Origin of the sequence: Acuticoccus sediminis (assembly GCF_003258595.1) — a bacterium.
Lineage (GTDB): Bacteria > Pseudomonadota > Alphaproteobacteria > Rhizobiales > Amorphaceae > Acuticoccus > Acuticoccus sediminis.
On sequence record NZ_QHHQ01000014.1, the window covers coordinates 1 to 54,227 of the forward strand.

Genomic DNA, 54,227 nt, shown 5'->3' on the forward strand with positions numbered 1-54,227 from the left:
GCCAGGCTCGAGGACGTGCGCGGACCGATCTACGGCAAGCTGGCGCGCCCTCGATCCGCGGGCGAGTTCTTCACCTCGCATGATATTCCGCACAGCCTGATCGCGGCGCCGACCGGATCGGGCAAGGGTGTCGGCGTCGTGATCCCGACCCTCCTCACCTACAAGGGCTCGGTATTCTGCCTCGACGTGAAGGGCGAGAATTTCGAGCTGACCGCGCGGCGTCGCCTCGCCATGGGCGACAGGGTCTTCAAGTTCAGCCCCTACGATCCGCTCGGGCGGACACATCGCTACAATCCACTCGCATACGTCGCCGATGTTCACCCGCGCCGCCGCTTCACCGAGGCGCGCCGGCTGGCAGCCTCGCTGATCGTCGCGCGCGGCAACGGGCAGGGTTTTCTCGAAGGCGCGCGGGAGATCTTTGCCGCGACGGCGCTGCTCGCCATCGAGCGCGGCACGCCCCGGATCGGAGCGATCTATGATGCGCTGGCCGAGCCAGGGGAGGCGTTCGAGGTGTTCCAGCGCCTCGCGCGGGAGGTCGAGGCCGAGGAGGCGAAGAAGATCTTCAACCGCATGGCGGGCATGGAGTCGCGCATCCTGTCCTCCTACCTCTCCGTCCTCGCGGACGGCGGGCTTGGCCTTTGGGCCGATCCGGCCGTTCGGGACGTCACGGACGAGTCGGACTTCGGGATCGACGATCTGCGCCGCGATCCGACGTCGATCTTCGTCATCGTCTCGCCGAACGACATCGTGCCGCTGGCACCGCTGGTCCGGCTGATGTTCCAGCAGACCATCGCCCTTCTGCAGCGTGCCGAGCCCGGCCCGGACGAGCCCTATCCGGTGCTGTTCCTTCTCGACGAGTTCGCTTCGCTCGGCCGGATGGAGGTTCTGCAGCAAGCCGTCACGACCCTGCGCGGCTACGGCGGGCGCATAATGATCGTGGTGCAGACCCTCGCCAGCATCCGCGACAATGCCCTCTACGGCCGGGAGGGTGCGGCGGTTTTCCTGGCGAACTGCCGCTTGCAGCTCTTCATGTCACCGGCCGACAACGACACACCAGAGTACGTGTCGAGCGCCATCGGCGATTTCACCCGGGTTGCGAAATCGAAGTCGTGGCGGTCAAACGAGTTCATGTCGTCCTTTTCGGAGCGGGAGGAGGGCACACGCCTGATCCGCGCCGCCGAGTTGCGGCAGCTGGGGACCGACAAAGTGGTCGCCCTGGTGCAGAACATGAAACCGGTCCTCGCGCAGCGCGTGACCTACTACGAGGACAAGGAGCTTCTGCCCTTGTTCGAGGGGCAGACGGGCCGCCTGCCGGAGCCGCCCTCGCTCTACCCGGAAGACACCAACCCGTTCCTCGCGAAACGCCTTACTGCCGAAGCGGAGCGCGAGGGAGAGATGCCGACAGCCGATGCAGCCGAGACGAACGAGGAAAAACCGATACAGCCTGAGGCTGAAGAGACGGACGATGTTGGGGCGGCCGATACCGATCGGATCAAAAACGAAGACCCGGCATCGGAATCCAACGCCGTGGACCAAGTCGAGGAGGGGGAAGCGGAGGCCCTTGAGGTGCTGAACGAGATCCAGCAGCGCCAGGCTCTGATCCTCGCCAGAATCCCGGAAGCGAGAGGGCGTTGGCGTCATGGCGAACTCGACGGCGCAGAACGTGAGCCCGGCGTCCGCCCCAATTCCGAGATTGAAGACGCGGCCCCGCCCCGGCAGAGCCGTTTGCGGGCTGCGGGAAGCGACGACATCCGAGCGGCCCAGGCGAGAATTCGTGCGCAGTCCGGCCAGGGTTGAATGATGGTTTGCCGCTTGCGAGTTCTTAATCAGACTGCAGGCTCTGACTCAGAGCCGCTGTTCACTCGCCGGTGAACCGATCAGAAAGCGGACATCGGTCGTGGGTTGTCCGACTTCGCTCAAAACTCGCCGGGGGATCGAGGTTTCGAGAGCTTGGATTTCGCGAGAGGGATTTGGGAGGGGTACCTTCAACCGAGTGAGGCGGCCGAAACGGGGCGCTGACAATGAGCGAAAACGTTCGTTTTTGAGCCGGCTACGCGGAAGCAGCAAAAAGCCGTCGGACCTCGCCGCGGCCGAGCATCCGCGAGAAGCGGCGATAGTCGCTGTACTCCCGTTGCCAGCGGCCCGCGATGATAGCGGGGTGAACGTTGGCGCGCTCCGCGATCGCGAGGACGTTGCGCGGCGTGAGGTCGGGTCTGTTTGCGCGAGTCCAAACCTCCGGCGGGATCAGGGCATCGGAGGCGAACCGATCCGCCTCGGCCTCCATGTCGTCTTCGCCGGCAACCTCAAGATCATCGACGATGATCGGCCGGTTTCCGCCGAGATGCAGGAAAGCGTGGGCACACTCGTGGAGCAGCGTGAACCAGAAGTTGTCGACGCGATCGTGGCGTAACGTCAGCGCAACGACGGGAGTGCCGTCCTGCCGGCGTAGCGCGGCCCCATCGAGGTACGTCCCCGGTAGATGGTCGATTACTACCAAGATGACGCCCATCCTTGCGAGCAGGTGGCGGGCTTCCACGGGACCGTTCGATTGAGTGCTCAGGCTGGCAAGGGTTCGTGCAGACTGGGGGTTCAATTCCATCGTCCGCGGCGACAGCGTAACGGCACGAGCCTGCAACAGCACGGCACCGCACCACGCGGCCAGCGCCGACTGATCCGTCTTCGCGTTGGTGCGGGCGGTTCGCGTCTTGCGCAGAAGAGCGGCGGACGGCGCCCCAGCAAACGACCGCTCAAGGTAATGGGAAAACGTCTCAGCGTGACCCATGACGCCAAGGGACCGTAGCTTCTTCATTGCGGCCTTGGACGGGGCGGGCGGCTCGTTGCGCGTCTCCACTTCGAGCCCGATCAACGATGCCGCGGGGATGCCGAGGTGGTGGTGAAGCGCCCTGATCATGTCGATTGACAGTGGACGAGCGCCGGATAGAACTTCGGATACTCGCGAGCGAGAGCCGATGTAGGGTTCGAGGTCCCGCGGCTTCAACCCGCCTTGTGCCATGCGAAACTGGATCGCTTCGAGCGGCGTCGGCGGCGGAACGGCCGCTCGGTCGCTCTCCCAACGCTCGGTCAGCACGGACAGCACCTCGAGCTCGTCCTGCGCGGCAGGATCAGAGCTGTCGATCAGCTCCCTCATGCGCTCGAGGGCACGCTCATTGTCCCGCGTGGATCGGATGGGCACGAGTTTCACCGGGGCGTCCCCGCACGTGTTCGGTCGGTCGGACCAACCTTCTCGATCAACGCCATGTCGAGCTCGACGTTGAACGCGACATCGACGACATGCGTCGGCCCCAACGGGATGGCGAGGCGGCATCCGTTGCTCTGCGCGAGCGGAAAACGCCGCTGGACGTCCTCGATCCGTGCGCAGGACAGCACTCTCAACTCTGCGACGAACGCAGCAGCCGCGCCGCGAAGTGTTTCGTCCGTCTGGAGCGGTTGGAGACGTGTCAAGCCAATCACCTTCATCTGCCCGCCTAGCGCGAGAGTGATCCCGAAACGGGACGTCTCTTGAACGTCGCCTGATTCGGCTTATCTGACCAGGATAGGACCAAATTGGGACCGCTGTCATGGCCGTGCAAGCTGATTCCGAGCGCGATAGTTGGTCCGAAACGGCCTCGCGCGACCCTGATCCGCCGCCGAAGCGTATCCTCTGCATCGACGGGGGCGGCATCCTCGGCACGTGCCCGGCAGCATTCCTGGCCAAGCTCGAGGACGATCTCGACGCTCCGATCGGCCGCTACTTCGACCTGATCGCCGGCACCTCGACCGGCGGCATCCTCGCGATCGGCTTGGCGCTCGGCTTGCCTGCGAAGGAGCTGCGCGACCTCTACGTCGAGCGCGGACCCGTCATCTTCGGACAGACTGGCCGAACTGCTGCGACCCGCTGGATCCAGCGTCGAGTGGCCTTTGCGCGGCAATTCGTATGTCCGAAGCACGACGCGAAGGTTCTGCGGCGTGAACTCGAGGACGTACTGGGCGATCGCCGGATCGGCGACGCCCACACCCGCCTGCTCGTTCCGGCGTGGGACCCGGAGTACCGCAGCGTCTACATCTTCAAGACTGCGCATCACGAACGGCTGAAGAACGACTACAAGCAGCCGGCTATCGAGGCCGCGATGGCGACGGCGATGGCTCCGACGTACTTCGCGCGCCACCGTACAGCGGACAATGTCGGCCTTTTGGACGGCGGCGTCTGGGCCAACAACCCGATCGCTTTGGCGGTTGTCGAGGCGATCACGATGCTTGGATGGCCCGCCAGAAGCCTGCGAATCCTCAGTCTCGGCTGCGGGGACGAGGTGTATCGCCTGCCCGAGGCGCCGGGGTTCATTGGTCTCGGCTTCGACGCGGTGAAGCTTTTCATGAGCGGGCAGTCACGTGGCGCGCTCGGGATGGCAAAGCTGCTGACGGGGGACCAGTACGAGCGGAAGGCGATCTTCCGCTACTCCCCGACCATGTCGAAGGGGGACTTCGGCATGGACGACACGAGCCAGATCGGCCGTCTCCGCGGCATGGGCGCTGCGGCGGCGCGGCATGCCCAGCCCGAACTCGAGCCGATCTTCTTCGCCGCACCCACCGCCAAGTTCCTTCCCTGCCATCAGCTCGAGAAACCGCGATGAACGCATTTACCCGCACGATCCTGAGCCAGAGGGACTCCCTCCGCCGGACCGAGATCCTGACGATTCTCGAGGCGATCTGCCAACGGCTCGAACTGACGGCGACGCAGTTCGACCGAGCGAAGGTGGCGTACGGAGCCGTCGGGGAGTGGCTCTGCCAAGGCCAGCATCCTCTCCTCGCTGCTGCGATGATCGACCTGCACGGATCTGGGGCGCTCGGCACATCGGTCAGGCCGATCTGCAAAGCCGAATTCGACGTCGATCTGATCTGCTTCCTTGCGACCGCCCCGGCCACGCTGGCTCCCGCGGAAGCCAAGCGGCTCGTCGGCGATCGCTTGAAGGAGCATGCCGGCTACGCGAAAATCCTGGAGCCGAAGAAGCGGTGCTGGCGGCTGAACTACGCTGGCGACTTCCATCTCGACATCTCGCCGACGATCGCGAACCCGCGGTGCTCCTCCGGCGGGCAGCTTGTCCCCGACCGCGACCTGCGCGCGTGGCATCCAACGAACCCGCCTGGGTACCGGGACCTCTTCCGCCGACGGGCCGCGCTCCAGCCGCGGCTTTGGGTACCCAAGGCCGATCGGCAGCTCGAGGCACAGGTCGCGCCGTTCCCAGAGCAGCAAGTGGTCAAGGGTATCTTGCGTCGGACGGTGCAGCTTTTGAAGCGCCATCGCGACGTCCATTTCCTGGCGATCCCGGGCGAGGTTGCGCCAATCTCGATCGTCATCACGACACTTGCAATGCGCGCCTACGAGGCGTGCGTTTTGAACCGCACGTTCGCTGACGAGCTTGAGGTGATGGTCGAGGCCATCCGGATGATGCCGGCCTTCATCGAGCGCTACTACGACCGAAGCGGTCGCGAGCACTACGCGATCTGGAACGAGACGACGTCGGGCGAGAACTTCGCCGAGCGCTGGAACTCGGAGCCGCAGCGTGTGGAGGCGTTCTACGCTTGGCAGGCGAAGGCGTTGGCTGACTTCGAGGCGCTGCGCGACGCGGTCGGCGAAGACACGATCGCGAAGCGGCTGCGTGAGCCCTTCGGCGACCATGTCGTAAACCCCGTCATCGATGCGCGGACGGAAGCGATCTCAAGCGCCCGGACGTCGGATCGGCTTCTGGTCGCCCCCGCGGTAGGACTCACTCTCACGCCATCGGCCCCCGCGACAGCGGTCCCGAAAAACGTCTTCTTCGGCGACTGATATGCGGCCCCGAGCGCAGCGCGCAGATCTGACGTTGCCTCAGCAGCTGGTGTTTCTGCGCAGCAATCCGATCTGCGCCGGCACCGGCGCCGCCCGGCGGGGCCACCTTCACTGGCGCTGCTGCATCCAACCGTCCCCACTCGGCCGAGACTACGACATCCTGATCTCCTACGCCGACGGAGGCTCACCCAACGTCATAGTCACGGCGCCCGACCTCGAAGCCCTCGCAGCAGGGCGGCCGCTGCCGCACGTGTACCACGATCCCTTGCGCTTATGCCTGTCCCTACCCGGGTCGGGTCAGTGGACACCCTCGAAGCGGATCGACCGGACCATCGTCCCGTGGACCTACCTCTGGCTCTACTACTTCGAGGAGTGGCTCGGGTCTGATGAGTGGAAAGGCGGGGGCGAGCACCCGACGAACACTCCATCGGGCGACCGCAAAAGCCGTCAATTGCGACGCAGACTCGAAGCTCCAACCTAGGTAAATGGCGGTTTCAGCTGTGTCTCAAAAAGGGTCGTTTTCGCGAGGCCTAACGTTCGTTTTGAAGGATCCTGCCTCGCGCAGCCTGCGTCCGGAATTGGCACTTCATGCCGTGGCAAAATAGAGTCCCACGACGATACGATCCTTTGACGAGGCATCTCGCGTGTGACTGGAGCCGCTATTCGGTTTCGAACGGGTTCAGCACGTTTACACCTAATCCGGCGACGTCCGCGGCGTTGCGGGTAACGAGGGTAAGGCCGTTAGTCTTGGCAGTCGCGGCCAGAAGCCCATCGACGACGGCTACTGGACGGATCGCGTTCATCCGGCCCCACTCCTCGGCAACCGCGCTATCGACCGGCAGCACGCGGTCGCTGAAGTCCGTGACCACATCGCCGAGCCAAGACTCAAGCGCTGCGGCCTTGCGAGGATCGGTGCGGCGCGCGAGCTCCACGCCCTTGCGGATCTCGCCCAGCACGAGTGCGCTGAGCCACAGAGCGTCCTCGGCAACACCTGCCCACCATACTGCGACGGCGGGGTCGCAGCGCCCCCCTTTGCGAACCTCGGAAATGATATTCGTGTCGATCAGAAAACTCACAAGGACACGTCGCGGCCGAGGTCCCGCTGGCGTTCAAGGTCAATATCGTCGAGCGGCGCGGCGGTGAGCAGTGCCTTGAGGCCGCCGGTGCGCCGACCAGCGATCTTCTCGCGCAGGATTGCACGCGTCTCAGCCTCGCGCTCCGGGTCGCCGAGCGCGGCAGCGATCTCGCGGACTAAGGAGGCGTCGTCCTTGCGCACCTGGACTTCCAGACGCACGAACCCTTGACGCTCACGACGCTTGCGCCACCGCGTAACGGCAGATTGTTCGGTGGACGACATACCCGCGCTCCATTTCCGGTAACACTACCGGAAATGTGGGCGGCCGACAATCGGATTCAAGGTCTGTCCTCTATCCGAGCGGGCCCGATGAGGGCCGTCATGTCCGTTGATTGAATGACGGCGAGGCTCCTACCGTGTCCGGAATTGGCCCTTCAGGCTGGCAGAGGGGCAGCTTTCAAGGAGGGTCGATAGACCTCCAGCACGCCACGCTGTCCACCCCGTCGGCCGACCTGGATGATGAGATCGATCGTCTTCCGCGCATAGTCCAGCACATCCCGGCGGGTCTGGTTCATCCCGGCCCGCATCACCATCATGGCGAGGCGTTCGAGCGCGAGCGCAGGACTGTCGGCGTGGATGGTGCTGATCGATCCCGGATGACCGGTGTTGATCGCTTCCAGGAAATTGAACGCCTCCTCACCGCGGATCTCGCCCAGGATCAAGCGGTCCGGGCGCATGCGCAGCGCGCTTTCGAGGAGCCGCGCCGGCGAGCGTTCGGATCCGGTGCGCCGGTCCGCGATCAGGGGCACCGTATTCGGATGCGGCAGGTGCAGCTCCGGCGCGTCCTCGATCGTCACCATCCGCTCGGCATGACCGCTCAGGGAAAGCATCGCGCGGGCGAGTGTCGTCTTTCCTGACGACGTGCCCCCCGACACCAGAATGTTGAGCCGATCGTTGATCGCCTTTTGCAGCAGCTCCTGTAGCCGGCCTTCGTCCGCCAGCGCCGCCAGCTCTGCAAGATTGGCTTGCCGCTCGCCTTCGACGTCGACTTGGCGACCTTCGAGGAAGGCGACCTCCGTCACCGGCAGCACCCGGGAGAGGTACTTGCGGATCGAGACCGACACGCCGTCCTCGATCGCCGGCGGCACGATAACCTGCACGCGCATCGACTGGCCGAACACCTTTACGCGGCCCGAGACGATGGGATGATGCGGTCCAAGCTGGTTCTTCGACTCGCCGGCGAGGTGTGAGCCGAGCATCTTCAGCCGCGCGGCCGGAATAGCCCCATCCCAAAGCTGCATATGCGACTGCGAGGCGTATTCCACCCAAATGCGCCCGTCGGGGTTCACCACCACCTCGTTAACCTCGTCGGAAGTCAGCGGAGCGCGCAGGGGGAGGAGGCCCTGCTCGGCGTGGCTGGCTGGCGCTGTCACGGCTGTCAGAACACGAGGTCGCGGTTGACCATGACTGAGATCGCGGTGCCCTGATCGATATAGATCACCGGGCCGAGCGTGAGGTACTCCGCCATCACGCCCTGGGTCGTGTCTTCCAGATCGCTCGACAGATCCTCCGCGGCATCGCGTGACGTGTCGCTCGTCCCTTCTCTCAGAATGAACTGCGGGCCGAGCGTGATGAGGGAGATCAGCGCCGCCGAGCCGAAGCGCTGGCGGAAGCGCGTATCGACCTGGCCGGACTGGCCCGACATGCCAAGCTGGTCGGCACCATAGCCGCCGAGCTCGACACTCACGCCGGCCGGCGTCACGGCCCGGTTCCAGGCGATTTGCGCCCGGTTCTGCGCAATGGAGACGTCGGAATTGTAGCTCCCGATCAGCCGGGACCCGCGCGGTAGCAGGACGTTCTCGCCGTCGTAGGAGTAGACGTCGTGTGAGACGACAGCGCGGATGATGCCCGGCAGCTCCGTAGAGACTGCCGTCTCGAGCACCGCGGCGAGCGATGTCCCCTGGACGATGGTTCGCCCCGGGTTGGCGATCGTCGTTGCCCGCACCGTATCGTAGCTCTGCGTCGAGGCGATGCGCATGAAGTCTTCATTGCTCGAACGCTCGCGATCGCCGCTCTGGACGGAGGAGGCGGCGGCGACAGCACCGCCGCCATCGAGCACCAGCGCGTCCGACTGCACCTGCTCATGCGCGATCGCCTCACGGCGCATTCGCTCTTCCTCAAGCCGCGCCCGTGCGGCGGCCTCCTCCTCGCTCAGCTTGTCGGCCGCTGCCGCCTCGCGCGCGGCCTGCAGGCGCTTCTCGTACTCGGCCTCCTGCACCTGACGCTCACGGTCGAACTGGTCACGCAGCGCTTCGGCCTGCTCATCGAGCAACGCGCGGATCTTGTCGACCTGATCGCCGCTTTGCGTGCGCATCTCCTCCAGCTGCCGTTCAAGCGCCGCGATCTGCGATCGATAAGCACTGTCGTCGATCGCCGGGCTCGTCGGGGCAGGGCGCATCGGCGGCTCCACATCGACGATTGACGTCTCCACATCGTCAGGCAGGGTGATTTCCGTCGAGATGCCGCCATCCATGCGGGAGGTTTCCTGCATCGTCTCGCTGGTGGAGGCGCCACCACCCAATAGCGAGCGCACCTGGTCGGGCGCGAGGACGACAACTGAGAGCGCGGCGAAGGCGCCCCCCATCACAATGCCGATGAGAACCCGCGAGCGCTTGCCCTTCGGTTTGGTCTCCAAGGCGCGGCGGCGCTCCTCGACGAGGCGATCGCGGTCTGAGGTCTTGTCGTCCGTCATCAGCGGTCTCGTCCGCGCGCGTTGCCTGACCCGAATGCGCCGCTTCGGCGGGCGACGGAGCCGTGCGCGACGGAGATCGTCTCGTCGCCCAGGCGGAGCGTCCAACGGTCCGACGTGCGCGAGACGACGAACCCGTCTTGGGTCTGCGAGACGTTGACGATGGCTTCCTGTCCGCGCGCGTTGGCGGCAAAGATCGAGGGCCGTGGGGCGTCTGGCGCGAAACGGAAATAGGTGCTGCGACCGTCGTCATAGACCTGCACCGGGACGATGCTGCGCGCCGTGCCCGCGTAGAAGTAGTTGAAGTCCTTCGGCCGCGCTGCGCGCTCTTGCTGCGCTCGTCGCTGCGCTGCTTCCTCATCCGGATAGCGGAAATCGATGCGATAGCTCAGGTTCGGGTCACCCGCACGGCCACGCTTGGCGCGCAGCTCGAACGTGTAGACGCGCCGGTCCGTGTAGACCGTCATGTTGGTGTAGGCGTTTTCGATCAGCGGCTTCACCGAAAGCACGTCGCCGCGCGACAGCCGCACGATTTGCCAAGACGCGCTGTCGCCGACCTGCACGGACTCCACGTTCTCGCCGGCGGCGAATTGCAGCGACGTGATGAATTTCATGTACACGTCGAGCCGATACACTTGGTGCTCGTTGTAGGTGTAGTGGCGGATGCGTGGATCGGCTGAGTAGGGAAGCGGCTTCACTTCGGCCTCGGCCGCTGCCACCGAAGCGACGAGCGCCAGGATTCCGAGGGTCATCCGACGGATTGCCATGGTCAGTTCTCCCGGGCGCGAAGGGTCTCGGCATCGACGCGATAGTTCGTGACGGTGAACCCCAGCGGGTTCTGCCAGACCTGTTCGAGATTGCGTTCGACGCGCGGCCGAAACTCGAAGCCGACCGTCGCGACGAAATTGCGCTCGATCGGATTGTCGCCGGGTCGTTCCAGGCGTCGTGTGAAGCGGACCTGTGCCGTCGTGTCACCCAGCATCGAGATCGAGGCGATCTTGACGGTGATCAGCGTGTCCGTGCCGTAGATGTTGGGCGGATAGTTCTCGGCCGAGGAGTTCCAGAGCGCGCGCAGCGACGAGCTCGCTTGCCCGACCGAGGTGTTGGCCACCATGGGAATGCGCGCGGCGTTGTCCGCCACGTCATAAGTCTCGCGATCGGTCACGTAGCGGACGATCTCCGCCTCGCGGACGGCCTCTTGCTCCGACAGGGAGCCGGGCCGGGTGGTGACGATCTGCTCGCTCTCGCCGGTGGACCTGTCCACCATCACCACGTAGGGGCGGATCTCCTTCATCGGCAGCGCGATGCACAGCGCCACCACGGACGTGAGTGCGACCGTGATGCTGCCTGCCGCGATGAAGCCCAGGACATTGCGTTGACGGCGGAGACCGAAAAATACTTCATCCGCAAACCCGGTTGCGATCTCGTTGCTGCTCTTTGCCACTCGGACAGATTCCTTTCGCGACGCGACCGGGGGCGCGTCCAAATTCCTGCGGTGCCGTGCGGGAAGCCCCTAGGCAGGACGGCGGGGGAGGGGATCGGCCATCAGCCTTCGCCCGGACGCCTTGTGCCCTGCGGTGAGCGCATCAAAGCCTGGAGTGCGGCGGTGCGGTTTTGCCTTGCGGCCTCGCGATCGTTCCGGTTCTCGCGGGCGGTCTGGATCATCGCCGCCTGCCCCGCCTCACGGCGTTCGCCGAACGAGGTGCGCTGGCCGCGCTCCTGGTTGCGAAGGCCGATCATCTCGCGGTTGCGGTGCATGGCGGCCGAGGTTTGCTGGGCATCTTGAAGCGCAGCGCTGATCCGCGAGCCGGCTCCGCCACCAGCGCTGCGCGCCGCTCCAATGGCCGATGCAGTCTGCAGGACCCGCGGCGTCGCCATCTGCGTCACGCTCTTGATGCCGCCGCCGCCAGCGGCTGCACCCTGACGGGCCATTGCCACGCCGTTGGCCGTCGCGACGAACGTGCCGGCAAGGCCGTTCACGAGCGTCGGCACCTGGATCATCAGGAAGATCGCCGCCGCGCCGACGATGAGGAAGCCCGCCGCTTCTTGCAGCTCATAGGCGCCTTCGGCTTCGGAAATCATATCCTGCCCAATGCCGACGATTGCTCCCATGACCCCGGCGAGGATGAGAGGGATGAGGGCAAAGCCGAGCGTGAAGCGCACCCAGCTCTCAAAGAGATTGCCGGTCGCCTTGAACATCAGCGTCGGGATGAAGACCGGTGCGAGGCTGATCGCCATGGCGAGGCCGACCTTGGCGATGGCCGAAACAATGATGGCGACGCACGCCATCAGCGCGCCAACCACCCACACCAGCACTGAGGTTAGAGAGATCGAGAAGTAGCCGCTTTCCTCGTCGGCTCGTTCCGAGAAATCGAACAGGCCGGTAATCATGTCGTCGAGAGCGACGTTGAGGTTGGGCGCATCGACAGCCCCCAACAGCTCCGCGCCGATGGCGCCCGGCGTGTTCGTTACGATGTCGTAGATCGGCTGGAATTGCGCCCATGTCGTCGCGACCGTCAGGACAATGATGTAGCGCACCATCCAGCGTGTGTATTCGGTTACCCGAATCGGCACCCACTGGACCAAGGTGTTGAACGCAATGAAGGCAAGGCCGACGAGGCCCATGGCTTGCATCAGACCGGAAACGGTGCCACCAAAATCCGCGAAAACGCTTTCCGCGTACCCTTCAATGGCACTGTCGACTTTGTCGAGGGTCTCGACAACAAATGTCGCCATCGTCCTCTACCTCTCGAAATCACCGTTCTTAGCGGACCCAACCCTTGGGGATCGCGCCAACCTCCCGGCAGTAGTCGAGAGCAGCCTTGTACCCGTCGTCCTCCTCCTGCAGCGCGAGGTAGTAGGGACGAACCTTCTTCCGCGGCATTCCCCACAACTCATCGGGCACCATGGCTTCAATGGCGTCCCAATCCCGGCGACCGCGCAGGCAGCTAATTTCGTGAGTTTGACCTTTCGCAAACGCTTCGCATTGCTGGCGGACATGCGCGGCGTCCCAACGCAGCTGATACTCTTTCAGAACGCGCTCCATCGCTCGGTTGGGTGAGCGTGCCGAGAGCTGATCCCTATCGACACTTCCGCCAGTGCAGCCCCAATTGGCCGGTTCCGCCGAGACAGGCCCCGCGAGGATGGCCATCGATGCGGTCAGGGCGATGGTAAATGGGATCGACTTCATGGATCTTACTCCTCGGTGCCGTGCATGAACCGGCGACCTGCGGTGCGATCGCGGGCAGCCGAGATGGCATCGGTGCCGACCGTGGCCGCCATCGCGGCCTGCAGGCGCAGGTTCTCGTTCAGGAGGACGGCGACTTCCGCCATCATCCGTGTGTTGTAGTCGAGGCTCGCCTTGAGGTCGGCGTTGGCGTCGATGCCGTCGATCAGCCTGTTGATCCGCTCCATCGACGCGTTGGCGCGCTGGTACGTGTCCTCGGCCGTCGCGACCGTTGCCATGCCCGATCCAGCTTGCGTGGCAAGTGCGCGGTCCTGCGCCAGATCGGAGCCGAAATAGGCCGAGAGATCATCGAGGTCGAATGTGTCTTTCAGTTCGCCGATCCGGTCGCTCAGAGCCGACGTATTGCCGCCGGCAATCGAGCCGCTGCCAATCGCGCCGTCCATGATCGAAGTCAGGCTGTCCGCCGCCTGGCGTGCCAACTGATCCGTCGTCGAATTGAGGATGCTGCTGATCCCCTTGTCGCCGGTGATGCTTTCGAGCTGATCCTGCAGGCTCGTGAGCTGCTCGAGCTGCGCCTCGTAATCCTGCCGCATCTGTTCGAGCTGCTGCACGAATTGCGCGACTGCCGTGCCGTCGAACACCGGGACGCCCTGCGCATGGGCGGCCGGGCCCCCCATCAAAGCCACCGAGACCGTCGCCAGGATAGTCATCCGTTTCATTCGACCACGACACTCCGCTGGTTGATCGGTGCCCACGCGCAAGCCTTGTTCTTGCAGGGCCATTTCTCTGCGGTGTAGCTCGCGCATCCGGCCGTCGAGGCAGCCAGCAAGAGCGCGAGGAGGATCCTCCCGGACATCTCAAAGCTCCTTCCAGAAGGCTGGGTTCTCTCGCCAGCCAGGCGGCGAACGCTCGTCGCCCGGACCCGACACCAAGCCCGTCAGGAGCGACCCGAGGGCACCGAGATCCATGTCGACGAAGACGCTGCTGTCGCCGGAGCGGATCGAGGCGTAGCGGTGGCCGGACCCCGACGACATGAGGAATTCCTGTTCCCCATCCGTGAGGCCCAGCGGTGCGAGCTCCGCTGCCGTGTTGCGGGAATTCGGAAACAGGATCGTCGTGGCGATGCTTTCGAGGATCGAGCTCCCCGCGCGACTTTCGGCGATGTGCGACACGCGCTGCGTCAGCATGACGACCGCGACGTTCTTCTTGCGCATCGTCAGCATCCAGTCTTTCAACCGGCTCTGGAAATACGCGTCGTCGAGGAGCTTCCACGCCTCGTCGAGCACGACGAGAGTCGGCCGGCCGTCCTCGATTGTCTGCTCGATGCGCCGGAACACGTAGCTCAGCCAAGCCGTGCGCACGTTCGGGATGTCGAGCACTTCGGTCAGGTCGAAGCCGGTCACGTCATTGGCGAAGTGCAACGGATCCGCGTCGGTGCCGCCGAACAGCCAGGCGTGCTGGCCACCCTCGTCCCATTGCGCCATGCGCGTGTAGAGGTCCTGCTTGTCGTCGACGCCGCGGAGCTGGGATCGGAAATGGCTGATCGTCTGCAAGGCCGGATCGGAGTCGGCGTTGCTCGCGGTCATTTGGGCCAGCGCTTCGGCCTGCATCGGCGAGAGGCCGGCCCCGTCCTGCGACAGCAGCGCCCCAAGCCAATCGGTCAGCCAGGCCGTGCCCCGGGCATCGCCTTCCGCTCGGAATGGATTGAAGCCCGTCTGCTCCCCCATGCGCACCGCCGAGTAGCTTCCCCCAAGCGCGCGGAGGGCCATCTCGAGCCCGCGGTCCTTGTCGAACGCAATGATGCGCGGGCGCGGCTCGATCCGCTGCGCCTGGGCCATCAGGAAGGCGATCGCGGCCGTCTTGCCCGAGCCGGTGCGCCCGACGATCAGCGTGTGACCCACAGTGCGCTCGCCGGGTCGGCCAGCCAGATGGAAGCTGAAGCGATGCGGCTCGTGGCCGAGCGTGCGGAATGTCGTGATCGGTGCGCCCCAAGGCGTCCGGTCTGGCTTCAGCCCTTCGCCGTTCGCGTGGAGGGCGGCGAAGTCCGCGAAGTTCGCCGACGAGATCATGGCCGCGCGAGCACGGTAGCTGTGGTTTCCTGGATGCTGCGCGAAGAAGGCACTGCGCGCGCCGATATCCTCGCGGACCACGACGCCGCCGGTGCGTTGACCGGCGCTGCGGACACGTGACGCGCTCTCATCGAGCTCGGCCTCAGCGCGGGCAAAGACGGTGATGGAGGCTTGATGCAGGCCGAAACTGATCCGGCCGGATGCCAGATCGTCGGCCGCATCCACAAGCTGCGCCTCGAGCGAGCGCGCCGCATCGTCGGCGGCCCGCATCTGCCGCGCCGTCCGCTGGACGCGCGCCAGCGCCTCAAATTGCTCGATCGGGGTGAAAGAGTGCGTGACGACCGTGTCGTGTGGCAGATCGAGCCTGTCGAAGACGCCAGCATGCGTTTCGGTCGGATACTTCTTGTAGGTGAAGACCGCACCGAAGCGGGTTTCGTCGGCGTCATTGCCGAAGACGACGAATGTGTCGTCGCGGAAATCGACCCGCGATGCCGCCATCAGATCAGCCAAGGGCCGGAATTCAGCCCCCGGCGCAAGCGGCCGGTAGATGCCCGAGACGCAGGCCTGCAACACCCCGAGCCACTCGCCCTCGGCAAGGTATAGGCGGCGCGGCGAGGCGGCCGAGAGGGCTCCCATCATGTGCCCGACCACCTCGTTAAGCCGGGCGATGCGCCGCTCGCGCATCGCCAAGAGGTCGCGTTTGCTGCCGCCGGAGATCCGCGCCCATAGACTGGTCAGCGTCATCGGGCGCACCACGACCGTGACCATGATCCGCCGCGAGCGCAGCCCCATACTCTGAAGGTCGGCTTGCCAGGCACGATCCACCGCCGCGGCGAAGCCGTCGCCATCGATCGGTGGCATCGCGACACTCGCCGGGTTGGAGAGTCGATGGACATAGAACGCGACGTCCGGTCCTGCCTGAGCGATGACGCCGCCCAGCGCCTCGGCGAGATCGGCGACTGCGGCCAGCTCGGCCGTCAGCGCCTCGATCCCGTCCACCATGAATGCGGCCATGATGTCGCCATCGCGGAGTATCACGACGTCGTCGCCGATCGGGACGACGTAGGGCAGGTGCCGGGCGAGCATGTGCTCACCCGAGACGCCTTTGGGCTCCACGGCCTTGCGGCCATGCCCCCTTTGCACGTCAAGCACGGTAGATGATCCCTTCACCCTTGAACCAGCTCGGCGGAAGGGGCGTGCGGATCATCGTGATGAACACGACGTCCGCGATCCGGGGGTCATAGTTCGCCAGCAGCCGGAGGCCGATGTAGCTCACGACGCCGGTGACCACGAAGTAGGTGAACGAGAGCGTCGCGATGAAGCCCCCGAACGTGACACCGAAGAGGATGATCACGTAGCTCATAGGGAGGCCCGCGATGCTCACGGGCCTCGTCAGCGCCTGAAAGCACGGGTGGCTCATGAGTATCCGGAGAGGAGCGTCGCGGCGCCAAAGAGGATGGCGAGGCCGATGAGAACCGAACCGGCGAACATCCAGTTCATGCGGCCCGTCGCGAAGGCGAGGCCGACACCCGCGAGGGCGACGAGGCCGATGGCACGACCGAGCGTCCCCGTCAGCGCCTCGCCGAGTGTGGTGAAGAAGTTCGTGACCGGCGAGAGATCCTGCGCCATCGCCGCGCTCGTACCCGCCACGGTGAGCACCGTCGCGAGGCCGGCGATGTGACGGGCCTTCTTCAGTTGAATTCCCATACGCCGCTCCTTTGCATTTGAGGGCTGGTGGACACCTCACGCACCGCAGCCCCGCTCACAGGAACTCGACGCTCAGGCTCTGATGTCGCCGGCGCGTACCCGGCGGCGGCAGTGATGGTGGCGACGTATGCCCGCGTTTCGCGAAAGGGCGGTACACCGCCATGCTCGATCACGCGACGCGGGCCGGCGTTGTAGGCGGCGAGCGCCAGTCGAACGTCGCCGAAGCGGGCGAGCTGCGCCGTGAAGTACCGCGCGGCTCCATCCAAATTCTCGGCGGGATCGAAGGGATCGGAGACATCGAGGAGGTTCGCGGTCTCCGGCATGAGCTGCCCGAGACCTTGCGCGCCTTTCGGCGAAGTCGCCTGCGGATCGAACCCGCTTTCCTGATCGATCAGCGCCACGAAGAAGTCCACGAACTCCGTGGCAGTGAGACCGGCGGTTCGCGGTCCCGGCCCTCCTGCGTGACGAAGGCCGATCGTGTACGCCATTGCGCGCAACTGGTTGCGGTCGGTCCATATAGGAACCGTCATCCGAGAGTCCTGCCGCGGATCGCCGGCAAGGGTCGCGGCGCCGTTCGATCCGAACTCCATGACCATCGCAATCGACAGAGTCGCGTCGACGCAAAGCAGCATCGGTAGAAGGAGTAGGGATCGCATCAGGCGAAGAGGTCGAGGATTCTTCCCCGGCGAAGATCGAGTACCAGCATGGGTGGGAGTGCGTATGGCCGTGCCATGGCGGTAAAAGGTGCGACCCTGAATCCCGCGGCAGTAAGGATATAGGTCAGGCCACGGCCGGTACGGGTGAATCAATCTTAGATTGCGAAAATGACGATCAGGATCACCGCCGAGCCAAGGAACTCGACTCATTGCGACCGCTCCCAGATGAGCGGGTGCTTATGACCCATATCGGATCTATAAATACACCTTTTGAAGGAAAAATATTCAAAAAGAAAATCGCGTATTAACGATATTAATTCGAGATGCTTATGTAATTTTCGATAGAAAAGCTTATTTGTCTTCTTCGATTTCTTCAATAGAACGATTTTAGTCGATCTTTTCAGTAGGAATCCACGGTATGAAAACGCCGTCTTCGTTTGGAAACATACTTTGGTGATACGATAAAACAGCGTTGGCAGAGCGAATGCGTTTCGGCTCGCCATTCCTTGAGATGAAAACCTGAGATTCGGTTCCGTCGGAGCGAACGCCGAACACCAGCCAGTGGGTCTTACCGCTCTCATCTCTGATGGGATGATATCGAAGTGTCCCACCGGCATCCAAGAACGGTCGCACAACATTGCCGAGCAGCACCTTTCCCTCTGTGTCTGGCTTCCTCATGTGACCCTCCAATCTCAAAGAGAGGTCAGCATAAAGATCCACATGCCGCGTTTCCACGACGGCTCACTCAGGTTCGTTCGCGATGATTACACATCACATTTGCATCATAACGTCAATATGAATCAAATTTCAAAAATGAGTCCATTTGATGTTTAGTGTATCTTGTGCCCAGAGAATGGCCGCGGGCGCGTCGGTCGGACGCTAGATTTCACATGCAGCTGCTGGGGCGCTTATGGATGGGGATGATGGAGTCTCCAGTAGCTGGAGGATCAACCCCCTATCTGTCGTCGCCTCTAAGCTGTTCTGCGATATGGGCGCGGCGTCCCAGGGCGACGCCCCTCAGTCCGCTCGTACCTTGGGCGTCTTGTGCGGGGACACGTTGTCGAGGACGACGTGAACGATCCGACTCGGCGGGATGGCGCGCTCCGGCGCATTCAGGAAGCGGATGAAATCCTGATGGCGCTAGCGCGCCTTCTCCCGAAGGCCTCGCCGGACAGGGCGTTGAGCGCGGCGAACAACGTTCTGGGCCGTTGCATTTGAAGTCGCGGGTCCCTGATGGCGCCGCGACCCTCTTCAACGGTAGGCCGCGCTAAGTGCGATCGAGGGCCTGGATCTGTCCCTTCTCGCGTCGATCGACAGCACCACGGCGTGTGCCAGCGACTCCACGTTAAGCCCCACGACATAGAGCAGCTGAACGCCTCGAAGAACGACGTTTCGCGGGACACGGCAGGGCGGCGGCGTCCAGGGCGTCATGACGCTGCTTCTGCAAGAGGGGGAGGATGGGGTCTTGTTCCGCGAGGCTGCAAATCAGGGTCAGGCGAGGGCTGGGCGCCGCTCGTGCAGGACGAGGCGCCTGAAGTTGTAGGTGAGGTTGGCGAGGCCGCTCTTTGCCTTGGCGCGAGCGATCCCGATGGTGCGGATGGTGAGCGCCATCGGCCCCTTCTGGTGAGCGAAGACGGGCTCGATGGCGGCGCGGGCACTCGATCGCGCGGCGTTGGCGCGACGGATGTGCGGAGCCATCGGACGGCCTCGCGGCTTACGGCGGTGGACCTGGCTCTTGAACCCGTGGCTCTCCATGAACGTCTCGTTCGCCTGCGAGCGGTAGGCGCTGTCGGCCCAGACGGTGGAAGCGGTGTTGGTCCTGTCGAGCAGGCCGTCGCGCAGCTTGGCGCCGTCGTGAGCGGCGGCGTCGGTGACATCCCACCGGCGGATGAAGCCGTGCCGTCGGTCGATCGAGATGTGGTTCTTGTACCCGAACAATGGGATCGCGATGCCGGCGTGGCGCGTGCCGTCGTTGCGCTCGCGCGCCTTGCCGAAGACCAGCGTCCAGCGCGCGTCGCGATCCTTCTGGCGCAGCTTCGCCGGATGGCCCTGCCGCACCTCCGGGACGCGGCCGGCCTTGATGTCGGCCTTCTCGCCGTCGCTGTTGCGCTGCTTGGGTGCGGCCAATCCGCGATTGGGAGTCTGAAGTTCCTTCAGTCAATCAATCATAACTCAAGTATCCGGGCCAACTCAATCGCACCAAGAATCACTGGTTGGTGAGCTAAGTAGATTGCCAGACTGTGACGGCCGGCTTGACACAGTCTCCGGACGAAATGCGCCTTTCGAAACTTCCGAAAGGTTCGCTCTAACGCGTGAACCGCACCTTGCTTGGCCGCGCTCATCCCGAGAAGTGTTACCCCGAACCATGGGAATACGGGCACAAAGTCTAGGCTGGGTGGCGCGGAAGACGAGAAGCCAATCCAGGCGAGCCATGGGGCATTGAAGGCGTCGAAGGAACTCATAATGCCGGCGAGGATCACGAAGATTCCCAGCTGCGCGAGACTCGCGGAATCGAGGCCGAGAAGTAAAGCGCCAAGGAGACTCGCGACAACAATCGCGTGGAGAATCCCGAAGTAGACAAAGGCGTCCGGAACGAAAAGAAATGTCGCTCCCGTGACAGTGAGCGCGGCAACTGCGATTGCGAAAACCCGTTTGGCGAATCCTCGTATTCGAAAGCCTCTGCGGTGAGCGAGCACTAACCCGACACCTACCAGCGCCATAAAAGTCGCCGCCAGAGTGCGTCCGAATGCGATCCAGGCAGGATGGGTCGCCAAACCCGTAGGGACAGAACCGTAGAGATCGAGATCCCAAACCAAGTGGAACAGAACCACTCCCGTAATGGCGCATCCCCTAACCGCGTCGACTACAATTAGTCGGCTCGTTGCGGAGGCTTTGCGTCCGTCCAAAAGGTTGCTGGAGAATGCAGCGCACATCCTGCGCCGAAAATCGGTCAAACCGAGCAAGAGACCTGATCCGCGTCCGTCATACGGACTAGCCATCAGTAATTCTTGGGAGCGGATCAACAGGCTTTGCGTTATTTCGTAGTTCAAAGTGCAATTGGGGTGAGGTTATTTTTCCCGTCTGACCAACAGTTGCTATGGCATCTCCTCTATTTACCGTATCGCCGCGGCGGACTTTGATTTTGTCATTGTGAGCATAGACAGAAACCCAACCGTTATTGTGTTGAATGAGCACCAAATTGCCAAAGTCCTTAATGCCATTACCTGCGTAGATTACAGTTCCGGCGGATGCCGCAAGCACCGGAGTGCCGGCCGGGGCCGCTAGATAAATTCCACTGTTAACTTCTCCGTTCGACTGAATGCCAAATCCTGATACAATTTTTCCTCTAATAGGCCAAAAGAATCGAATTGGGGTTGATTTATCTTCTGATGACAATCGAGACGATGGTTGCACAGAAGCAGAATTATAAATATCTTTTGAATCGACAGATTCTTCAATTGAGTATTCTGATTGAGCGTCACCATCAGGATTTTCATTTTGATATTGACGATCAATCAAATGCGCCTCAGATGAAAGGTTATTTTGATTTGTGGAGTCTTGTAATTTTTGAGACGAGTCGACATTATTTGCTGTGTTAGGCATTGGGAGCGCCCTTTGTCGATCGGCGTGACTTGGGTCTCCACCTCCACCTCCATCGTCAGCGTCATAGCTCTTCAACGGGCTGGCAATTGTTGAACTTGGTCGGGGGCTTGTAGTTGGCGCGACGGAATCGTCCGACGCGGCCGTCGTGTTGAGGGGTGCGGAGCCCGAGCGTCCCTTTGGACTGCTGTCGACGACACTGGCCTGCGTGGATGGGTTGGGGGTCGTGGAGGTCGCGAAAATGGGGGAATTGTATCCTCTGTTGGAGCTTGAGCATCCAGCGACGGGCAACGTGAGTAATATCGCGGAGACGACAAAGCACCCGGGATACCTATATTTCAATCTCACAATTTTACTCCTGCGAGATTAGGGTGGGTATATCATAGGCCATGAATAATATTCTGGTGATCTGCAAATAGTACAGTTTTAGTGATTATAAATACAAATATTTTACAGATTAATATTTCGCGTATCTTCCTCCGTCAGGCGGCCGGCTGATCGTCGGGTGGAAGCACTACGACCCGCGTGCCCACGGGTACTCGGTCATAAAGGTCGATGACATCCTGATTAATAAGACGCACACAGCCTGACGATACCGCGCGGCCTATCGAATAGGCCTCTTGCGTGCCGTGCAGACGATAGAGCGTGTCCCGCCCGTTCTGATAGAGGTAGAGTGCCCGCGCGCCGAGCGGATTGCTGAGGCTTGGCTCCATGCCTTCCCGGTACGGCTCCAGGTCGGGGTCGCGGGCGATCATCTCCGCTGGAGGTGTCCAGGTGGGCCATTCCTGTTTTCGGCGGATGATCGCGGTTCCGGACCACGAGAAGCCAGCACGCCCGACACCTATTCCGTATCTCAGCGCCCGACCGTCTTCGCGAACGAGGTAAAGATAGCGCGATGCGGTGTCGACGACGATCGTTCCCGGTCGTCCGCCGGTCGGATCGAGAACCTCACGTCGATAGAATTCGGGTTCGATCTTCGAAAGGTCGACTGTGGGGATCGGAAAGCGCTCCTCGGGCCGCGGCCCATACATAGCCATCACCTGTGGGGATATCGTGGGGGTGACGGGAACTTCCGGTACCGCTTGACATCCAGCGACGGCGAAAGCGCCAAAGCCAGCGACGACAGTGCGGCGGGAGATTTCGATCATAGGTGACACTCGCTAGCTCTCGGCTTGGCCGCGCCGTCTCCTCGCGACCGCGTGGCATGAAATTGCTTTTGATGTGCAGTGCGTGAGTGCTCTCTCCGGAGCGAGATCGCTTGGGCGGTCCTGGTTTTTTTCGTGCTCGGCGCGGATCCGTGGGGCATCTTGGGACTCACGTCATCGAACGATGCGCATCACCGTGCGCGGTCTCGTCCAGCGCATCGATGCGCTTGCGTTCCTCCTCGAATGCGCGGAGTGCATCGCCGGACAATTCACGCTCGTGGGGGACGCGCTGTCTCAGCGGGTCGACGCGTCGGCCGTTGACCGACAACTCGTAATGCAAGTGATTGCCGGTCGAGAGCCCTGACGTCCCGACGTATCCGATCACATCGCCTTGGCGAACGGAGCTGCCGGCCTTGATGCCGGCGGCGATTTTCGACATGTGCGCGTAAAGTGCTTCGTAGCCGTTTTCGAGCCTCAGCTGAACGGCGCGGCCGAACCCTCCCTGCCAACCTGCCCGAGATACCGTCGCATTCCCGGCGGCATAAATCGGTGTGCCGCGCGAGGCGGCCCAGTCCACGCCGGTGTGCATCTTGCTGGTTTTCAGGATCGGATGGCGGCGCATTCCGAAGCCGGACCGGAATGCACCGCCAGCCATCGGCTTGCGCAGGAGCAGACGTGACACGCTACGGCCGCGCTTGTCATAGAGCTCGACCTTGCGGCTCTCCGGATCCTGAAAGCGATAAGCGCGATACTCAACACCATTGAGTGTAAGCGCGGCGAACAAGATTTCCTCTCCTGCCGCGTCATTGGCGGATCGATCCTCCCCGTCTTGCTGGGAGAAAATTACTTCAATCCGGTCGTGCGCGCCGACGGGCCGGGTCAGATCGGCCTCGAATGCGAACGCACGGATCAGCTCACCGATCAGACGTTCAGGGACTCCCTTCGTCAAAGCTGCTTGATATAGACCCTCATAGACGGTCGGGCTGCCGCGTCCGCCCGGATCCGGCAGTTTGGTTTCGGCGATGGGCGGAGGTGCCGTCCTGGTAGGCCGCGCGACAGTGAGATCTCCGGCATCGGTCCGGGCGAAACTCAGGAGCGGCTCTCCGTCACGATAGGCGGTGAAGCGTTCGATCTGCCTACCGGATGAACCCGCCTTCGCGAGACCAAAGTTTATCTCCACGATATCGCCGGCCTCGAGCGTGCCGCCATTGAGGCCGACACTCATAACCTCGCGAGACCGCTCCGCCTCAGCGGGCGCGACTCCACTGCCTATGAGAATGTCTCGAATCGTATCGTTCGGCTGAACTAGATCGACGAGAGTATTCAGGGAGCGAGCCGATACATCCGCCGACTTAACAAGATAGGTAATATTGGCGTCCAAGACTGTCACGTTGGATGGCACGTACAGTGTGTCAGTAAAGGTCTCGAGAGGAACGTCAGATGACGTCATCTCTTGAAATTCTTTCTTATTAACGACGCCTTCTAGGTGCGAATTCGAGTAAGTATTAGTAACATGAGACAGGTCATACTCCATTGATCCAATATCTTGTTCATTATCAAAGTCGTAATCTTGAGGGAACGGCGTTATTTCGACAGAAAAATCCGCATTTAGTTCGCCGGAATATATTTGACTCGACGTTTTGAGAGGCTCTGGAAGCGATCTGATCGTATTTGCGAGATTGTACGGAGGGATCGTTCCTTCTAGTGATTCGCGAGATTGAAGAAAGGGCTGAGATACAAAGCGGTAGGGCCTGGTTTCAACAATCTGCTTCTCACTTTCTTGTTTGACGACCGCTACAGCCATCGTCGTCTCGTGCGCCTCGTCGATAGCCTCGGGTTCCTCCCGCGCCGCAATGTCACCTTTGGCTGATGGCGCACCGAAGTTCGATTTCCGCGGCGCTGTTTGTGCAACGATCGTATCGAGAATGACCGGCTGCTGCGCCTTATAAAGCGTTGCCCAAAGGGCCCCGGCCACCAAAACTGTCGATGTTACACTCATTGCGAGGAAGGCGAGTTGCCACCGTGTCGGATCGGAAGAACGCAGGAATCTCCGTCGATCGAATTGCGCATCGATGGAGATTGGAGGGAGATCCCCCAAATCGTCGAGCCTTTCGCGCCCGCCCGTTTCAAACCGCTTTCGTCCCATCAGGCGCGCCGCGCCCAGTCGACGGCTTGCTCCGCTTCGCCGGCATCAAACCAACGCATCTCGGCACGGGTCAGGAAACTCGCAACCGCAACTCCCAACTCCATCCACTTCTGATCACCCACGATGGCGATTCGGCTGAAATCATTCCAATGAATGATGTCTATCCGAACATATTCGGAAAATGTTTCTGGATCTGAGTACCCAGTAAATCTGGAAAGATCTACTACAAGGCCTGGTTGGTGCGCGGAAGCAAGAGACTCCTGAAGAAGAATATGAATTCCATAGAGATCATCATCAGTGAGACTTCCCTCGCAAGCGATCCCGACGATATCAGGATATTCCTTCAAGGACTCAGTGAACATGAAGGTGGTCCTCGACACGGAGACAACCAGCGGAGCTTAGGGGCTCTAGCCACTAGAGCTTCAAGGGGGCGGGAGTGACAATCGCGCTTTGATAGCCCGCAAACCCCGCCGTATCCTCGTTGGCGACTGCGTAACGATTACGTGAGGTGGGGATGGCCTTGTCCCTCTGGGCCGCCTGACTTGGCGGGAGCAACGCCAAGCTGCCGCTTAAGCGCCTATCCCTTCATGGTCGGTCAAGCATTCCGAGTGGTCGCGCAGGACCTCCAGAACCCGACATCCGGCAGTGCTGCCACCCCCACACTCTTGTACCATCCGGGCAAGCTCTGTCCGAAGCGCCTCGAGGCGGGCGATCCGCTTCTCGACCTGCCTTAGCTGTCGGCGAGCGATAATGTCCGCCTCCGCGCACGGCCTGCTGGGCTGATCCGACAAATCGAGCAGCTCACGAATCGCCTCCAGAGAGAAACCCAGCTGACGAGCATGTCGAATGAATGCAAGCCGATCCTGCTCGCGATCTCCGTACCGACGTTGTCCGCCTTCCGTGCGATCTGGCTCAGGCATCAGGCCGATTTGCTCATAGTAGCGGATAGTCTGGACCTTTGTTCCAGTCTTCCGTCCCAGGGCACCTATTGTCAGCATGAGGATCCTCCAAGGCTATCTTACCCGCGAAGCTCAGCACCAAGGCATCGAGATTGCCGTGGCGTGACAATCGGTCTTCGTTGGGCAACAGGGCTTGAACCTACAGTGGCTAGAGGATGTAGCGGTTCGGATAGCTGAAGCCAAAGGCGAACGATCCGTTGAGTTTGAGTGCAGTCCGAATAATCCTGTGGGTGCTGGCGTGCGTCGGATTGATCGCGTTTGCCTTGCTGTCTGTGTGGGCCACCCGTCGCGGAGAACCCAGAGAGGCACAGCCCGACCCACCCTTTTACGCGGATTTCTCGCTCACCGATCAGCGGGGCAATTTGCGTACTGACGAGGATTTCGCTGGTCGCTGGATGCTGGTGTTCTTTGGCTTCGCAAATTGTCCTGACATTTGCCCCACGACCCTTGTTGAGGTCTCGCTCATCCTAAAGGAACTCGGAGGCGACGCTGATAAAGTGCAACCTCTTTTCATATCGGTTGACCCTGAGAGAGATACTATAGATGCGCTTGCTAATTATCTGCCTAATTTCGATGAAAAAATACTAGGCCTGACGGGAACCGTTGAACAAATTGATAAAACGGCAAAATCATTCAGAATTTACTATGAGAAGCTAGAAGAGCCGTCAACGCCGGCAGGCTACACGATGGCGCACTCGTCGCAGCTGTTCCTCTTCGATCGCAGCGGGGGTTTCGTCACCTCGTACTCCTACGGCACGCCGGCGGAAGAGGTCGCCCTCGATTTGGAAAAACGGATGAGACAATGACACCGCGTCTACTCAAGGAGGGGGCGCTAGCCGCTGCATGGCTCATGGCTTTGTTCGCGTCCCTCGCGGTCCTCTTTGTCGGCGAGGTGATGGGACAACAGCCCTGCGTCCTGTGCTGGTTTCAGCGCGCCTTCATGTTTCCGCTCGCCATTGTTCTTGGGCTCGGTCTATGGACTCGGGATCGGACGGTCGGTCGCTACGGTGTCCTTCTCGCGCTCATGGGTGGTGCGATCGCACTTTGGCATGTCGGACTGTATTTCGGCTTCCTTCCGGAAAAGATCCAGCCTTGTGAAGCCACCGGACCTTCGTGCACCGATGCCGATCAGCTCGTTCTCGGCCTGCCCATTCCGGCCCTGTCCCTTCTGGCGTTCGCTTTGATTGGCGCTTTGTCCGCGATCTCCTTGAGGGAAGCTTCCGCATGATTCGGAAACTATTGATCCTTTCTGTCCTCGTTCTCGCAGGTGCCACTTTCACCGGCGCCACCTGGTACAACATGCGTCCCGAGCCTGTTTCCAAACTGACCAGCGTGCCGCCGAAGTTGGCTGAAGGGCTTATCCGGTCCCACTCTCCGAGTCTCGGTCCACAAGATGCCCCTGTCACTATCGTCGAGTTCTTTGATCCAGCTTGTGAAGCTTGTCGCGCGTTCTATCCAATCGTGAAGGACATCATGACGAAAGAGGGGGGCAGCGTTCGGCTGGTTCTCCGCTATACGCCGTTCCACCGCGGGGCCTCGGAGGAGGCAATCCGCGTTCTCGAAGCTGCGCGGATGCAAAATGCCTTTGAGCCTGTCCTTGAAGCGATCCTCCGAGAGCAGCCGAGATGGGCAACCCATGGGGCAGAAGCCACAGACGAACTCCTTCAGATCGCAGCAGCCGCCGGTCTGAATGTCGAACAGGCCCGCTCTCAGATGCTGTTCCCAGGCACAACCGGGATCATCAACCAAGATCGTGCTGATGTTGAGGCGATGGGGGTCAAGGGAACTCCAACCTTCTTCGTGAACGGAATCCGTCTCGATCCTTTCGGAGAGGACGAGCTTCGAGCGTTGGTGGCAAAGGAAATTAAAGCATCAGGCGGCTCGTAGTGATGTTCAAACTATCCAAAGTAGAAATACTCCGAGGCATGCGGACAGCTGGATTCGCCGCAATCGCGCTGTTGCTCGCCCTGTCCAGCACGGCATTCGCAGCATCGGACGATGTGTTCGTCGAAGACGCCTGGTCGCGCGCCTCGATTGGAACCAACCGGCCAGGCGTCGCCTATATGACGATCCGCAATGCCGGCGAGACGCCCGTCACCCTGATCGGGCTGACCTCGTCAATTGCGATGAGAGCAGAGGTGCACCGCACCGCAACGAACGAGCAGGGCGTCAGCTCCATGGAGCCGGCCGGTGACCTAACTATTGCACCTGGCACGATTTTGACACTTGCTCCGGGCGGCCTCCACGCGATGCTTATGAACTTGCAGGCGCCTATAAACAAAGGCGATCGCTTTAAACTAACGCTGAAATTTGCCGAGGGCGGCGAGGTAACGGTCGAAGTCGTGGCTCGTGGCATAGCAGCGCGAGGTCCTCGCGATTGATGCGGCGCCGGCACATCCTGAGGTATGGCTCTGCGACTGTCGCCTTGACGGCCCTGACGCTGTTCGCTGGATGGTGGCAGGTGGACGGACCGCCCACTCCTTCATCTCCTGGACCATTTCCGCTCCCTCTTGCCGAAATGACCTTCAAACTTGTTGATCACGAGGGCCAGAGCGTAGGTCCCCAATCGCTCGTCGGGCGGCCGACAATGGTGTTTTTTGGCTTCACCTATTGTCCAGACGTCTGCCCAACGACGTTGTCGGATATCACATCGTGGCTTGATGCGCTGGGTGAGGTGGCGGCGCAGTTAAACGTGATCTTTATCACCGTCGATCCGGCGCGCGATACCGTCGAAGTGCTGTCTCAGTATATAAAATATTTTCACGCGCAGATCCGAGGTTGGACGGGATCTGCGGCGGAAATTTCTCGTGCCGCAAGGGACTTTCGCGTTTCATACGAAAAGGTTTCCAGGGATGGCGACGCCTATACCATGAACCATACAGCGAGTGTTTTCTTGTTTGATGCCGGTGGACGCTACATCAGCAATATAGATTATCATGAGTCGAGGGAGTTTGCCGTGCCAAAAATATTACGCGCGATAGATACCCAAAGCGATGCGAGTTGATGCGCCCCGGACGCGCGAAGTACGCATGCCTCTCCATATTAAAGCAAAAAAGTACAAAGTAACGTCTCTGCAGAGCGGATTTTTAGTCGCCATTATTGTGTTATTCATTGATCAGGGCAGCAAGTTATTGGTGACCGCCCAAGCCGAAATTCTCCGAGGCGGCATGCCCATCTTTCCAGGATTGAATTTCGTTTTCATACAAAATGCGGGGGTAAGTTTTGGGTTATTTGGATTTGCCCCACATCTCGTCTTGATAATTTTTGGAATATTAATTTGTTGCATTCTTGTCATAATTATATACAAAAATAATGACTTGCACCATAACATATCTTGCGGAATGATTATTGGTGGTGCGCTAGGAAATATTATTGATCGAATTCGCCACGGCCGGGTCACGGATTTTATTGATGTATACGTAGGACAATTCCATTGGCCTTCGTTTAATATGGCCGACGTCTCCATCGTGACAGGAGCCATAATTCTCTCTTTTGGAGAAATTTTCTTTAAACGCAAAGAGGCCACGCGATAATTTAGTCCGCCGCATTGCATTTGGTGTGCTCGATTTAGTCTTGCCAATATCAGTCCCTGAACAGGGGGATCGGAACGCCGAAGGTGTCGGCGAGCAGAACGAAATTTAGCCCCAGCACCATGGTTGCACCGGCATAAGCGAGCATGCGGGTCATCGGCCCCGCCGCATATGGCCCCATGAGATCGCGACGTGATGTGAAGACGATCAGCGCAACCATGGGCACCGGCAAGGCAATCGACAGCACCACCTGTGACAGCACCAGCGCTTCGGTCGCGTTGTAGCCCAGCGCGACCACGCCAAAGGCGGGTACCATGGTCACGAGTCGGCGCAGCCAGATCGGCACTCGTACATGCAGGAACCCCTGCATGATAAGCTGCCCCGCCATTGTCCCGACCACCGAGCTCGATATCCCCGAGGTGACCAGCGAGACCAGAAACACCGACGCCGCCGCGGCACCCAGCAGCGGGGTCAGTGTCCGGTAGGCCGTTTCGATCTCGGCGACATCGCTGTGGCCCTGGTGAAAGGCGCTCGCCGCCATCATCACCATCGCCATGTTCACCATGCCAGCGATGGCCAGCGCGATCATCACCTCGATATTGGAATAGCGGAGCACCTTGCCGCGATCCTCTTCATTGCGGATCAGGGCGCGGGTCTGGGTCAGACCGGAATGCAAATAGATCGCGTGCGGCATCACCGTTGCGCCGATGATCCCCACCGCGATGGTTAGGGCGGCGGCGTCAGGCAGGGTCGGCGTCACCAGACCAGCCGCCGCAGCACTCCAGTCGACCGGCGCGATCGAGAGTTGGATGAGGTAACAGAGCCCGATGATGGCGACCATCGTCCCGATGATCAGCTCCATCGGCCGGAAGCCGTGCCGCTCGAAGATCAGAATGCCATAGGTGACGATGGCGGTTGCGACCATACCCCAGATCAGTGGTAGGCTGAAGATCAGCGACAGGCCGATCGCCCCCCCCAGGAACTCGGCGAGATCAGTCGCCATGGCCGCGACTTCACTGACGCACCACATGACCCAGACAACGGGCTTGGGAAACTGATCGCGCGACATCTCAGCAAGGTTCTTGCCCGTCACGATGCCGAGCCGGGCCGACAGCGCCTGAAACAGCATCGCGATGAGATTGGCGAGCAGCACCACCCACAGGAGCTGGTAGCCGTAGCCCGATCCCGCCTGAATGTTCGTCGCATAGTTGCCGGGGTCCATGTAGGCGATGGAAGCGATCACGGCCGGACCCGCAAAAAGAAGCTTGCCCGAAAGACCGCGGCGTTGGCCGGATAGGACGGCGGACATTCCCGAGCGAGTGCGTTCTGTGCTGATCAACGCGGCACTCCGAGTTTTGCGACATACCATTTATAGCCTATGCTATACTTCCTGCAATAGGCTATTTTCGCCAACCAGATTCGCATGCGTCGGGAATGAAATTAAGCCTCGGCTATCTTATGGATCTCCTACTCGGTATGGTACCGCTGCGATTGAATCTCTGCCGGACCTCGATCTGGAAGTGCAGCTATGGACGAAGCGAACACTGAGGCACTGGAAGCACCTCCTTCGGAGGAGGCCAGCCGTTTTGCCCGTGCGCGTGCGGCCCAGGCCAAAGCCGTCCTAGAGGATTACGTTGAGATGATCGGGGATCTCATTGCGACTCATGGAGAGGCGAGGGTCGCCGATATCGCGGAACGCATGGGAGTGGCGCAACCGACAGCCACCAAGGCGGTGACCCGACTCAAGCGAGAAGGATTTGCCACCTCGAAGCCCTATCGAGGCGTATTCCTCACACCGAAAGGGTCAGAGTTGGCTGACTATGTGCGCACTCGACATCGCACCGTGGTGGCCCTACTCATCGCCGTAGGCGTGCCGAGGGACATTGCCGAAGCCGATGCCGAAGGGATCGAGCACCACGTTTCCAGTCGGACCCTGGCGGCATTCGAAGCATTCGTTGCACGATAAGCTGCCGACGAAACTCATCCCAGTGGCTAAGTCTCCCAGAGGCATTTTAGTGACTCGCCAAGCATGAACTGCCGAGACGCCGCGTGCCGGCGGTTTCTCACGGTGGGCTCTTGAAGCTCAAGTCGCTGTAGGAATTACCTTGTGGGCTCAACCAGTCAGCCAGCTAGGACCTACAGATGTCCGATTGCACCCATCGCCATGATCATGGTCACGTCCATGATCACCCGCATCGTGATCAGAAAGAGGTCGGCTGTTGTGGCGACGGAACCACGTGCAGCGTCCCGATAGCATCCTCATCGTCGACAGGCGCGGGTCGAAGCTTTCGCGTCAGCGGACTAGATTGCGCCGAGGAAGTCGCCATCCTGAACAAGGCGGTTGGCCCCGAGGTCGGCGGCACCGACCATCTGGCCTTCGACGTGCTGAACGGCCGGATGATCATCTTGGAAGGAGCACGGTCGGTTCCGGACGATCGTATCGTTGAGATCGTTGCCGAGACCGGGATGAGCGCCGAGCTTTGGGACGACGACAGCGCTGCCGCGGACCAAGTGGCTCATCTCGGTCGTCAACGGCAGTTCACGTTGCTGAGTGGCGTATTCTGGAGCGCTGGCTTGCTCTGGCACATATTGGAGACTGGCCTCTCGGGGGCGCTCAGTCTCTTTGCCGGACATGGGGAAGAGCCGATGCCGGTCCCCGAGGCCGGACTATTCGCGCTCGCAATCCTGTTCGGTGTCTGGCTCGTCGCCCCGAAAGCCTGGTCGTCGGCGCGGCGGCTTTCTCCCGACATGAACCTCCTCATGGTCGTCGCGATCGCCGGCGCTATCGGGCTCGGCGAATTCTTCGAGGCGGCGACGGTCGCCTTCTTTTTCTGCCTGTCCCTCTACCTGGAGAGTTGGAGCGTGGGACGGGCGCGCCGTGCAGTCGCGGCCCTCCTCGATTTAGCCCCGCCGACCGTACGGGTGATCCGGCCCGACGGCAGCGAGGCAACGGTTCCCGCAGAGGACGTGCGTATCGGAGACCAGTTCGTGGTGCGCGGCGGCGACCGCATTCCGCTCGACGGCGAGGTGACGGCGGGCGCCGGTGCGGTCGATCAGTCACCGATCACCGGCGAGAGCGCTCTCATTCCCAAGGAGCCGGGCGACGAGGTCTACGCCGGCACCATCAATGGCGAGGGAAGCCTCACGGTACGCGCGACCAAAGCGGCATCGGACACGATGCTGTCCAAGATCATCCGCATGGTCGGTGACGCCCAGGCGCGCCGCGCGCCGGTGGAGCAGTGGGTGGCGAAGTTCGCGCGCGTCTACACGCCGGCGGTTTTGGCTCTCGCGGTCCTTTTGGCGGTCCTGCCCCCGCTACTCTTCGGCGAGGCATGGGTGACCTGGTTCTACAACGCGCTGGTGCTTCTAGTGATCGCCTGTCCCTGCGCGCTAGTAATCTCGACACCCGTCTCGATCGTCGCAGCCCTTGCGTCCGCGGCGCGCGCGGGTGTGCTGGTCAAGGGTGGCGCTTATGTGGAGGCGCCGGGGCGGACGACGGCCATCGCGATGGACAAGACCGGCACCATCACCATGGGCGAACCCGAGGTGACCGCTGTCCACCCCCTACGGGAACGGAGCGAACGGGACCTCCTGTCGCGAGCGGCCGCCCTCGAGGCGCGTTCCTCGCATCCGCTTGCGCGCGCCATCCTCGCTCGCTCGGAGCGTGATGGCATCCCCGCGATTGTCGCCGAGGACACCCGCACCATCCCAGGCCGGGGCTTGGAGGGGCGCTTCGACGGACAAGCGATCTGGCTCGGATCCGATCGATTTGCGTCCGAACGAGGGTTCGCCGACGCGATCCCAGCAGGCCTCAAGTCCGAAATCGAAGAAAAAGGAAACACGCTCGTCGTGGTCGGTGACGAGATGGGCGTCATCGGTGTCCTCGAGCTACGCGATCGCATCCGGCCGGATGCGGGGGCGATCATCGCCAAGCTCCGTGCACAGGGTGTCGGCACGATCGCGATGCTCACCGGCGACAACGCCAATACCGCGCACGCGGTCGCGGCCGAGGTGGGCATCGATCCGGCCTGCGTCTGGGCCGAGCTGTTGCCCGAGGACAAGGTGATCGCCGTGGAGGAACTGGTCGCCACCCATAACGTGGTCGCTATGATCGGGGACGGTGTCAACGACGCGCCGGCAATGGCACGCGCACACTACGGTATCGCAATGGGTGTTGTCGGCTCAGATGCGGCGATCGAGGTCGCCGACATTGCGCTGATGACCGACGACGTCAGCAAAATTCCATGGCTGATCGACCATTCGCGCCACACGATGCGCATTATTCGCGAGAATATCGGTATTTCGCTTGCGACCAAGGCCGCCTTCGTCGGCTTGACGGCGTTCGGTATTGCATCGATGTGGGGTGCGATTGCCGCAGATGTGGGGGTCTCGCTGTTGGTCGTCGCCAACTCGTTGAGGCTTCTGAACCCCCGCAAGCCCGTGACGTCAATAGAGCGGTCGTCCCCCTCGATCTCGACCTCGCCCGCCGTGCCCGGGAAGTGACCGACCTGACATGCTTCAACCGGCACCCGAATGCTACATCAGCGTTACGACGCAGATCGCGGTGATCAAGACGACTGCGAACATCGAGAAGGCGGCCAAGCCAAGCGTCTGACCCATTCGGCGATTGGGTTGCTCCACCTTCATCCAGAGCTCTTCGGCCGTCTCCGGAAATTCGAGCGCGGCACTGTTTGATCCGCTGCGCAACGAGTAGCGCATTGCCCAACGCCGTTCTTCAGCGCGATTCCAACCCATGAATGCGATCATGATCGCCGCGAGCATAATGAGAGAAGATGGAACCCATATGATGTAACCACCGAGCGACTCATCAGTCATCGCAGACCAACCATAAAGGCGGCCTGTAACATCGTAGGCGGGATAAAGGACGACTTCCTTTAATGTCGTCAGCGAACCCAGCAATATGTTCGAGATGATGGCGCAGAACAACAACAGGATCCGTCCGGCCTGTGGCGGACCTTCTGGAGCGTCGCGCCGATCGAGCACCACGGCGAAGAAATTCAGTCCAGCGAGGATCATCCCAACGTGCGCCAGGATGAGGAACAGTGGCTTGTCGAGCGCGGCATTGTGCACGGCAGGCAGCTGCCAAATGTAGAGCGCCGCGACCAGCAGGCCCAAGGCCATCGGCAAAGTGGTGCAGAGCCCGGCAAGCCGCGCCACCATCGGGCGCCGCCCCACGATGATCAGCCATCGGCGCAGCCCGGACGGCAGGCCGGCGCGCAGGACCGGCCAGGGATAGGCGATTACGATAAGCAACGGACCTATCAGCCGGACCAGCAGATGCTGCACCTGGTGCAGGGTAAAGAGCCTCGCCGCGGCGGGCGCGATCGGGGCGTCGAGCGCAACGGCGAGGCTCAGGAGCCCCGCGACGAACAGGGCGTGTCGGAACGCCCTGACCGGCTCGCCGACGAGGTGCAGCTGACGCAGCCCCCGCAGGTAGGCGATCGCCGCAAGACCGATCAACAGGAGGGCGACAGGCGAAAGCGCCGCCCCCAACGGATCGGCGTGGAGCAGAGCATTCATCGCCTTCCTTCCCCTCTCCGCCGCGCTCTTCCTGCCGAGAGAGCATCCACCGCGTGACCAGCGTCATGGGCAGGTTGCCGGGACGCACCCGCGGATGGCCTGGCTGCGCGGTGCTGTTTCTGATTGGCGCGGCACTGTGGGCGGTCTCGACCTACGTGCCGTCGCGAATGCCGGCGTGGGGGCCCTACGAATTCTCGTGGCCTATCTGGCTCGCCGTCACGCTGTCCGGCCTCTGGTTTCAGCGCGGTCTGTCCCGCCTCGCTCCCGTGGACCGGCCTGGCCCCTGGCGCCGGATCGCCTTCTGGGCGGGCCTCGCGCTGATCTACGGCGTCACGCAGACCGGATTCGAATACCTTGCCCAACGGATGTTCTTCATCAACCGGCTGCAGCACGTGGCGATGCACCACGTCGGCCCGGTTTTGCTGGCATTGAGCGCGGGCGGGCCCGCCATCCTGGCCGGCGCACCGGGCTGGGTGCGTCGGGCATGCGACAGCGCTCCCGCAACTCTCTTCATGGCTTTTGTCCAGCAGCCGCTCGTGGCCGCGTTCCTCTTCGTGGGTCTGTTCTGGCTCTGGCTGATTCCGCCTGTGCATTTTGCCGCGATGATCGACCCCGGCCTGTATCAGGTCATGAACTGGTCCATGGCGGTCGATGGCGTCCTCTTTTGGGCGCTCGTGCTCGACACGCGCGTCTCGCCACCCGCGCGGGTCGGGTTCGGTGTCAGGGTCGTGCTCGCGGTCGCGGTCATGTTCCCGCAGATTGTGCTTGGCGCGCTGATCAGCTTTGCCACCAAGGATCTCTTTCCATACTACGCCTTCTGCGGGAGGTATTTCCCCGACATTGACGCTCTTACAGATCAGCAGATCGGCGGTCTGGTGATCTGGATACCGCCTGCGATGATGAGCGTCTTGGCGCTGCTTCTTGTCCTCAACAATATGCGTCGCGCAGGGGCAGATATCTAGGCGCAGTCGCATCCTCTTCGCCTTATGCATCTGCGATCAGGCGTTCGATGTCGCGGGTCGCTGCAGCGATATCCGCATCGGCCGTCTCAAATGACGGCCATATCAGCCGCGCCTCCCCCTCGGCGTCGAAGACGTAGATCGACTTGCCGTGCGACACTTCGTAGTTCGCGTCGCCGGGGACATGATCAGCAATCTTGTACGTCACGCGCAGCCGCCGCGTCAGCTTGATGAGCTGATCATCGGTACCGCGCAGTGCCGTCGCCCGCTCGGTGAAATTCTCAACGTAGCGAACAAGTTGCTCCAGCGTGTCCCGCTCCGGGTCGACTGTCACGAATAGGATCGAAAGACGTCCGGCATTTTCCCCGAGACTTTGAGTCAGCGCCGTCAGATTTGCTAGGGTCATGGGGCAGACATCCGGGCAGAACGTGTACCCAAAGAACAGTGCGACGATTTCTCCGCGAAAGTCCGTTTGCTTGACGATCTGCCCATCTGACGCACGAGTTAGCGTGAAATCCAGGTCCGGCATCGAGCCGGAGACGTCCGTTCCATACCAGTTTTGGGCGTCGCATCCGGCAAGGGAGATCGCCAGCAGAACCTTGGCGCCAAAGCCCAAAGCCGTGCGGCGACTCAACGGCCGTTCAATAGGGACCATAGATCACCAGGAAGGCGACGCCGAATGCTCCCGCAAAGAACATCAACATGACGCTGAACAGCAGAAGCGCTGCCGTACGGTTAGCGCCTCGCCGCGACGCGGCGTGCTCCTCGGCGCTGATGCCTCCGGGCTGCGGCTCCCCTTGGGGTTCAGAATGTCCCTCGGACACAGAAATCTCCAGTCGTCTCGACTGGCGCTAGCCGTCCCTCTCGCAAACCGCACCGATCAGCGCGAGGGACGGGGATTGCGCCCTCTGACCGACTTCTAATTCCTCCAGCTGCTAGAGCTTCAACCACTATCCCTTCGAGGACCGTCGACGTCTTTGGCTAGCATTCTTAACTACGCAACGACGATCGTTGCTCATCGTAGGGGCCGCGGTTCCTGCAGAAGCTCAGGAAATGCCTGTCAGCATCTTTCACCGCGATGCCCTTGTCGGCGACCCAGGACCGCCACTCAGATTCCAAGTGATGAACGTCCCAGCCGGGCGCGGCGCCACGTGCCAGAGCATAAGTGTCAGGATCGAGACGCAATGCAGCTACCAGGAAAGACTGGACGGCATGCTCCTCCATCGCACGCTTTCGATGCACGACCACATTACTGCCCCGGATCACAAAGGCGTAATCTGGCATGTGATCGTGCTGATCATCGTCAGCGATGATCTTACTGATTAAACGACGAAATTCTTTATCTGTAGAACCCGACCCACACTTCTCACGTAGAGTTCCAAGTCCAACCTTCCATTCCGATTGCATACCACAATGTTTTCGCGCCAATTCATATAACCTCCTCTCTAATGGCTTCCGAAGAAGGAAGTATTGTTTATTCAGTGTAAGAACATTGTTATTCTCAATAGCATCCCACACCCAATCCGACAGTGTGATTTCCACGTCGAGCATTCTCCCTTCACGTGTTTCACGGACAATTTCAGCTGATTCTATCAAGCCAAATACCTTAAAATACTCTCGATTTCCTTGGCGGAGGTTAGTTTCAATTTGAGTCCCCTGCAATCGGCGAAGTGCATCTTTCAGCAGTTCGTAACCGCGGCCTGAGGTTTGCCGATTGGTCGCTACAAGCAAATCATACGCTTTGAAACGCATCGACCGATGTACCTTCCGGTCCTCATTCAATGCCGCCATGCACTGGCTAATACAGTAGATCAGAACATCTCGATCGTGCACCGTCGCAAGACCATAACGGGATGGCGAAATTTCAATCCAATTGCCGCCGCGTTCATAACGACGAGACCGCATATCGGGCTTGGTCGATAGCGAAAACACGGGGTGTTCCATCGAAGACATATCGCCCTTTGGCACCGCATCTACGATATCGCAGACGAACAGGTCCCTTTGAGGATGCCGGTCCGGGAGTAGGGGAGAGCGGTCAATCGTCACTTCACACACTCGCAATCCGGAGATTCGTCATTTTACACACGCGCGCGAGCATCTTCGTCATTTCACACACCATTCGTCAACGAACTTCGTCATTCCACACACCCCAACAAAGGGATGCAACCAAAGGGGGAGCTACTCCCAACGTCACTTCACCCACCAAGGATCGTCACTTCGCACACCGTTTTTCGTCACTTCACACACCAGGTCTCACGTAGAATGCCTGAAAACCTCAGTTATGTCAGGAATTTACCGCTAAAACTCAAATCCGTAACTCTATCTCTAACTGATTCTAACTCTCCACGGTCTCGATTGTTGCTCACGGCAGAGCCGTCATAAACCGTGGGTGGCGTAGGCTACCACACGATAGCCGTTGGGGTTCAGTGCATGCCCTAGGCGGAAAGAATGCACCATCTAACGTGCGATTACGGTCATTCGTTCGGATCAAAAACCCTGTCTTTCTCAAGAGAGAAAAATAAAAGATCACCTTCGCGATGTCATCTCGCCAAGTTGGTAAGATATACTGATCACGCGATCAGCTTAATACAGTAAGGTTTATGTAAGAACGCGCCTTCGAAGTTCCATAATATAACTTATGCGTCAGTCGCTTGCAGCGCGATAGCCTCGCGTTGTCTTTTGCCGCGAGAGTTCGATGAGTGCATCGACCGCAGATCCTGCAGACGGGTATAAATCCCGACGCAAACGACAACTCACGCCTATCCGGCCCCACTCTCGCACGAGCGCCCATTCTCCGAACAATGTGCGCTGCACGGAGAGAGCGTAGAAGCGGTGCTTGTTGCTGCTCCGATCGATGCACCGTAGGTGCAAGTCAATCGGGAAAAGATCGAGCTGGACTGTCACAGGAACTCCTTACGAGTGAACGTCGACCGCGCAGCTGGATGGCAATGATAGAGCGTAAGTCTCAAGACGTTGAGGCACATAGACGCATCGTCCACGGCGAAGATTACCTGGGTCTATTTGCGGCCAGAACGCCAGAATTCAGCCATCGCTCGCGGCGCGGACATAGGCGTACAGGGTAGGCTTGGAGATGCCCATCATCGCGCAGATCCTCGCGACGGTGAGTTTCTTTTCACGATAAAGCTGAACCGCAAGGGCCTGCTTGTCAGCGTCGAGCGCACTCGGACGGCCGCCAAGTCGCCCGCGGGCTCTCGCGGCAGCGAGGCCCGCTTGTGTGCGTTCACGAATGAGATTGCGCTCGAATTCAGCGAGAGCGCCGAAAAGGTGGAAAGTGAGTTTCCCAGTCGAGGTCGCGGTGTTAATCGTCTCGGAGAGGCTCTCCAGGGCTACTCCATGCTCTTCGAGGTAGAGCGCCCAGGCTATAAGATCCTGCAGCGAGCGACCGAGACGATCGAGCCGCCAGATGACCAGGGTATCCCCGGTGCGCAGGAGCTCTTTGACCTTTTCTAGCCCCGGCCGTGCAGACACGGTCCCGCTCGCTTTGTCCGCGAGAACCTTCTCGCAGCCAGCCTTTTGAAGCGCGTCGCGTTGCAGGTCGAGATTCTGCTCAATCGTAGAGACCCTAGCGTAGCCGATCTTCATGGGTCGTTCCTGCTGGAGAGTTAGACAACCCGTCAATGCCAGAGAATGATTAACATTGATTTCTTGACTGAGTTATTTGCCGCGTCAGCCGTGGAAAGGAGTTCAATCTCCAGCCGATTTGCACTGGGCAAGAAACCGTCCGTTTCTTTGACTAGGGTCGGGCGTCCGACGCGTGCCTACATTTTTTGAGGTCTGGTCGCCGAGCTGGGTGCGGCGTTTCTCTGCGCCGACTCTGAGCTTGACGCCCGAGCCGCGCAACGCATACGCCGCCTATGTCGCCAGCTGGCTCAAGGCCTTGAAGGACGACAAGCGCTTCCTGTTCCAGGCCGCCAGTTACGCGCAGCGAGCCGTGGGTTTACTCCACGGCTTTCAGCCGCTGATCGAACGAGGACGACGAGGCCGCCTGAAGCGGCCTCGTCGTCCCTAAAAGCTTTCGCCGCTTGATCGGCGGCATCAGCCGGGTCGTCGATGTAATACTGCTTCTGTCTCTTTTGGCTGCCGAGCGTCCCCAATGTCCAACAATCACGCTGACCGATCGTGCCCTGCGACGAGTGTCGTCGTCTTCCAGTGGCCGAACGGAAGCGGCATGCGCAGGCGCTCACCGACGGCGCATCGGCCGTGGGTGCGAGCCATCTTCGTGTTCGCCCATGTCTCGTCGATGAAAATCAGCCGCTCGGGCTCGAGCTCGTCCTGGCCGTCGAACCAGACACGCCGGCGGGCGAGGATGTCCGCACGGTCCTGCTCGGCCGCATGGCCGGTCTTTTTTGCGCGTGATGCCGTGGCGCCTGAAGAAGCGCGACAGCGCCGAGATGGAGACCGTGCCGCCGGTCTCGCCGAGCCTTGCCTTCAGCTCCACCAAGGTGATGTCGCCCGCGACGTCCAGGATCGCGAGGATGCGGTTCGCGTGGGCTTCGGTGACGTGCGACCAGCGGTCGCCTCCTTGCCGCTTCGCGCGGCACGAGCCGGTGCGGAGCCACGCCTCGTACCATCGGATCGCGGTGGACGGGGCGACATCGAACCGGGCCGCGGCCTGCCGGCGGGACATGCCGCCGTCGATGGCGCAAACGACGCGCAGACGAAGATCGTCAGAGAGCAGCTTGGGCATCACGGCTGGCCCTCCATCGCCAGCCATGATGGTGAATCAGACTTCCGCCGATTCGGGAATCCCGCACCGATCTACACCGAGCGCGAACCGCTCTAGATTCGGTGAGGACAGTGCGGCAATTCGGCCGGGCGCGGCTCGGCCGGGTGCAAAAGAGTGATCGTTCCATTAATTTCAGAAAAATCTGAAATCCATGGACTGTCCTGTCTACGCAAATCCGGTGAGGCCCCATGTTCGAGAATGTCGACGCGGTGATGCTGGCGCGGATCCAGTTCGGATTCACGATCGCCTTCCACTTCGTCTTCCCCGCCTTCACGATCGGGCTGTCGAGCTTTCTGGCGGTGCTCAACGGCATGTGGCTCTGGACGCGCGACGACGCCTATCTCCAGCTCTGGAAGTTCTGGGTGAAGATCTTCGCCGTCGCTTTCGCGATGGGCGTCGTGTCGGGCATCACGATGAGCTACCAGTTCGGCACGAACTGGGCCGTCTTCTCCGACAAGACCGGCCCGGTGCTCGGCCCGCTGATGGCCTACGAGGTGCTGACCGCGTTCTTCCTGGAGGCCGGCTTTCTCGGCATCATGCTCTTCGGCCGCGAGCGGGTCGGCGACACGCTCCACATGATCGCCTGCCTGATGGTCGCGGTCGGCACCGCGATCTCCGCCTCCTGGATCCTCAGCGTGAACTCCTGGATGCACACGCCCGCCGGCTACTCCATCGCCGAGAACGGGCAGTTCGTGCCGGAGGACTGGTGGGCGATCATCTTCAACCCGTCCTTCCTGCCACGCTTCGCCCACACGCTGACGGCCGCCTACCTCACGACCGCCTTCATCGTCGGCGGTGTCGGCGCGTACCACCTCCTCAAGGGGCGCGCCGGCAACAAGAGCGTCGCGACCATGTTCTCGATGGCGATGTGGATGGCCGCCCTCGTGGCGCCGGTGCAGATTTTCCTCGGTGACGCGCACGGTCTCAACACGCTGGAGCACCAGCCGATGAAGATCGCCGCGATGGAGGGGCACTATCCCGACTATCCGGACGGCGCGCCGCTCTTCCTGTTCGGCATCCCGAACGAGGAGGAGGGACGGATGGACTATGCCGTGTCCATCCCCAAGCTCTCCTCGCTGATCCTGAAGCACGATCTCGACGCTCCGCTCGACGGGCTCAACTCCGTCCCGCGGGAAGACAGGCCACCGGTCGCGATCCCCTTCTTCGCCTTCCGCGTGATGGTCGCCATGGGCTTCCTCATGCTCGGCATCGGCGCGTGGAGCCTGTGGAGCCGGTATCGCGGCACGCTCTACACGAACCGCTGGCTTCATCGCGCCGCCGTGGTGATGGCGCCCTCCGGCCTCATCGCCGTCCTCGCCGGCTGGATGACCACCGAGGTCGGCCGCCAGCCCTACACGGTCTACAACGTGCTGCGGACGGTCGACAGCGTGTCGCCGGTGGCTGCGCCAGCCGTCGGCGCGTCGCTGCTCGCCTACATCGTCATCTACTTCATCGTGTTCGGGGCGGGCGTCTTCTACATCCTGCGCCTGATGGGCAAGACGCCGACACCGCGCGACAAGGGCGTGTCGAAAGAAGACGGGCCGATCCGCACCGCAGGTATTACCCCGGCCGCGCAGGTCGCGGGCCCCGGCAACCTTCCGGTGGAGTGAGACCCATGGGACTCGAGATCAGCCTCAACCTCACCGTGGCCTGGGCGTTCCTCCTCGCCACCGCGATCTTCATCTACGTCCTGCTCGACGGGTTCGACCTCGGCCTCGGCATCCTCTACCCGTTCTTTCCGCAGAAGCGGGACCGCGACCTTCTGATGAACTCGGTCGCCCCGGTGTGGGACGGCAACGAGACGTGGCTCGTGCTGGGCGGAGGCGGCCTCTTCGCCGCCTTCCCCCTCGCCTACTCGATCCTGATGCCCGCGCTTTACGCGCCGGTGATCGCGATGCTGCTCGCGCTCGTGTTCCGGGGCGTCGCGTTCGAGTTCCGCTGGCGCACGGTGAGGTGGCGGGCCGCGTGGGACTGGGCCTTCATCGGAGGATCGACGATGGCCGCGCTGTGCCAGGGGATCATCCTGGGGGCGATCCTGCAGGGCGTCGCCGTGGACGGGCGCAGCTACGGGGGCGGATGGCTCGACTGGCTCTCGCCGTTCTCCGCCGTCACCGGCGTCGCGGTCGTGTGCGGCTACGCCCTCCTCGGCGCGACCTGGCTCAACATGAAGCTGATGGGCGAGCCGCAGGAGAAGGCGCGCTCCCTCGCCTGGGGCTTCGCGCTGGCGACGGTCGCCTTCATCGTCATCGTCAGCCTGTTCACGCCCTATCTGGAGGCCGGATACTACGACCGCTGGTTCCGGTGGCCCAACGTGATTTACGCCGCGCCGGTGCCGATCGTGGTCGGCCTGCTGACGCTGTTCCTGTTCCGCGCTCTCCACGTCCACCAGCATGACAAGTGGCCGTTCCTGCTGGCGCTCGCCCTCTTCCTGGTGACGTTCATCGGCCTCGGCATCTCGATCTGGCCCTACGTGATCCCGACCGAGGTGACGATCTACGACGCGGCCTCGCCATACAAATCGCAGCTCTTCATGTTCGTCGGCGCGGTGGTGCTGATCCCGATTATCCTCGCCTACACGGCCTATTCCTACTGGGTCTTCCGCGGCAAGCTGGACCCGGACAAGGGCGGCTACCACTGATGGCGCGCAAGCTGGCTTGGTTCGTGGCACTGTGGCTTGCGGGGGTGGCCGCCGTCAGCCTCCTCGCCTACGCCATCCGGGCGATGGTGATGTGAGCGGCGCCCAGAGCATTCTGCGCTCGTTCGAGTGCAGACAAGATGCCCTCACTCTTTAAAGGCGAGCACGTTTTTCTGGCTCAAGTGAATCCATCTGAGCGAGACGTGCTCTAGCGTGCAGACCCCGTAGAAGGGGTTTGGTGCAAAGCCTTGATCATGTTCGACGACGTATGAGAACAGCCGCACGGGGTCTCAGCATTTGTTGCGCGGCGTGGGCTGGTCGGCTCGCCGTGTCCCGTCGGGGCGTTCCCATACAGCCGCCGCCGACTCTTGAAGCACCCGATCGAGCTCGCCCGAGCCCACTGCCACGACAGCTGATCCAAAATCATCAAGAGCCGCTGGAAGCTCTTCAGCTTCGTCATGGAGCCAAATGCCGATTACCCGCAGGCTGGCCCCCGCAAAGGCGCGTACTCGCTCTGCCAAAGTTCGCTGTCAGCCTCGACTGCCGGCAGGCAGACCACGCCGATCGTGTCGCTGCCGGACAGCGCCGAGAGGTCCGCCGGCATACCGAACACGACATCAAATCCGCGCGCTTCGAGTATGTCTCGGATCCGCACCCGGTCTTCGCCGCTCAGCGTTTCATTCAGAACATGGGCCTGCGTCATCCCTCTATCTCCCGCAGCTGCTACTTAAGTCGGTATGGCTCGACCGATCGCAGGTAGTGAATGGTGAGCTAGGCATGGTTCACCTTTTGTTCAAGGGGCGGTCGCACAGCGCGGGCAAATTCGCTTCACCGCAGCCGCTCAGGTTGAATGTGCGGAGAAAGCGGTGAGTCAGAATGGATTCAGATTGGTAGCGCGTTGGTGCTGTCCAATCTTCATGAAATAGTAAAGTCATGAAGACTAAGACAGCACCGATGTTGACCGACATCTACGACAAAGAGCCGACGCTGCAGCTCTTTCTGCCGGTGGCGACCAAACGCGAGATCACGCTGCGGGCGGCTGAATCCGGCGAGACGATTCGCGTGATCGTCCTACGCGCGCTTGATGCCTATGGCATTCATGTGCCGAAGGAAGCGCTGGTCGATCGGCGGAAATCACCATGAAAGCCTTCACGATTGCCGCATACCAGGCCGAAGCGCTGAAGACGGACCAGCGGCGCCGCGGTGATCTCGGCCTCGCCTTTCCGCTTCTAGGCCTCTTTGGGGAGACCGGCAGCCTGCTCAGCGAGGTGAAGAAGAAACAACGCGATCCCATTGCCTATCTTGGCTACAAGGAGTCCGTGGTCGAGGAGCTGGGCGACGTGCTCTGGTATCTCGCCGCACTGGCTGCCCGCGCCAGACTCGGCCTCGACGAATTGGCAGTCAACCTCGACCGCAGTCTCGCGGATTGGCAATCGGCAGGCTCTGCTGAGCTAAGCTTCGCCGCCATCGAAGCGCCCGCCGTCGGGGTGTCCGCCTCACCGTCACCGGCTTTCGAGCAGACCCTGCTGAAACTGGCCGGCGAAGTCGGCCTATTAATGACCGATCATGCGGCTGGACGGCTTGAGCGCAATCGCTCCGCACTCAAGGGCCGTCTGATCGGCGTGCTGCGGGCGCTGCGGGCCGCCGCTCATGAGGCCGGAATCACACTGGAGGACGCGGCCAGAGCAAATCTGGCGAAGATCTTCGATCGCTGGCCTGTCGACCGGCATTACCCCCCGCTGTTCGACGAGGCGTTTCCGGCCCATGAGCAGCTGCCGCGGCAGCTCGTCATCGACATCGCAGAGGTCGAGCTGAACGGCAAAACCATGGCCAGACTGACCTGCGAGGGCCGGCCCATCGGCGATCCCCTGACTGACAATCGGGACGACGATGACGATTACCGCTTCCATGATGTATTCCATCTGTCCTATGCCGCTCACCTCGGATGGTCGCCGACTCTCCGGCGACTGCTCCGGGTCAAGCGCAAGAGCAATCCCCGGGTCGATGAAGTGCAGGACGGTGCGCGCGCCGTCCTGATCGAGGAAGGGATCGCGACATGGATATTCAACCATGCGCAACGGCTAGCCCTGTTCGAGGGGATTTCCACCCTCGACTATGGGCTGCTCAAGTCCGTGCGCCGCTTCGTTGCCGGATACGAAGCCGAAACCTGTCCCCTATGGCTGTGGGAGGAAGCAATCTTGAAGGGCTATGAAGTATTCCGCGCCGTGCGCGTGCATCGCGGCGGCCGCGTCAGCATCGACCTTGAGGCCCGTTCGATCCGGTACGATCAGCCATGAGTGCCGCCGTCGATGCCATTGTCCAGGCGCTGAGCAGCGTTGAACTGGAGAATGTCTTCAATCCATATGCCGAGCGATGCCCGCTGCATGATCGAAGCGATGCGCCGCGCCGGCGGCAGCAGAACCTTGCCATGAGTCTGGAAACGGCGGTCGACCTCAAGGTCCGCACGATCTGGATTGCCCGCGACCTGGGCTATCGCGGCGGCCGCCGCACCGGCTTGGCGCTGACTGACGAGGTCCATCTCGATTCCTATAGCGTGCTGTTCCAGGGTCTGCGCGTGGCCAAGGCCACCAAAGGCCCCGCCATCGGCGAACGCACGGCAACCGTCATCTGGCAGATGCTGCAGCGGCTGGCCGAACCCGTCTTCCTCTGGAACGTCTTTCCGCTCCACCCGCATGAGCCGGGCGCGCCGATGAGCAACCGTTGCCATACGCGTCGCGAGCGGCAAGCCTGCGCTCGCTTCCTGCATGACATTATGGATCTTCTGCAGCCGGAAACCGTCATCGCAATCGGTGGCGATGCCCACCGCGCTGTCGATGAACTGGGGGTCAGTGCCATCCAGGTTCGCCACCCGAGCTATGGCGGGCAGAACACTTTTATCGCGCAGATCGAGCAGGCCTACGCCCTGCCGCCCTGCCGGACGCCCGATCTATTCACGCAGCCTGCGTGAGCAAGGCCGCCTGGCAAGCCGCAATCAAAGCCTGCACCTCCCGCTTTTTGCCCCCGGCGAGATCGAGTTCGGCATGGGTGGACTGGATGGTCAGGCCGCCGAGGGCGAATCCCGCCTCCCGCGCGATGAACTGCTGGAGGCGGCCGAGCCCGATCAGATTGCCGAGCGTTCGCGCCACATAATGGTGGTTCCGGTACACGGCCATCATATGCAGCCGCCCATCGGGCGCAGGCTTGAGTTCGATGAAGCTGAGGCACTGCCGTCCTCGCGGCTTGATCAGATCACGGGCCGGATCGAACAAGGCGATCTCATAGCACTGTTTGTAGTTCCACGCCCCGTCGGCCTTGAGCTGCCGGAGCATCCGGATGTTCTCTGCAATCTGATCCACATGGCTCTTGTCCCGGGTTTCCCAGTGAACCATGCGCTCGAAATAGCGGCCCCAGCCGCCCTGCCGGCACATACGCTTGGCATAGACGGCCAGATAGCGCGCCCGTAGCCCCTCAATGCCGTCGCCTCGATCGAGGCTGGCCGGAAAGATCGTATTGGCTACGGTTGCGATGCCCTGCTGGCCATGGGCCTTCAAATACCGGTCGACGAGGTCGATCGCCATCTCCTCCTCGGAAGACACGGCCACCGGGTCTTCGATGTGGAGCATCAGGCCGCCCAGCTCGCCCTCGCGGCTCAACCGCTCGGCCGCCTCAAGCCAGGCGCGTACCGGCGTTGGCGCCGCTGACATCGGATTGTAGAACATCACCGTCTCCTTCCTTGATGACAAAGGCGCCGACCAGTCGCGGAGCCAGACAGTCCTCCCTCACCCAGGCATGGCCCTCATGCCCCCAGCGGGAACCCCAGGAATTGCGCAATAGCATCACCGGCTCGCCCGCGTGACGGCCGTGTCCGACGATCACCATGGCGTGCCCGTCGTTCCGATCGATCGGCTCGTGGCGATCCGGCGCCAGCAGCACCTCGGTGCCGATAAGGGTCCAGTCCGCCGGAAACCGGTACGTCCCGGACAGGAAGACCCCGACCACCACGGGGCGCCCGGCAAGAAGCCCGGCTCGGATGCCGTGCAGACCTGGCGCACAGCTGCTGGACTCGCAGGTGAAGAGCGATGAGACCCCGCCCGGCGGCTGCCATGACGCAGGATCGGGCCAGGCGGCTGAGTACGGCCAAGCCGCCTCTACCGGCTGTCCCGTGCCGCGCAGGATCGCCTGTGTATCCGGCATCGTGGTGCCGCAGCGCGGTCCCGTCCCAGCCCGCCTAGCGGCATGAAAGTAGAGCCATTCGACGCACAGCCAGTCAGGGTGGCCGCGCGCATGCCGGTGCGCATCGGAAGCGGCAAACGATAGGCAGGTCGGGCGGCGGCCCTGATCGCGAACCGTGCCCAGGTCTCTACGCATGTCGGTCGAAATCTGCAGCGTCATGGGGCCGCCAACCGCTCCAGCCGCTGCCGCTCGAATAACCCCGCCTCGTCACTGGTCGCGGTCCGGCAATGCAGGGTCAGCGTGTGCGGATCGTCTTCGGGATCCCAGGGACGGCACTCCTTCAGCCGCAGTGTCTCGGCCAGCGGGCGCTCCGCCTGCGCCAGTATCCGCCGCACGGTCGGGGCGCCAATCTGGCCCTCAGGCACGGGTTCCCGGCCGTCCTTCAGAATCACGAAGCCGGCGTCCCACAATTCATCGAAGGTCCAGACATAGCCGGCCCCGGTATCTTCCCGCAGGCGCAGCAGGAACAGGTCGTCCCGACCGGCCTCGACCACCGCCCCCTCGTCCTTCTCGGTCAGATGCCAGACATCGCTGCGCCGGGGGTTCGGCAATGGCTGACCGTCTAGCAGGCCCAGCTTGAGGCTCTGCGGCCGGGTCTTCAGGAGCTGCTGACGCAGCCCGGCGCCGATCACCTTCTCGCGCTCAAGACCATAGACCGCGCCGCTGAAGCTGGTGCCGAAGCGCAGGGAGGCCTGATAGACATTCTCCGGGCTGGAAAAATGCTCCGGCCCCCAGCCCTGAACTTCCATCTGCGCCGCGATCAGATGCGGCGGCAGCAGGAAATAGGACGCAAACGCATCCGCTTCCCGTTCCTCCGGCGGCACCAGCCTGAAGGCCCGGCCATCGGCGATCGGTCCGCGGCGCAGGATGCCGTCGTCATCGGCATGGGGATCGTGCTGCAGAATCAGATGGCCGAGTTCATGCGCCGCGGTGAACCGCTGCATACCGAGCGGGCGCTCGGTATTCAGGATGATACCCGCCATCCCGCTCTGCTTCATGAAGGCGCCGAGCAGTTTCTCCATCGGCTTGAACATCAGCGCCGCGCCGGTGCGGTCGATGCTGTCGAACACGTCGACCCGCTGTACCCGCTTCCCTTCCCGGTCGAGGCCGAGATCATGGAGCAGGCCGAGCGCCGCCTTCATGCCGCGGAGGATGGAGATACGATCCTGCTGGCGGGTCATCGGTCAACCCTTCGACTTCGCCTGCAGGAACTCGGCAAATCGCTGCAACTCCTGCCGGTCACCGTCCGACAGGGCCGATGCCGTGCGGGCGAGAAACGCCACATCGGCCGGCACGGCCGGTTCATCGCCGGTGAAGAACTGCACCGGGCGCTGATACAGATGCGCTAGCTTCTTCAGCTCAATGGCGCTGACCGACCGCTTGCCCTTCTCGATATCCGATACGCCGGTGCGGGGGATGCCAAGATGCGTTGCGACCTGCTCCTGCTTCAGGCCGATATATTCACGGGCTTCTTTCAGCCTTGCGCCCAGAACCTGACCCTCGTCGGCCGGGCCGGCAAAGCCGAGTGGCTGTGTGCTCATGATACCTGTGCTCCCTCCTGTGGCTGCTTCTCCGTCCAGAGCGTCCGGCATTGCGCGAGAATGCTGCGGACGCAGGTCTCGGCATCATCGAAGCCGCCGGGCGGCATGACCGTTTCCGGCAGAGTGATGCCCAGTTCCCGCTCAACCCGGAGCGTCACCATCACCACCACCAGCGAGTCCACTTCCGGCCGCCAGCCACCCTTGGTTGGTGGCCGGTCTGCCGGCGCACGGGCGATCTCATCGCGGATCGCCGCTTCGATCTCTTTCTCCGGAAACTGCACGGCATCCTCTGCGTGTCGCCTTCTCAGACGTCATATATGGACTATGTCTGAATTTCAGACAAGGCCTATGACAGCATGATCTGCGCGACGAGGATCAGGAAGCCGACAATCACGGCGACGGCCAGGCCCACAAACACATTGACCAAGGTGCTCAAGCTGTTTGTCCTGGACTGGATCTCGTTCAGCTTGGCGTCGAAGCGCCTTTCCAACTCCCTGTAGTCTTCCGAGAGTCGCTGCAAGCTCTGAATCTCGCCGCTGATCCCGGTCAGCATGTCCGGTTTGATTCCGGCGAACCCAGCTTCTTCCTTCTTCATGGTGGTAACGCCGTCGAGGGCTGCATACCAGATCAGAAACAGTGGCTGACCGCGCTGAAGATGCAGCGGCCGAGGCCCGGCATTGAGAACCGAAAAGAGCAAGTGCCCATCATACCCCGGATCGACGTGGAACCCGGAGATGTTGATAAGACCATTAAACTTCAGCTTAGCCTTGATAGATATAAATGCTAGCGCATCGTCCGGAACCTTGATCCGTTCTTCAGTCACCAGGAAGGCAAATTGCCCCGGCGGAATTGTGAAGCTGTCACCTTGCGCCAATTTGCGCTTAGTATGTCGATCCGGAGCTAAAATCTGCCGGTCTGGACTTACATAAATCTCTTCGCCAATGCGCAGCGTGTAGGCAGCACAGTCGATTGCCACCTCGGCATAGGGCTCAACGAGTTCAGGTAGCCTTTGCTTTAGCGTCTCTCCACTCCAGAACGCCATCTCGCTCCCTCACCTGCTGCCGTATTATCCGTTCTGCGATAACCAATCGGGGGGCGGCGCGCAGCACCTACATGCCGCAGGACACCGGCGCCAATGCGGTGCCGTCGGTCTACGAATCGATCTTGCTCCGCAGCCGTCAATTACGAACGTTCCGCAAAGGAGCGGCTTCAATCTGTAATACCAGCGCGCCTTTCCAATCATCCATTCCGCGCTGGTCAAGCCCGCGCGGCGCCTGAGCGTCACCGGCACGCGACAAATCAACGATTTGGCGCGTCGGTATAAGCGCAGAGCTGTCCGCCGAAACGTGGCAACTCCAGGATTAAGACGGCGCAGATTCGAGGGAACGGGCGATCGGCAACGGGCCTGTAAACGACGGACTTCTTCAACGGACTCGGTCCGATTTTGATAGGGCAGCATGGGGTGATGCGTCTGTCCCTACCGCGCCGGTTTTGATGTGACCAAGAGCGACACACCTTCCGCCGTCTTGAGATGGGCCACGAGGGCGAACAGATTGTCGGCCCGCGGATTGCCCTCCTCGCTCAGCATCCGCATCAGGCCCTTCGGGCTCTTGTGCAGATTTGTGAGCCGAGCTCCTCGAAGCCGCCGGTTGCGTTGACGTAGTTGCGCAGCAGGACCTTGCCGGTGGCGAGGTCACCGTCGAGGAAGGCCTCGAGCGCCTCCTGGAGGAGGCCCACGCGGAACGCCGGGTCACGGTCGGCCCGCGCCTTCACCGTCTCCTTGAAGCTCTTCGTCAGTGCCATCTCTCGAACACCCTCTCCGCTTGCGCTCTCTGTAGTCCGCCCATAGTCCCTTCGCCCGGTTGTCTTTGCGGCGGCATACCGGCTTCGCCGTTGGGTCTTTATCCGGTCGCCCGTCTCGCCTTCTCACCCCGTAGAGCAGCGCCCAAGCGGTACTGGGTGGTGCTCGCATCGCATTCTCGTCAAATTTGAAATGTAATCGATAATTCAAATTTGCAGCAAATGCGCCAACACGCTCGCGCTGCGGCCACACGAGTTCCCTTGATGAAACACTCCTCCCGCTGGCTCGTCATCGGTTCCGCCGTGCTGGCGATCGGTGCAACCACCCTCCCCGCCCCGACGGCCCAGGCGGCCAGTGCCTATGACATCGACTGCAAGCTCATCCTGTGCCTCGCCGGCGGCTTTCCGGCCGGGTGTGCCGACGCCTTTGAGCACATGATCGACCGCATCACGTCGGTCCCGCCGAAGTCGCCGATCGGGCTGTGCCTCATGAGCGACGGCACGCCCTACGACAACTACGACGTGGACTATGGCTGGCTTTCCGCGACCTCACCCGAGGCGTTCTCCTGCCCCGAGGATAAGCAACTCCATCACGAGGTGCGGAACGAGGACTACCGGACTGAAGTGCGCGCCTTCTGCTACACCTCCTCCATCAGCTACGGTGCGGGCGACGACGGGACGACCGTCTATTTCGGCAAGTCCGCGCCGGAGCGGCACACGTTGCGCACCCACATCGTCGTCGAGCCTGGGACCGACGCGGCCTATTCGCCGGGCTGGCAGCAGTGGGACACCGGCGTTCAATACGGCGGGGGCGTCGTCAACGTCATCACCTACTGATGCGGGCTGCCCTCGGCCGTCTCGTAGTTGCTGTAGGGGTCAGCCTGCTCAAGGCGGGCATGGCCTTCGGCCAAGCCTGCCTGCCGCCGGCCGAGCCCTACCCCTACGCCCCGCCGAGGAACGACCCGGAGCTGCGCGCCTTCATCAACGACGAGTACGCTGCGTACTTGGAAGGCATCGAGGACTACATGCAGTGCCTGGACGACGAGGCGCGGCGCGCCCAGGACGAGGCCCGCGTGATCTTCGATCGTTGGATCGGCTATTTCGGCGATGAAGCCGTCATTCGTGATCGCCGTCCGGCGCAGTGATCGGCGCCGCCCTCAGCTGATCGAGGGTGTCACCCAGGCGAGCCGATTGCGATGAGCCGGCCGGGCCAATCCCGCACGCGGGACCGGGCTCTACTCGGCCCGTAAACGGGCCTCCCCGAGCCTGAGCGGGGCGTTCTCCCTGCAGCCCAAGGGCGCCGTGTGGCGTCTCTCCGAGCTGCCACCCGCCGCGGGCTGCATGGTCGCCCTCCCCCCTCAGTCTCGGCCCATTCGGGTCACGATCCCTTTGGCGCAGGGGGAACCGCCGGTTCCCCCACGCAAGCTCGCGCGCAGCTGGCGGGGGGTGTCCCCAACCACGGTCACGGCCTGACGGCCGCGCTGCGTGGCCAGGTGATCCCCCTCCCCCCGCCCCCTTCGGGACGCTGCGCGCGAGCTTGCGTGGCACCCCCTCCTGCCCTCGCCGGGAGGCAGGGTTTCAGGAGAGGGCCGCTTCGCGGGCCTCTTCAGAAACCCCGCCCAATGATCGGTACCAGGACCGGACGGGCTGCGACGGAGGCCACACATGGCGAAGGCGAAATTCGACGTCTATGAGCACGTCACCAGCGAAATCATCGCGCAGATCGAGGCCGGGACACCGCCCTGGCGCAAGCCATGGACGGGCGGCACTGGCGGCGCGTGCCTTCCTCGCCGCTTCAGTGGTGACGAGTATCGCGGGATCAATGTCCTGATGTTGTGGGCGACTGCGGCGATGGCGGGCTTCTCGTCGGCGCGCTGGATGACGTACCGGCAGGCGGGCGAGCTCGGCGGGCAGGTTCGCAAGGGCGAGAAATCCGCGTGTGTGGTGAAGTACGGCACCATCGAGCGCGAGGGCGACAACGGCGAGGAAAAGCGCATCCCCTATTGCCGCGCCTACCGCGTCTTCAACGCCGACCAGATCGACGGTTTGCCCGAGGAATTTTACATCCGCCCCGACCCGGCCCGCGACCTCGGCACCGCTGCTGACCCCGAGCTTGACGCCTTCTTTGCGCGCACCGGCGCGACCATCGAGACGAGCGCCGACCCCCGCGCCTACTATGACGTTCAGGCCGACCGCATCCATATGCCGCCCGTCGCCACCTTCCACGACGCGCAGGGATTTTACGGCACCCTTGCGCATGAGCTCACCCACTGGACCGGCGCGAGCGTCCGCCTTGATCGCTTCTCGCGGTTTTCCGACCGCAAGGCGTATGCCTTCGAGGAACTCGTGGCCGAGATCGGCGCGTGCATGCTGGGCGTTCAGATCGGCGTCACGCCGGAATTCGATCAGTCCGGCGCCTACGTCGAGGGATGGCTCAAGGCGTTGAAGGAGGACAAGCGCGCCATCTTCCGCGCCGCGTCCGAGGCGCAGAAGGCGGGGGACTTCATCTTGCAGCGTGCCCGCCGCGAGGAATGCCCGAAGTCCGAGGAGAGCGAGGAGGCGCTTGCCGCCTGATCCGACCGCTGCAGCAGGCAGATCGAGCCGCCGCGCCAGATGGTGCGGCGGCTTTTTCGTGCGCGCCGGGCAGATGGAGCGCCCAGCAAGGCGAGGACGACCAAGACGAGGCGGATAGCCCGAAATTGTGCGGGCCGGCGGAGAGCTACGCCCTCCCCCGGCCCGCACCGGCGCTTCGCGCCGAAAGCCGGGTTGCGGCCAGGTGTCGATTCAAATTGTATCCTGCAGGAGACAAGGCGCTTGCAATGTGTCTCCTATAGGATACATTGCCCCTTCCCGAGTTCGACAAGTGGCTGCGGCGGCTCCGAGACGTGCGTGCCCGTGCTGTCATTGCCCGTCGGATCGGGCGGATGAGGGCCGGCAACTTCGGTGACGTCAAGCCGGTCGGCGGCGGTGTCAGTGAGCTTCGCATCGACTTCGGGCCAGGATACCGCGTGTATTTTACCCAGCGAGGCCGAACGATCGTGGTTCTGTTGTTGGGTGGCGACAAGGACAGTCAGCAAGCCGATATCGCGAAAGCGAAAACTCTTGCATCGACGATTGGAGATGTGGGCGATGACGAACAAGATTGATGTGAGCACGCTGCCGGAGTTCGACGAGGCCGACTATCTCGACAGCGCGGAGGCGCGTGCAGCCTACCTGTCGGATGCCATGCAGGACGGTGATCCCGCGGAGTTTCGGCGGGCTCTCAGCCAGGTGGCGCGATCCCTCGGCATGGGGGAGATCGCCGCCGAGGCGAATGTCGGGCGGACGAGCCTCTACAAGTCCCTCGGCGAGCAAGGCGACCCGAAGTTCTCGACGGTGCTGCGGGTGATGGCGGCGATGGGCCTGGGGCTTTCGGCCCGGCCGCTCGATCCTGCCGAGATGGACCCACGGCAGACCTGACCGGGCGGGAAGCCATCGCGCCCCCCTGCCCTTCTGAGGTGATCCGGCTCCGCGAGCGCTCGCCCGCAAAGAAATAGGCCGGAGCTTTCGCTCCGGCCATCACCTTCACGGTCATCGCCGTCCCCGGCTGTACCGTGGCGTCAGCCTATCAGGCCGACGCCGAGGTTCAAGTCGGCGGCCGCGGACCACTCCCCTCAATCATCTTCTGAAAATATCCTCGGGGGAGCGCGCAACGCGCGCCGGGGGCAGACAGCCCCCGCAGCCGTGGCCCGGCTTTGCCGGGACGCGGCTCCTGCGGCGGATCCGATCCGTTCAGCCGGCCGCCAACGAATGGCTCAGCGCCTGGCGGCAGATGGCGGCAGAGAGCTTGCCCGGCGGGAACAGCGCCATCGGATCGAGGATGGCCCGCGCCTTCTCGTAGACGTCCGGGCTGATGGCCCGGCTTATCTGGATACTCCCCGCCCCTCTCGGGTACTCGGGCAGCGCACTGCCGATGGTGCCGGCTTGGATCGCGGCGCTGTAGGCGGTCAGCGCCGGCGCCAGCAGAAGCTGCAGAGCGGATTTGTCGCCATAGACCGCGGCGGCCTGGTCGAACTTCGCGCTGTGACCCTGTGCGGGTATGGCGAGCCGCGCTTTGAGCAGTATCGTCTCGCCTTTGGGGGTGG

General features: G+C 62.1%; 63 protein-coding genes and 2 pseudogenes (1 of these 65 running past the window's edge). 24 read left to right on the plus strand and 41 right to left on the minus strand.

Annotated elements, in window-relative coordinates:
- Positions 1-1,797: type IV secretion system ATPase VirD4 (virD4, locus tag DLJ53_RS32660; RefSeq protein WP_111352525.1), on the plus strand; the 1,797-nt coding region annotated here is incomplete at its 5' end.
- A gap of 253 nt (positions 1,798-2,050) precedes the next feature.
- Here the strand turns inward: virD4 and DLJ53_RS32665 are convergent.
- Both DLJ53_RS32665 and DLJ53_RS35390 read right to left on the minus strand, forming a co-directional pair.
- The gene (locus DLJ53_RS32665; RefSeq protein ID WP_162409787.1) at positions 2,051-3,148 is read right to left on the minus strand and encodes an ImmA/IrrE family metallo-endopeptidase; all 1,098 of its coding nucleotides are present in this window, start codon (positions 3,146-3,148) and stop codon (positions 2,051-2,053) included.
- A gap of 50 nt (positions 3,149-3,198) precedes the next feature.
- The gene (locus DLJ53_RS35390; RefSeq protein ID WP_162409789.1) at positions 3,199-3,477 is read right to left on the minus strand and encodes a hypothetical protein; all 279 of its coding nucleotides are present in this window, start codon (positions 3,475-3,477) and stop codon (positions 3,199-3,201) included.
- A gap of 101 nt (positions 3,478-3,578) precedes the next feature.
- Here DLJ53_RS35390 and DLJ53_RS32670 point away from each other — a divergent pair, with 101 nt between their 5' ends.
- Genes DLJ53_RS32670 through DLJ53_RS36780 form a run of 3 tightly spaced genes read left to right on the plus strand, consistent with a single transcriptional unit; the run spans position 3,579 to position 6,305 of the window.
- Positions 3,579-4,628: a CBASS cGAMP-activated phospholipase gene (locus tag DLJ53_RS32670; RefSeq protein ID WP_111352526.1), complete on the plus strand. Its 1,050-nt coding sequence runs from the start codon at positions 3,579-3,581 to the stop codon at positions 4,626-4,628.
- Complete coding sequence (locus DLJ53_RS32675; RefSeq protein WP_111352527.1) at positions 4,625-5,824, plus strand: nucleotidyltransferase domain-containing protein; 1,200 nt, start codon at positions 4,625-4,627, stop codon at positions 5,822-5,824. Before DLJ53_RS32670 ends, DLJ53_RS32675 begins: the two co-directional genes overlap by 4 nt.
- Before the next feature lies 1 nt (position 5,825).
- Positions 5,826-6,305 (plus strand): type II CBASS E2 protein, encoded by a 480-nt coding sequence (locus tag DLJ53_RS36780; protein WP_111352528.1) that lies wholly within the window; start codon positions 5,826-5,828, stop codon positions 6,303-6,305.
- A gap of 178 nt (positions 6,306-6,483) precedes the next feature.
- Here the strand turns inward: DLJ53_RS36780 and DLJ53_RS32685 are convergent, their stop codons facing one another.
- The 22 genes and pseudogenes from DLJ53_RS32685 to DLJ53_RS32785 all read right to left on the minus strand — a co-directional run bounded on the left by DLJ53_RS32685 (position 6,484) and on the right by DLJ53_RS32785 (position 25,156).
- Complete coding sequence (locus DLJ53_RS32685) at positions 6,484-6,900, minus strand: type II toxin-antitoxin system VapC family toxin (protein ID WP_111352529.1); 417 nt, start codon at positions 6,898-6,900, stop codon at positions 6,484-6,486.
- Positions 6,897-7,181, minus strand: a complete 285-nt coding sequence (locus tag DLJ53_RS32690; protein ID WP_083551863.1) for a hypothetical protein — start codon at positions 7,179-7,181, stop codon at positions 6,897-6,899. The genes DLJ53_RS32685 and DLJ53_RS32690 overlap by 4 nt, the downstream gene beginning before the upstream one ends.
- A gap of 152 nt (positions 7,182-7,333) precedes the next feature.
- A complete protein-coding gene (gene virB11, locus DLJ53_RS32695; protein WP_111352531.1) occupies positions 7,334-8,332 on the minus strand; it encodes a P-type DNA transfer ATPase VirB11 in 999 nt (332 codons plus the stop codon).
- A gap of 5 nt (positions 8,333-8,337) precedes the next feature.
- Positions 8,338-9,651 carry a TrbI/VirB10 family protein gene (locus DLJ53_RS32700; protein ID WP_083551865.1) on the minus strand — a complete coding sequence of 438 codons (1,314 nt, stop codon included), beginning with the start codon at positions 9,649-9,651 and terminating at the stop codon, positions 8,338-8,340.
- Positions 9,651-10,415, minus strand: a complete 765-nt coding sequence (locus DLJ53_RS32705) for a TrbG/VirB9 family P-type conjugative transfer protein (protein ID WP_083551866.1) — start codon at positions 10,413-10,415, stop codon at positions 9,651-9,653. The genes DLJ53_RS32700 and DLJ53_RS32705 overlap by 1 nt, the downstream gene beginning before the upstream one ends.
- Before the next feature lie 2 nt (positions 10,416-10,417).
- Positions 10,418-11,134: a VirB8 family type IV secretion system protein gene (locus tag DLJ53_RS32710; protein WP_211100717.1), complete on the minus strand. Its 717-nt coding sequence runs from the start codon at positions 11,132-11,134 to the stop codon at positions 10,418-10,420.
- 59 nt (positions 11,135-11,193) lie between these two features.
- Positions 11,194-12,384, minus strand: coding sequence for a TrbL/VirB6 family protein (locus tag DLJ53_RS32715; protein WP_111352532.1), 1,191 nt, complete (start codon positions 12,382-12,384; stop codon positions 11,194-11,196).
- A gap of 28 nt (positions 12,385-12,412) precedes the next feature.
- Complete coding sequence (locus DLJ53_RS32720) at positions 12,413-12,838, minus strand: hypothetical protein (RefSeq protein WP_146620168.1); 426 nt, start codon at positions 12,836-12,838, stop codon at positions 12,413-12,415.
- A gap of 5 nt (positions 12,839-12,843) precedes the next feature.
- A complete protein-coding gene (locus DLJ53_RS32725; protein ID WP_111352534.1) occupies positions 12,844-13,554 on the minus strand; it encodes a type IV secretion system protein in 711 nt (236 codons plus the stop codon).
- Between the two features lie 138 nt (positions 13,555-13,692).
- The gene (locus DLJ53_RS32730) at positions 13,693-16,056 is read right to left on the minus strand and encodes a VirB4 family type IV secretion/conjugal transfer ATPase (RefSeq protein WP_111352535.1); all 2,364 of its coding nucleotides are present in this window, start codon (positions 16,054-16,056) and stop codon (positions 13,693-13,695) included.
- The gene (locus DLJ53_RS32735) at positions 16,049-16,324 is read right to left on the minus strand and encodes a VirB3 family type IV secretion system protein (RefSeq protein ID WP_111352536.1); all 276 of its coding nucleotides are present in this window, start codon (positions 16,322-16,324) and stop codon (positions 16,049-16,051) included. The genes DLJ53_RS32730 and DLJ53_RS32735 overlap by 8 nt, the downstream gene beginning before the upstream one ends.
- Positions 16,321-16,611, minus strand: a complete 291-nt coding sequence (locus DLJ53_RS32740) for a TrbC/VirB2 family protein (RefSeq protein WP_111352537.1) — start codon at positions 16,609-16,611, stop codon at positions 16,321-16,323. The genes DLJ53_RS32735 and DLJ53_RS32740 overlap by 4 nt, the downstream gene beginning before the upstream one ends.
- On the minus strand, positions 16,596-17,267 hold the full coding sequence (locus tag DLJ53_RS32745; RefSeq protein WP_211100719.1) for a lytic transglycosylase domain-containing protein: 672 nt from the start codon (positions 17,265-17,267) through the stop codon (positions 16,596-16,598). Before DLJ53_RS32745 ends, DLJ53_RS32740 begins: the two co-directional genes overlap by 16 nt.
- Positions 17,268-17,654: 387 nt before the next feature.
- The gene (locus DLJ53_RS34945) at positions 17,655-17,945 is read right to left on the minus strand and encodes a hypothetical protein (protein ID WP_146620169.1); all 291 of its coding nucleotides are present in this window, start codon (positions 17,943-17,945) and stop codon (positions 17,655-17,657) included.
- Between the two features lie 345 nt (positions 17,946-18,290).
- A pseudogene (locus tag DLJ53_RS36245) lies at positions 18,291-18,626 on the minus strand (transposase); the annotation flags it as partial.
- A gap of 132 nt (positions 18,627-18,758) precedes the next feature.
- Entirely contained in the window at positions 18,759-19,394 is a 636-nt protein-coding gene (locus DLJ53_RS32750; RefSeq protein ID WP_162409791.1) for a transposase, read from the minus strand.
- A 38-nt stretch (positions 19,395-19,432) separates the two neighbouring features.
- Positions 19,433-20,266, minus strand: coding sequence for a heparan-alpha-glucosaminide N-acetyltransferase (locus DLJ53_RS32755; protein WP_111352539.1), 834 nt, complete (start codon positions 20,264-20,266; stop codon positions 19,433-19,435).
- Entirely contained in the window at positions 20,259-20,945 is a 687-nt protein-coding gene (locus DLJ53_RS32760; protein WP_162409793.1) for a M23 family metallopeptidase, read from the minus strand. The genes DLJ53_RS32755 and DLJ53_RS32760 overlap by 8 nt, the downstream gene beginning before the upstream one ends.
- A 404-nt stretch (positions 20,946-21,349) precedes the next feature.
- Positions 21,350-22,015, minus strand: a complete 666-nt coding sequence (locus DLJ53_RS32765) for a L,D-transpeptidase (RefSeq protein ID WP_202913487.1) — start codon at positions 22,013-22,015, stop codon at positions 21,350-21,352.
- Positions 22,016-22,181: 166 nt separating this feature from the next.
- Positions 22,182-24,158 carry a M23 family metallopeptidase gene (locus tag DLJ53_RS34950; RefSeq protein ID WP_146620171.1) on the minus strand — a complete coding sequence of 659 codons (1,977 nt, stop codon included), beginning with the start codon at positions 24,156-24,158 and terminating at the stop codon, positions 22,182-22,184.
- Positions 24,158-24,520 carry a SpoIIAA family protein gene (locus tag DLJ53_RS32780; protein WP_111352542.1) on the minus strand — a complete coding sequence of 121 codons (363 nt, stop codon included), beginning with the start codon at positions 24,518-24,520 and terminating at the stop codon, positions 24,158-24,160. The genes DLJ53_RS34950 and DLJ53_RS32780 overlap by 1 nt, the downstream gene beginning before the upstream one ends.
- A gap of 207 nt (positions 24,521-24,727) precedes the next feature.
- Positions 24,728-25,156 carry a MerR family transcriptional regulator gene (locus DLJ53_RS32785; RefSeq protein WP_083551951.1) on the minus strand — a complete coding sequence of 143 codons (429 nt, stop codon included), beginning with the start codon at positions 25,154-25,156 and terminating at the stop codon, positions 24,728-24,730.
- A gap of 209 nt (positions 25,157-25,365) precedes the next feature.
- Between DLJ53_RS32785 and DLJ53_RS32790 the strand changes: the two genes are divergently transcribed.
- The 6 genes from DLJ53_RS32790 to lspA are packed head-to-tail and all read left to right on the plus strand — an operon-like array spanning position 25,366 to position 28,650.
- Positions 25,366-25,923, plus strand: a complete 558-nt coding sequence (locus DLJ53_RS32790) for an SCO family protein (RefSeq protein ID WP_211100720.1) — start codon at positions 25,366-25,368, stop codon at positions 25,921-25,923.
- A complete protein-coding gene (locus tag DLJ53_RS32795) occupies positions 25,920-26,345 on the plus strand; it encodes a disulfide bond formation protein B (protein WP_083551952.1) in 426 nt (141 codons plus the stop codon). Before DLJ53_RS32790 ends, DLJ53_RS32795 begins: the two co-directional genes overlap by 4 nt.
- Positions 26,342-27,004 (plus strand): DsbA family protein, encoded by a 663-nt coding sequence (locus tag DLJ53_RS32800; RefSeq protein ID WP_111352543.1) that lies wholly within the window; start codon positions 26,342-26,344, stop codon positions 27,002-27,004. The genes DLJ53_RS32795 and DLJ53_RS32800 overlap by 4 nt, the downstream gene beginning before the upstream one ends.
- Before the next feature lie 2 nt (positions 27,005-27,006).
- Complete coding sequence (locus tag DLJ53_RS32805; RefSeq protein WP_208990526.1) at positions 27,007-27,498, plus strand: copper chaperone PCu(A)C; 492 nt, start codon at positions 27,007-27,009, stop codon at positions 27,496-27,498.
- A 44-nt stretch (positions 27,499-27,542) separates the two neighbouring features.
- Entirely contained in the window at positions 27,543-28,121 is a 579-nt protein-coding gene (locus tag DLJ53_RS32810) for an SCO family protein (RefSeq protein ID WP_244935218.1), read from the plus strand.
- Between the two features lie 25 nt (positions 28,122-28,146).
- Positions 28,147-28,650, plus strand: a complete 504-nt coding sequence (lspA, locus tag DLJ53_RS32815) for a signal peptidase II (RefSeq protein WP_162409795.1) — start codon at positions 28,147-28,149, stop codon at positions 28,648-28,650.
- Between the two features lie 49 nt (positions 28,651-28,699).
- Here the strand turns inward: lspA and DLJ53_RS32820 are convergent, their stop codons facing one another.
- Complete coding sequence (locus DLJ53_RS32820) at positions 28,700-30,016, minus strand: Nramp family divalent metal transporter (protein WP_111352546.1); 1,317 nt, start codon at positions 30,014-30,016, stop codon at positions 28,700-28,702.
- A 159-nt stretch (positions 30,017-30,175) separates the two neighbouring features.
- Here DLJ53_RS32820 and mntR point away from each other — a divergent pair, with 159 nt between their 5' ends.
- Together mntR and DLJ53_RS32830 are read left to right on the plus strand one after the other, a co-directional pair.
- Entirely contained in the window at positions 30,176-30,613 is a 438-nt protein-coding gene (mntR, locus tag DLJ53_RS32825; RefSeq protein ID WP_111352547.1) for a manganese-binding transcriptional regulator MntR, read from the plus strand.
- 176 nt (positions 30,614-30,789) lie between these two features.
- Positions 30,790-33,150 (plus strand): heavy metal translocating P-type ATPase, encoded by a 2,361-nt coding sequence (locus DLJ53_RS32830; protein WP_111352548.1) that lies wholly within the window; start codon positions 30,790-30,792, stop codon positions 33,148-33,150.
- A 33-nt stretch (positions 33,151-33,183) separates the two neighbouring features.
- Here the strand turns inward: DLJ53_RS32830 and DLJ53_RS32835 are convergent, their stop codons facing one another.
- Entirely contained in the window at positions 33,184-34,188 is a 1,005-nt protein-coding gene (locus tag DLJ53_RS32835) for a cytochrome c oxidase assembly protein (RefSeq protein WP_083551959.1), read from the minus strand.
- 53 nt (positions 34,189-34,241) lie between these two features.
- Between DLJ53_RS32835 and DLJ53_RS32840 the strand changes: the two genes are divergently transcribed.
- Positions 34,242-35,150 (plus strand): cytochrome c oxidase assembly protein, encoded by a 909-nt coding sequence (locus DLJ53_RS32840; RefSeq protein WP_111352549.1) that lies wholly within the window; start codon positions 34,242-34,244, stop codon positions 35,148-35,150.
- A gap of 22 nt (positions 35,151-35,172) precedes the next feature.
- Here the strand turns inward: DLJ53_RS32840 and DLJ53_RS32845 are convergent, their stop codons facing one another.
- The 4 genes from DLJ53_RS32845 to DLJ53_RS32860 all read right to left on the minus strand — a co-directional run bounded on the left by DLJ53_RS32845 (position 35,173) and on the right by DLJ53_RS32860 (position 38,750).
- Positions 35,173-35,781 (minus strand): SCO family protein, encoded by a 609-nt coding sequence (locus DLJ53_RS32845; protein ID WP_162409797.1) that lies wholly within the window; start codon positions 35,779-35,781, stop codon positions 35,173-35,175.
- Between the two features lie 356 nt (positions 35,782-36,137).
- On the minus strand, positions 36,138-37,193 hold the full coding sequence (locus DLJ53_RS32850; protein ID WP_208990528.1) for a replication initiator protein A: 1,056 nt from the start codon (positions 37,191-37,193) through the stop codon (positions 36,138-36,140).
- Positions 37,194-37,790: 597 nt separating this feature from the next.
- Positions 37,791-38,051, minus strand: coding sequence for a WGR domain-containing protein (locus DLJ53_RS32855; RefSeq protein ID WP_111352552.1), 261 nt, complete (start codon positions 38,049-38,051; stop codon positions 37,791-37,793).
- Positions 38,052-38,189: 138 nt separating this feature from the next.
- Positions 38,190-38,750 carry a recombinase family protein gene (locus tag DLJ53_RS32860; protein WP_111352553.1) on the minus strand — a complete coding sequence of 187 codons (561 nt, stop codon included), beginning with the start codon at positions 38,748-38,750 and terminating at the stop codon, positions 38,190-38,192.
- 208 nt (positions 38,751-38,958) lie between these two features.
- Between DLJ53_RS32860 and DLJ53_RS32865 the strand changes: the two genes are divergently transcribed.
- Positions 38,959-39,177: a zincin-like metallopeptidase domain-containing protein gene (locus DLJ53_RS32865; protein WP_342353617.1), complete on the plus strand. Its 219-nt coding sequence runs from the start codon at positions 38,959-38,961 to the stop codon at positions 39,175-39,177.
- Between the two features lie 113 nt (positions 39,178-39,290).
- Here DLJ53_RS32865 and DLJ53_RS34955 read toward each other — a convergent pair.
- Positions 39,291-39,855 (minus strand): annotated as a pseudogene (locus DLJ53_RS34955) (helix-turn-helix domain-containing protein); the annotation flags it as partial.
- Between the two features lie 227 nt (positions 39,856-40,082).
- Here DLJ53_RS34955 and DLJ53_RS32875 point away from each other — a divergent pair.
- Together DLJ53_RS32875 and cydB are read left to right on the plus strand one after the other, a co-directional pair.
- A complete protein-coding gene (locus DLJ53_RS32875; RefSeq protein WP_111352555.1) occupies positions 40,083-41,504 on the plus strand; it encodes a cytochrome ubiquinol oxidase subunit I in 1,422 nt (473 codons plus the stop codon).
- A 5-nt stretch (positions 41,505-41,509) separates the two neighbouring features.
- Positions 41,510-42,532 carry a cytochrome d ubiquinol oxidase subunit II gene (cydB, locus tag DLJ53_RS32880; protein ID WP_083551965.1) on the plus strand — a complete coding sequence of 341 codons (1,023 nt, stop codon included), beginning with the start codon at positions 41,510-41,512 and terminating at the stop codon, positions 42,530-42,532.
- Between the two features lie 143 nt (positions 42,533-42,675).
- Here the strand turns inward: cydB and DLJ53_RS35660 are convergent, their stop codons facing one another.
- Together DLJ53_RS35660 and DLJ53_RS32890 are read right to left on the minus strand one after the other, a co-directional pair.
- Entirely contained in the window at positions 42,676-42,813 is a 138-nt protein-coding gene (locus DLJ53_RS35660) for an Nmad2 family putative nucleotide modification protein (protein ID WP_202913488.1), read from the minus strand.
- Between the two features lie 191 nt (positions 42,814-43,004).
- A complete protein-coding gene (locus DLJ53_RS32890; protein ID WP_083551967.1) occupies positions 43,005-43,232 on the minus strand; it encodes a hypothetical protein in 228 nt (75 codons plus the stop codon).
- A gap of 251 nt (positions 43,233-43,483) precedes the next feature.
- On the opposite strand from DLJ53_RS32890, the gene DLJ53_RS32895 reads away from it, so the two are divergent.
- The 3 genes from DLJ53_RS32895 to DLJ53_RS32905 are packed head-to-tail and all read left to right on the plus strand — an operon-like array spanning position 43,484 to position 45,497.
- On the plus strand, positions 43,484-43,672 hold the full coding sequence (locus DLJ53_RS32895; RefSeq protein ID WP_083551968.1) for a hypothetical protein: 189 nt from the start codon (positions 43,484-43,486) through the stop codon (positions 43,670-43,672).
- A complete protein-coding gene (locus tag DLJ53_RS32900; RefSeq protein WP_111352556.1) occupies positions 43,669-44,826 on the plus strand; it encodes a nucleoside triphosphate pyrophosphohydrolase family protein in 1,158 nt (385 codons plus the stop codon). The genes DLJ53_RS32895 and DLJ53_RS32900 overlap by 4 nt, the downstream gene beginning before the upstream one ends.
- Positions 44,823-45,497: a uracil-DNA glycosylase gene (locus DLJ53_RS32905; protein ID WP_083551970.1), complete on the plus strand. Its 675-nt coding sequence runs from the start codon at positions 44,823-44,825 to the stop codon at positions 45,495-45,497. Before DLJ53_RS32900 ends, DLJ53_RS32905 begins: the two co-directional genes overlap by 4 nt.
- On the opposite strand, the gene DLJ53_RS32910 is transcribed toward DLJ53_RS32905, so the two are convergent.
- The 7 genes from DLJ53_RS32910 to DLJ53_RS36575 all read right to left on the minus strand — a co-directional run bounded on the left by DLJ53_RS32910 (position 45,481) and on the right by DLJ53_RS36575 (position 50,106).
- Positions 45,481-46,248: a thymidylate synthase family protein gene (locus DLJ53_RS32910; RefSeq protein ID WP_111352557.1), complete on the minus strand. Its 768-nt coding sequence runs from the start codon at positions 46,246-46,248 to the stop codon at positions 45,481-45,483. The two genes, DLJ53_RS32905 and DLJ53_RS32910, sit on opposite strands and share 17 nt — an antisense overlap.
- Positions 46,196-46,921, minus strand: coding sequence for a C1 family peptidase (locus DLJ53_RS32915; protein ID WP_083551972.1), 726 nt, complete (start codon positions 46,919-46,921; stop codon positions 46,196-46,198). The genes DLJ53_RS32910 and DLJ53_RS32915 overlap by 53 nt, the downstream gene beginning before the upstream one ends.
- Entirely contained in the window at positions 46,918-47,943 is a 1,026-nt protein-coding gene (locus DLJ53_RS32920) for an ImmA/IrrE family metallo-endopeptidase (protein ID WP_083551973.1), read from the minus strand. Before DLJ53_RS32920 ends, DLJ53_RS32915 begins: the two co-directional genes overlap by 4 nt.
- A gap of 3 nt (positions 47,944-47,946) precedes the next feature.
- Positions 47,947-48,303: a helix-turn-helix domain-containing protein gene (locus tag DLJ53_RS32925; protein WP_083551974.1), complete on the minus strand. Its 357-nt coding sequence runs from the start codon at positions 48,301-48,303 to the stop codon at positions 47,947-47,949.
- Positions 48,300-48,584 carry a hypothetical protein gene (locus DLJ53_RS32930; protein ID WP_111352558.1) on the minus strand — a complete coding sequence of 95 codons (285 nt, stop codon included), beginning with the start codon at positions 48,582-48,584 and terminating at the stop codon, positions 48,300-48,302. Before DLJ53_RS32930 ends, DLJ53_RS32925 begins: the two co-directional genes overlap by 4 nt.
- Positions 48,585-48,649: 65 nt before the next feature.
- Positions 48,650-49,345, minus strand: coding sequence for a dCTP deaminase domain-containing protein (locus DLJ53_RS32935; RefSeq protein ID WP_083551976.1), 696 nt, complete (start codon positions 49,343-49,345; stop codon positions 48,650-48,652).
- 551 nt (positions 49,346-49,896) lie between these two features.
- On the minus strand, positions 49,897-50,106 hold the full coding sequence (locus DLJ53_RS36575) for a hypothetical protein (RefSeq protein ID WP_342353616.1): 210 nt from the start codon (positions 50,104-50,106) through the stop codon (positions 49,897-49,899).
- A gap of 261 nt (positions 50,107-50,367) precedes the next feature.
- On the opposite strand from DLJ53_RS36575, the gene DLJ53_RS32945 reads away from it, so the two are divergent.
- The 5 genes from DLJ53_RS32945 (at position 50,368) to DLJ53_RS32965 (ending at position 53,562) form a co-directional block, all read left to right on the plus strand.
- Positions 50,368-50,940 (plus strand): hypothetical protein, encoded by a 573-nt coding sequence (locus DLJ53_RS32945; protein WP_111352559.1) that lies wholly within the window; start codon positions 50,368-50,370, stop codon positions 50,938-50,940.
- Positions 50,941-50,999: 59 nt separating this feature from the next.
- Entirely contained in the window at positions 51,000-51,248 is a 249-nt protein-coding gene (locus DLJ53_RS32950; RefSeq protein ID WP_111352560.1) for a hypothetical protein, read from the plus strand.
- 520 nt (positions 51,249-51,768) lie between these two features.
- Complete coding sequence (locus DLJ53_RS32955) at positions 51,769-52,677, plus strand: ArdC family protein (RefSeq protein WP_111352561.1); 909 nt, start codon at positions 51,769-51,771, stop codon at positions 52,675-52,677.
- A 266-nt stretch (positions 52,678-52,943) separates the two neighbouring features.
- Positions 52,944-53,249 carry a type II toxin-antitoxin system RelE/ParE family toxin gene (locus tag DLJ53_RS32960; RefSeq protein WP_111352562.1) on the plus strand — a complete coding sequence of 102 codons (306 nt, stop codon included), beginning with the start codon at positions 52,944-52,946 and terminating at the stop codon, positions 53,247-53,249.
- Entirely contained in the window at positions 53,233-53,562 is a 330-nt protein-coding gene (locus DLJ53_RS32965; protein WP_111352563.1) for an addiction module antidote protein, read from the plus strand. The genes DLJ53_RS32960 and DLJ53_RS32965 overlap by 17 nt, the downstream gene beginning before the upstream one ends.
- Before the next feature lie 312 nt (positions 53,563-53,874).
- On the opposite strand, the gene DLJ53_RS32970 is transcribed toward DLJ53_RS32965, so the two are convergent.
- Positions 53,875-54,227 carry the 3' portion of a hypothetical protein gene (locus DLJ53_RS32970; protein WP_111352564.1) on the minus strand. It continues 310 nt past the right edge of the window, so the window shows 353 of its 663 coding nt (coding positions 311-663); its start codon lies beyond the right edge, outside the window; the stop codon is at positions 53,875-53,877.

Excerpts from the sequence above, each read along its gene's own strand:
- DLJ53_RS32900 (WP_111352556.1), top strand. The coding sequence starts at position 43,669 with ATGAAAGCCTTCACGATTGCCGCATACCAGGCCGAAGCGCTGAAGACG.
- DLJ53_RS32905 (WP_083551970.1), top strand. The coding sequence starts at position 44,823 with ATGAGTGCCGCCGTCGATGCCATTGTCCAGGCGCTGAGCAGCGTTGAA.
- DLJ53_RS32910 (WP_111352557.1), bottom strand. The coding sequence starts at position 46,248 with ATGTTCTACAATCCGATGTCAGCGGCGCCAACGCCGGTACGCGCCTGG.
- cydB (WP_083551965.1), top strand. The coding sequence starts at position 41,510 with ATGGGACTCGAGATCAGCCTCAACCTCACCGTGGCCTGGGCGTTCCTC.
- DLJ53_RS32950 (WP_111352560.1), top strand. The coding sequence starts at position 51,000 with ATGGCCTTCGGCCAAGCCTGCCTGCCGCCGGCCGAGCCCTACCCCTAC.
- DLJ53_RS32755 (WP_111352539.1), bottom strand. The coding sequence starts at position 20,266 with ATGGCTAGTCCGTATGACGGACGCGGATCAGGTCTCTTGCTCGGTTTG.
- DLJ53_RS32795 (WP_083551952.1), top strand. The coding sequence starts at position 25,920 with ATGACACCGCGTCTACTCAAGGAGGGGGCGCTAGCCGCTGCATGGCTC.
- DLJ53_RS32700 (WP_083551865.1), bottom strand. The coding sequence starts at position 9,651 with ATGACGGACGACAAGACCTCAGACCGCGATCGCCTCGTCGAGGAGCGC.
- DLJ53_RS32735 (WP_111352536.1), bottom strand. The coding sequence starts at position 16,324 with ATGAGCCACCCGTGCTTTCAGGCGCTGACGAGGCCCGTGAGCATCGCG.
- DLJ53_RS36780 (WP_111352528.1), top strand. The coding sequence starts at position 5,826 with ATGCGGCCCCGAGCGCAGCGCGCAGATCTGACGTTGCCTCAGCAGCTG.
- DLJ53_RS32935 (WP_083551976.1), bottom strand. The coding sequence starts at position 49,345 with ATGGCGTTCTGGAGTGGAGAGACGCTAAAGCAAAGGCTACCTGAACTC.
- DLJ53_RS32945 (WP_111352559.1), top strand. The coding sequence starts at position 50,368 with ATGAAACACTCCTCCCGCTGGCTCGTCATCGGTTCCGCCGTGCTGGCG.
- DLJ53_RS32740 (WP_111352537.1), bottom strand. The coding sequence starts at position 16,611 with ATGGGAATTCAACTGAAGAAGGCCCGTCACATCGCCGGCCTCGCGACG.
- lspA (WP_162409795.1), top strand. The coding sequence starts at position 28,147 with ATGCCTCTCCATATTAAAGCAAAAAAGTACAAAGTAACGTCTCTGCAG.
- DLJ53_RS32820 (WP_111352546.1), bottom strand. The coding sequence starts at position 30,016 with ATGGTATGTCGCAAAACTCGGAGTGCCGCGTTGATCAGCACAGAACGC.
- DLJ53_RS32860 (WP_111352553.1), bottom strand. The coding sequence starts at position 38,750 with ATGAAGATCGGCTACGCTAGGGTCTCTACGATTGAGCAGAATCTCGAC.
- DLJ53_RS32955 (WP_111352561.1), top strand. The coding sequence starts at position 51,769 with ATGGCGAAGGCGAAATTCGACGTCTATGAGCACGTCACCAGCGAAATC.
- DLJ53_RS32785 (WP_083551951.1), bottom strand. The coding sequence starts at position 25,156 with ATGCTGACAATAGGTGCCCTGGGACGGAAGACTGGAACAAAGGTCCAG.
- DLJ53_RS32765 (WP_202913487.1), bottom strand. The coding sequence starts at position 22,015 with ATGATCGAAATCTCCCGCCGCACTGTCGTCGCTGGCTTTGGCGCTTTC.
- DLJ53_RS32705 (WP_083551866.1), bottom strand. The coding sequence starts at position 10,415 with ATGGCAATCCGTCGGATGACCCTCGGAATCCTGGCGCTCGTCGCTTCG.
- DLJ53_RS32800 (WP_111352543.1), top strand. The coding sequence starts at position 26,342 with ATGATTCGGAAACTATTGATCCTTTCTGTCCTCGTTCTCGCAGGTGCC.
- DLJ53_RS32830 (WP_111352548.1), top strand. The coding sequence starts at position 30,790 with ATGTCCGATTGCACCCATCGCCATGATCATGGTCACGTCCATGATCAC.
- DLJ53_RS32915 (WP_083551972.1), bottom strand. The coding sequence starts at position 46,921 with ATGACGCTGCAGATTTCGACCGACATGCGTAGAGACCTGGGCACGGTT.
- DLJ53_RS32925 (WP_083551974.1), bottom strand. The coding sequence starts at position 48,303 with ATGAGCACACAGCCACTCGGCTTTGCCGGCCCGGCCGACGAGGGTCAG.
- DLJ53_RS32835 (WP_083551959.1), bottom strand. The coding sequence starts at position 34,188 with ATGAATGCTCTGCTCCACGCCGATCCGTTGGGGGCGGCGCTTTCGCCT.
- DLJ53_RS34950 (WP_146620171.1), bottom strand. The coding sequence starts at position 24,158 with ATGGGACGAAAGCGGTTTGAAACGGGCGGGCGCGAAAGGCTCGACGAT.
- DLJ53_RS35390 (WP_162409789.1), bottom strand. The coding sequence starts at position 3,477 with ATGAAGGTGATTGGCTTGACACGTCTCCAACCGCTCCAGACGGACGAA.
- DLJ53_RS32875 (WP_111352555.1), top strand. The coding sequence starts at position 40,083 with ATGTTCGAGAATGTCGACGCGGTGATGCTGGCGCGGATCCAGTTCGGA.
- DLJ53_RS32665 (WP_162409787.1), bottom strand. The coding sequence starts at position 3,148 with ATGAGGGAGCTGATCGACAGCTCTGATCCTGCCGCGCAGGACGAGCTC.
- mntR (WP_111352547.1), top strand. The coding sequence starts at position 30,176 with ATGGACGAAGCGAACACTGAGGCACTGGAAGCACCTCCTTCGGAGGAG.
- DLJ53_RS32690 (WP_083551863.1), bottom strand. The coding sequence starts at position 7,181 with ATGTCGTCCACCGAACAATCTGCCGTTACGCGGTGGCGCAAGCGTCGT.
- DLJ53_RS32715 (WP_111352532.1), bottom strand. The coding sequence starts at position 12,384 with ATGGCGACATTTGTTGTCGAGACCCTCGACAAAGTCGACAGTGCCATT.
- DLJ53_RS32780 (WP_111352542.1), bottom strand. The coding sequence starts at position 24,520 with ATGTTCACTGAGTCCTTGAAGGAATATCCTGATATCGTCGGGATCGCT.
- DLJ53_RS32920 (WP_083551973.1), bottom strand. The coding sequence starts at position 47,943 with ATGACCCGCCAGCAGGATCGTATCTCCATCCTCCGCGGCATGAAGGCG.
- DLJ53_RS32895 (WP_083551968.1), top strand. The coding sequence starts at position 43,484 with ATGTTGACCGACATCTACGACAAAGAGCCGACGCTGCAGCTCTTTCTG.
- DLJ53_RS32965 (WP_111352563.1), top strand. The coding sequence starts at position 53,233 with ATGACGAACAAGATTGATGTGAGCACGCTGCCGGAGTTCGACGAGGCC.
- DLJ53_RS32675 (WP_111352527.1), top strand. The coding sequence starts at position 4,625 with ATGAACGCATTTACCCGCACGATCCTGAGCCAGAGGGACTCCCTCCGC.
- DLJ53_RS32890 (WP_083551967.1), bottom strand. The coding sequence starts at position 43,232 with ATGACGCAGGCCCATGTTCTGAATGAAACGCTGAGCGGCGAAGACCGG.
- DLJ53_RS36575 (WP_342353616.1), bottom strand. The coding sequence starts at position 50,106 with ATGGCACTGACGAAGAGCTTCAAGGAGACGGTGAAGGCGCGGGCCGAC.
- DLJ53_RS32745 (WP_211100719.1), bottom strand. The coding sequence starts at position 17,267 with ATGCGATCCCTACTCCTTCTACCGATGCTGCTTTGCGTCGACGCGACT.
- DLJ53_RS32670 (WP_111352526.1), top strand. The coding sequence starts at position 3,579 with ATGGCCGTGCAAGCTGATTCCGAGCGCGATAGTTGGTCCGAAACGGCC.
- DLJ53_RS32720 (WP_146620168.1), bottom strand. The coding sequence starts at position 12,838 with ATGAAGTCGATCCCATTTACCATCGCCCTGACCGCATCGATGGCCATC.
- DLJ53_RS32725 (WP_111352534.1), bottom strand. The coding sequence starts at position 13,554 with ATGAAACGGATGACTATCCTGGCGACGGTCTCGGTGGCTTTGATGGGG.
- DLJ53_RS34945 (WP_146620169.1), bottom strand. The coding sequence starts at position 17,945 with ATGAGGAAGCCAGACACAGAGGGAAAGGTGCTGCTCGGCAATGTTGTG.
- DLJ53_RS32805 (WP_208990526.1), top strand. The coding sequence starts at position 27,007 with ATGTTCAAACTATCCAAAGTAGAAATACTCCGAGGCATGCGGACAGCT.